This is a genomic window from Arthrobacter sp. 260 (assembly GCF_013116745.1).
GTDB lineage: Bacteria > Actinomycetota > Actinomycetes > Actinomycetales > Micrococcaceae > Arthrobacter_D.
In genome coordinates, this window is sequence record NZ_JABFOE010000007.1 from 115344 (window position 1) to 171457 (window position 56114).

55 protein-coding genes (1 of these 55 only partly in view) are annotated in these 56114 nt (G+C 65.8%); 34 read left to right on the plus strand and 21 right to left on the minus strand.

The features are described 5' to 3' along the window. The 4 genes from HMI57_RS09835 to HMI57_RS09850 all read left to right on the plus strand — a co-directional run. Positions 1-1010 carry the 3' portion of an ATP-binding cassette domain-containing protein gene (locus HMI57_RS09835; RefSeq protein WP_171585815.1) on the plus strand. It extends 616 nt beyond the left edge of the window, so only the last 1010 of its 1626 coding nucleotides appear in the window; the start codon falls outside the window, past its left edge; it ends in the stop codon at positions 1008-1010. Between the two features lie 164 nt (positions 1011-1174). Then, positions 1175-2383, plus strand: coding sequence for a thiolase family protein (locus HMI57_RS09840; protein WP_171585816.1), 1209 nt, complete (start codon positions 1175-1177; stop codon positions 2381-2383). Further along, on the plus strand, positions 2383-3126 hold the full coding sequence (locus HMI57_RS09845) for an enoyl-CoA hydratase-related protein (RefSeq protein ID WP_171585817.1): 744 nt from the start codon (positions 2383-2385) through the stop codon (positions 3124-3126). Before HMI57_RS09840 ends, HMI57_RS09845 begins: the two co-directional genes overlap by 1 nt. Beyond that, on the plus strand, positions 3123-3986 hold the full coding sequence (locus tag HMI57_RS09850) for a 3-hydroxyacyl-CoA dehydrogenase family protein (RefSeq protein ID WP_171585818.1): 864 nt from the start codon (positions 3123-3125) through the stop codon (positions 3984-3986). Before HMI57_RS09845 ends, HMI57_RS09850 begins: the two co-directional genes overlap by 4 nt. Positions 3987-3992: 6 nt before the next feature. Here the strand turns inward: HMI57_RS09850 and HMI57_RS09855 are convergent, their stop codons facing one another. Beyond that, positions 3993-4907: a hypothetical protein gene (locus HMI57_RS09855; protein WP_171585819.1), complete on the minus strand. Its 915-nt coding sequence runs from the start codon at positions 4905-4907 to the stop codon at positions 3993-3995. Further along, the gene (locus HMI57_RS09860; protein ID WP_171585820.1) at positions 4904-5818 is read right to left on the minus strand and encodes a hypothetical protein; all 915 of its coding nucleotides are present in this window, start codon (positions 5816-5818) and stop codon (positions 4904-4906) included. The genes HMI57_RS09855 and HMI57_RS09860 overlap by 4 nt, the downstream gene beginning before the upstream one ends. A gap of 182 nt (positions 5819-6000) precedes the next feature. Here HMI57_RS09860 and HMI57_RS09865 point away from each other — a divergent pair, with 182 nt between their 5' ends. Beyond that, positions 6001-7125, plus strand: a complete 1125-nt coding sequence (locus tag HMI57_RS09865) for a class I SAM-dependent methyltransferase (protein ID WP_228721035.1) — start codon at positions 6001-6003, stop codon at positions 7123-7125. Between the two features lie 61 nt (positions 7126-7186). Here the strand turns inward: HMI57_RS09865 and HMI57_RS09870 are convergent, their stop codons facing one another. Continuing rightward, a complete protein-coding gene (locus tag HMI57_RS09870) occupies positions 7187-8065 on the minus strand; it encodes an SGNH/GDSL hydrolase family protein (RefSeq protein ID WP_171585821.1) in 879 nt (292 codons plus the stop codon). Positions 8066-8151: 86 nt separating this feature from the next. Between HMI57_RS09870 and HMI57_RS09875 the strand changes: the two genes are divergently transcribed. Together HMI57_RS09875 and HMI57_RS09880 are read left to right on the plus strand one after the other, a co-directional pair. Continuing rightward, positions 8152-8901 (plus strand): tyrosine-protein phosphatase, encoded by a 750-nt coding sequence (locus HMI57_RS09875; protein WP_171585822.1) that lies wholly within the window; start codon positions 8152-8154, stop codon positions 8899-8901. A 54-nt stretch (positions 8902-8955) separates the two neighbouring features. Continuing rightward, positions 8956-9549: a GNAT family protein gene (locus HMI57_RS09880; protein WP_171585823.1), complete on the plus strand. Its 594-nt coding sequence runs from the start codon at positions 8956-8958 to the stop codon at positions 9547-9549. An 8-nt stretch (positions 9550-9557) separates the two neighbouring features. On the opposite strand, the gene HMI57_RS09885 is transcribed toward HMI57_RS09880, so the two are convergent. After that, complete coding sequence (locus tag HMI57_RS09885) at positions 9558-9908, minus strand: hotdog fold thioesterase (protein WP_216607327.1); 351 nt, start codon at positions 9906-9908, stop codon at positions 9558-9560. 189 nt (positions 9909-10097) lie between these two features. Here HMI57_RS09885 and paaZ point away from each other — a divergent pair, with 189 nt between their 5' ends. Then, on the plus strand, positions 10098-12182 hold the full coding sequence (gene paaZ, locus HMI57_RS09890; RefSeq protein WP_171585826.1) for a phenylacetic acid degradation bifunctional protein PaaZ: 2085 nt from the start codon (positions 10098-10100) through the stop codon (positions 12180-12182). A 28-nt stretch (positions 12183-12210) separates the two neighbouring features. Here paaZ and HMI57_RS09895 read toward each other — a convergent pair whose 3' ends face one another. The 6 genes from HMI57_RS09895 to HMI57_RS09920 form a co-directional block, all read right to left on the minus strand. After that, complete coding sequence (locus HMI57_RS09895; protein WP_171585827.1) at positions 12211-12819, minus strand: TetR family transcriptional regulator; 609 nt, start codon at positions 12817-12819, stop codon at positions 12211-12213. Further along, positions 12819-14156 (minus strand): phenylacetate--CoA ligase PaaK, encoded by a 1338-nt coding sequence (gene paaK, locus HMI57_RS09900; RefSeq protein ID WP_171585829.1) that lies wholly within the window; start codon positions 14154-14156, stop codon positions 12819-12821. Before paaK ends, HMI57_RS09895 begins: the two co-directional genes overlap by 1 nt. Then, on the minus strand, positions 14153-14677 hold the full coding sequence (paaI, locus tag HMI57_RS09905; RefSeq protein WP_171585831.1) for a hydroxyphenylacetyl-CoA thioesterase PaaI: 525 nt from the start codon (positions 14675-14677) through the stop codon (positions 14153-14155). The genes paaK and paaI overlap by 4 nt, the downstream gene beginning before the upstream one ends. A gap of 180 nt (positions 14678-14857) precedes the next feature. After that, complete coding sequence (locus HMI57_RS09910) at positions 14858-17038, minus strand: S9 family peptidase (protein WP_171585833.1); 2181 nt, start codon at positions 17036-17038, stop codon at positions 14858-14860. A 138-nt stretch (positions 17039-17176) separates the two neighbouring features. Then, complete coding sequence (locus HMI57_RS09915) at positions 17177-17767, minus strand: hypothetical protein (RefSeq protein ID WP_171585835.1); 591 nt, start codon at positions 17765-17767, stop codon at positions 17177-17179. Continuing rightward, positions 17754-18101: a PadR family transcriptional regulator gene (locus HMI57_RS09920; protein WP_171585837.1), complete on the minus strand. Its 348-nt coding sequence runs from the start codon at positions 18099-18101 to the stop codon at positions 17754-17756. The genes HMI57_RS09915 and HMI57_RS09920 overlap by 14 nt, the downstream gene beginning before the upstream one ends. A 289-nt stretch (positions 18102-18390) precedes the next feature. On the opposite strand from HMI57_RS09920, the gene paaA reads away from it, so the two are divergent. From paaA to HMI57_RS09970, 10 genes are all read left to right on the plus strand, one after another. Beyond that, positions 18391-19365 carry a 1,2-phenylacetyl-CoA epoxidase subunit PaaA gene (paaA, locus tag HMI57_RS09925; protein ID WP_171585930.1) on the plus strand — a complete coding sequence of 325 codons (975 nt, stop codon included), beginning with the start codon at positions 18391-18393 and terminating at the stop codon, positions 19363-19365. After that, positions 19366-19713 (plus strand): 1,2-phenylacetyl-CoA epoxidase subunit PaaB, encoded by a 348-nt coding sequence (paaB, locus tag HMI57_RS09930; protein ID WP_171585839.1) that lies wholly within the window; start codon positions 19366-19368, stop codon positions 19711-19713. Further along, positions 19710-20534, plus strand: a complete 825-nt coding sequence (gene paaC / locus HMI57_RS09935) for a 1,2-phenylacetyl-CoA epoxidase subunit PaaC (RefSeq protein ID WP_171585841.1) — start codon at positions 19710-19712, stop codon at positions 20532-20534. Before paaB ends, paaC begins: the two co-directional genes overlap by 4 nt. Before the next feature lie 14 nt (positions 20535-20548). Further along, positions 20549-21088 carry a 1,2-phenylacetyl-CoA epoxidase subunit PaaD gene (paaD, locus tag HMI57_RS09940; protein ID WP_171585843.1) on the plus strand — a complete coding sequence of 180 codons (540 nt, stop codon included), beginning with the start codon at positions 20549-20551 and terminating at the stop codon, positions 21086-21088. Then, a complete protein-coding gene (gene paaE, locus HMI57_RS09945) occupies positions 21089-22261 on the plus strand; it encodes a 1,2-phenylacetyl-CoA epoxidase subunit PaaE (protein ID WP_171585845.1) in 1173 nt (390 codons plus the stop codon). Between the two features lie 108 nt (positions 22262-22369). Continuing rightward, entirely contained in the window at positions 22370-23191 is an 822-nt protein-coding gene (locus HMI57_RS09950) for a DUF4397 domain-containing protein (protein WP_171585847.1), read from the plus strand. 82 nt (positions 23192-23273) lie between these two features. Then, positions 23274-23990, plus strand: coding sequence for a class F sortase (locus HMI57_RS09955; RefSeq protein ID WP_228721036.1), 717 nt, complete (start codon positions 23274-23276; stop codon positions 23988-23990). Positions 23991-24077: 87 nt separating this feature from the next. Then, the gene (locus HMI57_RS09960; RefSeq protein WP_225667962.1) at positions 24078-24647 is read left to right on the plus strand and encodes a sigma-70 family RNA polymerase sigma factor; all 570 of its coding nucleotides are present in this window, start codon (positions 24078-24080) and stop codon (positions 24645-24647) included. Continuing rightward, positions 24634-25422, plus strand: coding sequence for an anti-sigma factor (locus HMI57_RS09965; RefSeq protein WP_171585851.1), 789 nt, complete (start codon positions 24634-24636; stop codon positions 25420-25422). The genes HMI57_RS09960 and HMI57_RS09965 overlap by 14 nt, the downstream gene beginning before the upstream one ends. A gap of 74 nt (positions 25423-25496) precedes the next feature. Next, on the plus strand, positions 25497-26276 hold the full coding sequence (locus tag HMI57_RS09970; protein WP_171585853.1) for an enoyl-CoA hydratase/isomerase family protein: 780 nt from the start codon (positions 25497-25499) through the stop codon (positions 26274-26276). On the opposite strand, the gene HMI57_RS09975 is transcribed toward HMI57_RS09970, so the two are convergent. Then, positions 26266-28803 carry an EAL domain-containing protein gene (locus tag HMI57_RS09975; protein WP_171585854.1) on the minus strand — a complete coding sequence of 846 codons (2538 nt, stop codon included), beginning with the start codon at positions 28801-28803 and terminating at the stop codon, positions 26266-26268. The two genes, HMI57_RS09970 and HMI57_RS09975, sit on opposite strands and share 11 nt — an antisense overlap. A gap of 355 nt (positions 28804-29158) precedes the next feature. Next, a complete protein-coding gene (locus HMI57_RS09980) occupies positions 29159-29602 on the minus strand; it encodes an Lrp/AsnC family transcriptional regulator (protein WP_171585855.1) in 444 nt (147 codons plus the stop codon). A gap of 293 nt (positions 29603-29895) precedes the next feature. Between HMI57_RS09980 and pdhA the strand changes: the two genes are divergently transcribed. The 8 genes from pdhA to HMI57_RS10020 all read left to right on the plus strand — a co-directional run bounded on the left by pdhA (position 29896) and on the right by HMI57_RS10020 (position 37636). Next, a complete protein-coding gene (gene pdhA / locus HMI57_RS09985; protein WP_228721047.1) occupies positions 29896-30981 on the plus strand; it encodes a pyruvate dehydrogenase (acetyl-transferring) E1 component subunit alpha in 1086 nt (361 codons plus the stop codon). Next, the gene (locus HMI57_RS09990; RefSeq protein ID WP_225667961.1) at positions 30978-32093 is read left to right on the plus strand and encodes a transketolase C-terminal domain-containing protein; all 1116 of its coding nucleotides are present in this window, start codon (positions 30978-30980) and stop codon (positions 32091-32093) included. Before pdhA ends, HMI57_RS09990 begins: the two co-directional genes overlap by 4 nt. Further along, a complete protein-coding gene (locus HMI57_RS09995; RefSeq protein WP_346655183.1) occupies positions 32090-33583 on the plus strand; it encodes a dihydrolipoamide acetyltransferase family protein in 1494 nt (497 codons plus the stop codon). The genes HMI57_RS09990 and HMI57_RS09995 overlap by 4 nt, the downstream gene beginning before the upstream one ends. Further along, positions 33570-34433 carry an endonuclease/exonuclease/phosphatase family protein gene (locus HMI57_RS10000; RefSeq protein WP_228721037.1) on the plus strand — a complete coding sequence of 288 codons (864 nt, stop codon included), beginning with the start codon at positions 33570-33572 and terminating at the stop codon, positions 34431-34433. Before HMI57_RS09995 ends, HMI57_RS10000 begins: the two co-directional genes overlap by 14 nt. A gap of 46 nt (positions 34434-34479) precedes the next feature. After that, positions 34480-35343: an MBL fold metallo-hydrolase gene (locus HMI57_RS10005; protein WP_228721038.1), complete on the plus strand. Its 864-nt coding sequence runs from the start codon at positions 34480-34482 to the stop codon at positions 35341-35343. 147 nt (positions 35344-35490) lie between these two features. Continuing rightward, on the plus strand, positions 35491-35937 hold the full coding sequence (locus HMI57_RS10010) for a cupredoxin domain-containing protein (protein ID WP_171585860.1): 447 nt from the start codon (positions 35491-35493) through the stop codon (positions 35935-35937). Continuing rightward, positions 35934-36365 (plus strand): hypothetical protein, encoded by a 432-nt coding sequence (locus tag HMI57_RS10015; protein WP_171585861.1) that lies wholly within the window; start codon positions 35934-35936, stop codon positions 36363-36365. Before HMI57_RS10010 ends, HMI57_RS10015 begins: the two co-directional genes overlap by 4 nt. Positions 36366-36406: 41 nt before the next feature. Beyond that, positions 36407-37636: an MFS transporter gene (locus HMI57_RS10020; RefSeq protein WP_171585862.1), complete on the plus strand. Its 1230-nt coding sequence runs from the start codon at positions 36407-36409 to the stop codon at positions 37634-37636. A 27-nt stretch (positions 37637-37663) separates the two neighbouring features. On the opposite strand, the gene HMI57_RS10025 is transcribed toward HMI57_RS10020, so the two are convergent. After that, positions 37664-38575, minus strand: coding sequence for a phosphatase PAP2 family protein (locus HMI57_RS10025; protein ID WP_171585863.1), 912 nt, complete (start codon positions 38573-38575; stop codon positions 37664-37666). A gap of 93 nt (positions 38576-38668) precedes the next feature. Here HMI57_RS10025 and HMI57_RS10030 point away from each other — a divergent pair, with 93 nt between their 5' ends. The 4 genes from HMI57_RS10030 to menD all read left to right on the plus strand — a co-directional run bounded on the left by HMI57_RS10030 (position 38669) and on the right by menD (position 44496). Then, entirely contained in the window at positions 38669-39391 is a 723-nt protein-coding gene (locus HMI57_RS10030) for a hypothetical protein (protein WP_171585864.1), read from the plus strand. Positions 39392-39432: 41 nt separating this feature from the next. After that, positions 39433-40431 (plus strand): o-succinylbenzoate synthase, encoded by a 999-nt coding sequence (locus tag HMI57_RS10035; protein WP_171585865.1) that lies wholly within the window; start codon positions 39433-39435, stop codon positions 40429-40431. A gap of 109 nt (positions 40432-40540) precedes the next feature. Beyond that, positions 40541-42706, plus strand: coding sequence for a PhoX family phosphatase (locus tag HMI57_RS10040; protein WP_171585866.1), 2166 nt, complete (start codon positions 40541-40543; stop codon positions 42704-42706). A gap of 77 nt (positions 42707-42783) precedes the next feature. Further along, positions 42784-44496, plus strand: coding sequence for a 2-succinyl-5-enolpyruvyl-6-hydroxy-3-cyclohexene-1-carboxylic-acid synthase (menD, locus tag HMI57_RS10045; RefSeq protein ID WP_346655184.1), 1713 nt, complete (start codon positions 42784-42786; stop codon positions 44494-44496). 43 nt (positions 44497-44539) lie between these two features. Here the strand turns inward: menD and HMI57_RS10050 are convergent, their stop codons facing one another. From HMI57_RS10050 to HMI57_RS10070, 5 genes are all read right to left on the minus strand, one after another. Continuing rightward, the gene (locus HMI57_RS10050) at positions 44540-45952 is read right to left on the minus strand and encodes a D-alanyl-D-alanine carboxypeptidase family protein (RefSeq protein ID WP_228721039.1); all 1413 of its coding nucleotides are present in this window, start codon (positions 45950-45952) and stop codon (positions 44540-44542) included. An 85-nt stretch (positions 45953-46037) separates the two neighbouring features. Next, positions 46038-46802 (minus strand): amino acid ABC transporter ATP-binding protein, encoded by a 765-nt coding sequence (locus HMI57_RS10055; RefSeq protein WP_318779158.1) that lies wholly within the window; start codon positions 46800-46802, stop codon positions 46038-46040. Then, entirely contained in the window at positions 46799-47584 is a 786-nt protein-coding gene (locus tag HMI57_RS10060; RefSeq protein WP_171585868.1) for an amino acid ABC transporter permease, read from the minus strand. The genes HMI57_RS10055 and HMI57_RS10060 overlap by 4 nt, the downstream gene beginning before the upstream one ends. A gap of 95 nt (positions 47585-47679) precedes the next feature. Then, a complete protein-coding gene (locus tag HMI57_RS10065) occupies positions 47680-48474 on the minus strand; it encodes a transporter substrate-binding domain-containing protein (RefSeq protein ID WP_171585869.1) in 795 nt (264 codons plus the stop codon). Between the two features lie 145 nt (positions 48475-48619). Beyond that, entirely contained in the window at positions 48620-49960 is a 1341-nt protein-coding gene (locus tag HMI57_RS10070) for an isochorismate synthase (RefSeq protein ID WP_216607307.1), read from the minus strand. A gap of 118 nt (positions 49961-50078) precedes the next feature. On the opposite strand from HMI57_RS10070, the gene HMI57_RS10075 reads away from it, so the two are divergent. The 4 genes from HMI57_RS10075 (at position 50079) to HMI57_RS10090 (ending at position 54352) form a co-directional block, all read left to right on the plus strand. After that, positions 50079-50837: a demethylmenaquinone methyltransferase gene (locus tag HMI57_RS10075; RefSeq protein ID WP_171585870.1), complete on the plus strand. Its 759-nt coding sequence runs from the start codon at positions 50079-50081 to the stop codon at positions 50835-50837. Then, a complete protein-coding gene (locus HMI57_RS10080; protein WP_171585871.1) occupies positions 50838-52154 on the plus strand; it encodes a geranylgeranyl reductase family protein in 1317 nt (438 codons plus the stop codon). It begins immediately after the preceding gene. 9 nt (positions 52155-52163) lie between these two features. Further along, positions 52164-53267, plus strand: coding sequence for a polyprenyl synthetase family protein (locus HMI57_RS10085; protein WP_171585872.1), 1104 nt, complete (start codon positions 52164-52166; stop codon positions 53265-53267). Positions 53268-53527: 260 nt separating this feature from the next. Further along, the gene (locus HMI57_RS10090; protein ID WP_171585873.1) at positions 53528-54352 is read left to right on the plus strand and encodes a DUF559 domain-containing protein; all 825 of its coding nucleotides are present in this window, start codon (positions 53528-53530) and stop codon (positions 54350-54352) included. Positions 54353-54499: 147 nt separating this feature from the next. Here HMI57_RS10090 and HMI57_RS10095 read toward each other — a convergent pair whose 3' ends face one another. From HMI57_RS10095 to HMI57_RS10105, 3 genes are read right to left on the minus strand one after another with little or no spacing between them, the layout of a single operon-like run. Next, a complete protein-coding gene (locus tag HMI57_RS10095; RefSeq protein WP_171585874.1) occupies positions 54500-54970 on the minus strand; it encodes an HIT family protein in 471 nt (156 codons plus the stop codon). After that, positions 54967-55395, minus strand: coding sequence for a hypothetical protein (locus HMI57_RS10100; RefSeq protein WP_171585875.1), 429 nt, complete (start codon positions 55393-55395; stop codon positions 54967-54969). Before HMI57_RS10100 ends, HMI57_RS10095 begins: the two co-directional genes overlap by 4 nt. Positions 55396-55455: 60 nt before the next feature. Then, the gene (locus tag HMI57_RS10105) at positions 55456-56097 is read right to left on the minus strand and encodes a TRIC cation channel family protein (RefSeq protein WP_171585876.1); all 642 of its coding nucleotides are present in this window, start codon (positions 56095-56097) and stop codon (positions 55456-55458) included. Between the last annotated feature and the right edge of the window lie 17 nt (positions 56098-56114).

A 56114-nucleotide genomic window follows, 5' to 3' on the forward strand; every position in this document is an offset into this window, starting at 1 on the left:
CCGTCGTCGCGATTTCCCATGACCGTTCGTTCCTCCGGACTTTCGCCACGACAATCATCGAGGTCGACGGCGACCGGCGGGAGCTGCGCCGCTACGGCGACGGGTACAACGGGTATCTGCTGGCCAAGGCCGCCGAGCGGCGCCGCTGGGAACAGGAGTACCAGCAGTGGATGGACGCCAAGGAAACCGAACGGGCCAAGGCCGCAGCGGTCGAGGGCCGGATGGGTTACGGCAGGCGACGTGACCGGGACAAGATGGGCTACGACTTCAAGCAGGGAACGGTCCAGGAAGCCATCACCAGCCAGAAACGCAACGCTCTGGAACGCCTGCGCCGGCTCCAGGAACACCCGGTGGACCGGCCGCCGAAGCCACTGACGCTCTCGGCGCAGTTCGGAGGCCAGTCCCTCACAGGTACTGTGCTCGAACTGGACAATGCGGCAGTAGCAGACCGACTCGCCGTGGAGACCCTGGCTGTCGGGGCGGGGGATAACCTTTTGGTCACCGGACCCAACGGCGCGGGCAAAACCACGTTGCTCGATGTGATGGCCGGGGTGTGTCCCGTGGACCGGGGTACCCTCGTCCAGCGCGGACGACTGGGGTACCTTCCCCAGGAACTGCGTCCACCCCGGAAACCGTCGATGCGTCTGCTGCCGGCCTTCGCCTCGGGGCTCGTGGGGGATCTGGAGGAGCATGCGGATCGTCTGCTGAACCTTGGCCTGTTCCGCACAGCCGACCTCCTGGTCCCGGTGGGATCCTTGTCCGCCGGGCAATACCGGAGGCTCGCGCTGGCCCGCCTGCTGGTGGGACGCTGTGACGTCATCCTGTTCGATGAGCCGACGAACCATTTGGCGCCGGTCCTGGTGGGGGAACTTGAGGAGGCCCTGGCCGGCTACGGAGGGACCCTGGTGATCGCCAGCCACGACCGCGAGCTGCGCCGGTGGTTCTCGACTCTCCCGGCGGGGCGCGAGTTGCGGCTGGAGGCCGGGCAGGTGGTTGGGTCGCCCCGCTAGGCTCTGGTCGCTTAGGAAAGTGCAGCACCTGCAGGCGAGCGGTGCCGCATCAGCGCACGTGTAGGGGAGCCACTTTCCTGGGCACGTCTGTAATATAGAACGAACGGTCAGTAATTGAGCTGCCCGAAGGACTAACCTAATCGCTGATGATTCTGGAGGCAGGCATGGCCGAGGCATTTCTGGTCGGCGGGGTTCGCACCCCGGTAGGACGCTACGGCGGGGCCCTTTCAGGAGTCCGGCCTGACGACCTGGCGGCACTGGCGATCCGCGAAGCCGTAGCCCGCGCGGGAATCGACCCCGGGGAAATCGACGAGGTGATCCTCGGCAACGCCAACGGAGCCGGTGAGGAGAACCGCAACGTCGCTCGAATGGCGTCCCTGCTCGCCGGTTTGCCGGATACGGTTCCCGGCATCACCGTCAACCGGCTCTGCGCGTCTGGCCTGTCAGCGATCATCATGGCCTCCCACATGATCAAGTCCGGGGCGGCAGATATCGTCGTCGCGGGTGGCGTGGAATCCATGAGCCGTGCCCCCTGGGTGATGGAGAAGCCCGCCAAGGCCTTCGCCAAGCCGGGCGATGTCTTCGATACCTCCATCGGGTGGCGCTTCACCAACCCGATCTTCGCGGCGCAGGACAAGACCACCTACTCCATGCCGGAAACGGCCGAAGAGCTGGCCTCGGTCGACGGGATCACCCGCGACGAAGCCGATGCCTTCGCCCTGCGGTCCCACCAGCGCGCGCTCGCCGCCATCGAAGCGGGCCACTTCCGTGACGAGATCGTGCCGGTGCCGACCCGTGCGGGCAAACGCGAGATCACCGTCGACACCGACGAGGGGCCCCGCGCCGACACCACCCTGGACGTGCTCGCAGGCCTCCGCCCGGTCGTCAGGCGCGACGGCGTGGTGACAGCCGGTAACTCCAGCTCCCTGAACGACGGCGCCTCCGCCGTCGTCGTCGCTTCGGAAGCGGCAGTCAACCGGCTGGGACTCGCCGCCCGCGCCCGCATCCTTGATGGCGCATCGGCGGGCGTGCCGCCAGCGATCATGGGCATCGGCCCGGTCCCCGCCACCCAGAAGGTGCTCCAGCGCACCGGCCTGGGCATCGGTGACCTCAGCGCCGTCGAACTCAACGAAGCCTTCGCCACCCAGTCGATCGCCTGCATCCGCCGGCTGGGCCTCGACGAGGAGTTGGTAAACCGGGATGGCGGAGCGATTGCCCTCGGCCATCCCCTGGGCTCCTCCGGGTCCCGCCTCGCGATCACCCTGCTGGGTCGCCTTGAACGGGAGGCACGCGGCGAGGGCCGCGCGATCGGACTGGCCACCATGTGCGTCGGCGTGGGGCAGGGCACGGCAATGCTGCTGGAGCGCGTCTAGTGGACGGGTTCAGCACCCTCAAGGTGAGCGACGACGGCGACCGACTCACCGTCCAGCTACACCGGCCGGAGGTCCGCAACGCCATCGACCAGGTCATGGTCGATGAGCTCCATGAAGTCTGCGATCTCCTGGAGAAGCAGCCCCGCGTCCTGATCCTGGCCGGGAGCAACGGCGTGTTTGCGTCAGGGGCGGACATTGCCCAACTGCGCGAGCGACGCCGGGACGATGCCCTCGCCGGCATCAACTCCACCTTGTTCGCCCGGATCGCCCGGTTGCCCATGCCCGTGATCGCGGCCCTCGACGGGTACGCGCTTGGGGGAGGCGCCGAGCTCGCCTACGCAGCCGATTTCAGGATTGGTACGCCCAGCCTGAAGATTGGCAACCCTGAGACCGGCCTGGGTATCCTCGCCGCCGCCGGAGCCACCTGGCGGCTCCGTGAACTCGTCGGCGAGCCGCTTGCCAAGGAGATCCTGCTCGCGGGCCGGATCCTGGGAGCCGACGAAGCGCTCGGCGTCCGGCTCATCACCGAGATCCACGAGCCGGACGCCTTACTCCCTGCCGCGAACGCGCTCGCCGGCCGGATCGGACGACAGGATCCCCTGGCCGTCCGGATCACCAAGTCCGTATTCCATGCCCCGCCCGAAGCCCACCCGGTTATCGACCAGTTGGCCCAGGGAATATTGTTCGAATCCGAGGCGAAGTTCGACCGGATGCAGGCGTTCCTCGACAGGAAAAAGAAATGACCACATCGATTGAAATCCCTGAGACGGTCGGCGTCCTGGGCGGCGGTCGGATGGGGGCGGGCATCGCCCACGCGTTCTGCACCGCGGGCGCGACGGTAGTCGTCGTCGAACGCGACGGCGACGCCGCCGAAGCAGCCCTCCAACGCATCCTGGACGCGCTCGGCAAGAGCGTGCAGCGCGGGACAACCACTGAGTCCCTCGACAGTCTTTCGGCGCGGGTGTCCGTCTCCGTTGACTACGCCGCGTTCGAGGCCTGCGGGTTGGTAGTTGAGGCGGTTCCTGAGGACGCCGGACTGAAGGCAACGGCCCTGACGGCCGTGGAGGACCGGTTGGCTCCCACCGCGTGGCTGGCCACCAACACCTCGTCCCTGTCAGTCAGCGGACTGGCCGAGAAGCTGCAGCGCCCCGATCGCTTCTGCGGCCTGCACTTCTTCAACCCGGTGCCCGCCTCAACACTGATCGAGGTGGTCCTGGCTCGGCAGACATCGGACGAGCTGGCCGCCGCAGCCCGGGGCTGGGTGGAGCAACTCGGGAAAACCCCGGTGGTGGTCAACGACGCGCCGGGTTTTGCGAGCTCGCGGCTGGGTGTCGCGATTGCCCTGGAAGCGATGAGGATGGTCGAGGATGGAGTCGCCTCGGCCGAGGACATCGACACCGCGATGGTGTTGGGCTACAAACACCCGGTCGGTCCGCTGCGGACCACCGACCTCGTGGGGCTCGACGTGCGGCTCGGCATCGCCGAATACCTGGAGTCGACGCTGGGGGAGCGGTTCGCCCCGCCGCAGTTGCTCAGGGACAAGGTGGCCCGCGGAGAGCTGGGCCGAAAATCGGGCAAGGGCTTCTTCGACTGGACTGGGTAGGTCGGGTCAGTCGTTGAGCGTCTGAGTCTCGGGCGCCCGATACCTGGGGCTGGCAGCCGCTTCCAGCTGCCAGCGCCACGGGGTGCTGACCTTCGCGTTGGCAGCTGCCCTCCGGGAGATCCGCCGCTCACGCACCAGGCGCTGCACGGCGTTCCGCCACTTCTGCTCCAGTTCCAGCCGGTCCTGGGGGTGGTGGCGGAGCAAGGTTTCGAGGCGGTCAACGGCTTCCCGTTTAGCCCCGTGGATTGCCGCCCTGTAGTCGCCCTCCATCGTTTTCCGTCCCCTCGCCGGTGACCAATGCCGGGCCGAGGCGTACCCCTTGGCGGCAAGAGCAAGAAGCATCACCACAACCACCAGATTGGAAACCAGCCACGGGGTCCAGCCCGCTTCGGCAGCGTCATCACGGAAGGTGGAGAGGTATCCGCCGTACGCCAAACCGACGGCGATAAACGCCACCTGCAGGAGGCTGAACCCGGCCAGCTGACGGGTCAGGTCCTTGATCGGGGCCCGGGGGAGCAGCAGGGCGACGATAATGACCGCGACGGCGACATAACCAGAATTGGTGCTCCACGTCAGCATGCTTCCCAGGTCGCTGGTGCGGTTGAATCTGGTGGGCAGCAGAACGAAGGCGAAACTTGCCACAGCGAAGAACACCAGGCTGTGGACACTTGCCACAAGAAGGTCACGTCCAGTCCATCCGCCCCAGCCAGGCCGAAGGGGGGTAGCCGTGGCGACCCGCTCATAATCCCGGCGGGCATCCTGCGTTGCCGACAGCAGGTCCTGCCTGATCCGTTCGACGCCCGGCGCAGACACCGGATGCTGGTCCAGTGTCTGCTCCGCCAGGGTTCGCAGCCGATCAAGGTCCTGGTCGCTGCCAGCGAGGACATTCCTGGCCGGCGTTTTGGGATCGCGGTACTTCATCGCTGGCTCTCCTGCTCCTCCGGGACCTTGTAATCGGGCTCGGCGACGAGTTCGAGCTGCCAGCGCCATGCAGTGGTGCGGCTGGCGTGGGCGGCCGCGTTCTTGGAGATCTGCCTCTTGCGCGATGCTGTCTTCACAGCGCTCTGCCACTCATGGTCCACGGCTTTCTTTTCCTGGGGATTCCCGTTCATCAGGGTTTCGAGCCGGTCGATGGCTCCACGCTTGACGCCGTGGATTGCAGTGAAGTAGTCCCGGTCGACGTCCTGGGGTTCCAGCTCCACAGGCTCCTCACGGGACGCAGCGAAGCCCCTGGCGGTGAGCGCCAGGAGCAGCACTGCAGCCACCAGATTGGCGATCAGCCACGGCGTCCAGTTCGCCTCCGCAGCATCGGCATCAGTCCTCGACCGGTTGAGACCCACGGCGACGCCTACGGCGACGATCAACACCTCAGCTCCATAGAGCTGCCAGGACTGCCGTCGATAGGTTTTATCCCCTGGTGCCGGAAGCAGCAGGCCGAGGATCACTAAGACGATAGTGATGTAGGCACCGACTGTGCTGAACTGGACTAGGTAGGGTAGGTCCAGGTTAAAGCTTTGCCTTGGCGGCAGCAGGACAAAGCCTGCGAAGCCCGCCGCCAGAAAGGTAAGCGCCTGGATGATCACTGCGAAGATCGCTAGCCCGGACCAGCGTGTGGCTCTCCGGGGCGCGGGAGCCTCGACGTTCGACTGATCCACCACCTGGCGCGCGTCAGCCGTTTCAGCGAGCAGGTCCATCTTGATCTGCTCGACGCCGTCAGCTACCGCTGGGTGCTTGTCCAGGGCTTCCTGGGACATGGCCTGGATCCGGTACAGGTCACGTTCGCTGCCCGCCAGGACGTTTTTTGATTCAGTGGTGCGTGCGCGGTACTTCATGGTTGGCCTTTGGGGCTCGAGAGATGAAGGGGGAAAGCGGGCCATAACGAGACCCTTTGGTTTCCCACATGCTACAGCGAACGCCTTGCCAGCGAACGCAAGTTGGGCCATAGTGGCAATCCACTGACGGCTCAGGTTGAGGAGCCGTCACACCCGGTGAGGTGTTTTAAGGGAGGCACCCTTTGAGCGAGGCCAGCCAACAATCACAGGATCACGAGCACACCACTCCTACTGCAGAGACGATGGCCCAGCGTGTGCTCGATGCCTCCCTGGGCATGGTCGACGCGCTCGCCATCCATCTGGGCGACCGCCTGGGATGGTACCGGCAGTTGCGGGATGGTGGGCCCGCGACCGCCGCCGAGCTGGCCCAGCGATCCGGCACGAACGAGCGGTACACCCGGGAATGGTTGGAGCAGCAGGCAGTTACCGGGATCCTCGCCGTTGCGCCCGGGCCGGTGGACGGCGTCGACGCCGCGGCGCGCGAGCGGAAGTTCTCCATCCCCCCGGGTGCGGCGGAGGTGCTCACCGATGAGGGAAGTCTGAACTATCTTGCCCCGCTGGCCCGGATGTTTGCTGGGGCCGCAGTGCAACTCCCATCCCTGCTCCACGCCTATCGGACCGGAGGCGGTGTGGGGTGGTCAGACTTTGGTGCTGACGCCCGGGAGTCGCAGGCCGACATGAATCGCCCCTGGTTCGAGTCCGCCCTCCCCGGCGCGTTGGAGGGGATCGAGCACCTGGATGCGCAGTTACGTCGACCCGGCGCCCGGATAGCCGATGTGGGCGCCGGAGGGGGGTGGTCGAGCATCGCCCTGGCCCGCACCTATCCGAACGCGACGGTGGAGGGATTCGACGTCGACCCTGCGTCAGTGAAGCTGGCGACCGCCAATGCCGCGCACGCGGGTGTGCAGGACCGGGTCATCTTCTGGGAGGCGGACGCCAAGGTGATCCCCGCGGCGTCGTACGACGCCGTGTTCGCCTTCGAATGTATCCACGACCTTCCCCACCCGGTGGAAGTCCTCGCCGCGGCCCGGCAGGCCCTCGCCCCGCACGGAACGGTGATTGTCATGGACGAGGCCGTCGCAGACACCTTCACCGCACCGGGAGATGAACTGGAGCGGCTGATGTACGGGTTCAGCCTGCTTATCTGCCTGCCCGACGGCATGTCACACCCACTCAGCACCGCCACCGGGACGGTGATGCGCCCCGACGTCCTGCACGCGTATGCGGTGGCAGCCGGGTTCTCCGACATCAGGACGCTGCCGATCGAGAACTTCGGATTCTGGCGGTTCTACGAGCTGCTCCGTTAGACGGGTTCCACGCAACGCCCGGTCCCGATCAGCCCACAGTCTTGTCAGCGGTGCGGCCCGTTCAGCGCCACAGGGTGGACAGGTTGACCGTGCTGCGGACCGCCTTGAAATAGCCGCGCTCATACCCCCTGGCAGTCGGGTGCAGGTCGTCGATAGCGGTGAACCCGGTGTAGGTGATCCACGGGTCCCTGGTCCCGATGCCGTGCCCCTTGAACTTCTTCACCACGTCCACGTACTGCAGTCGGTTGGTTTCGGCGTTGTGCCGGATGACCTGGTTGAGCGCATCGGTGCCGTTATTGAACAACCGTTGCGCCTCGGTGCTGAGCAGTACTTCGGATCCCGATCGTGGTGAGAACAGGTGTGGGTAGCCGGTGACAACAATCCGCGCTTTCGGTGCGGCGGCGCGGAGGTTTCCATACAGTTCATCCAGCGCCGCGGCGAGCGTCGTCTGGGCCTGGAGTGTGCGGGAGTCAATCACCTGCTCGCAGACGGCGAGCGGTTGAGTGGCGCACGCACCGACTACCGAGCCGAAATCGAGATCGTTGCCCCCCGCTGACACCGTGACCAGGTCGGTGCCCTTTCCGATCAACCCGGCGCCGACGAGTTGCTCCAGCTGCTCGGGAAGGTCAGGTATGGCGTCGGTGCGGTCGGCGGTCGCCTTCGCCCCGCTGCAGGAGGCGTTGAAGGTCAGCTCGATTCCCCGTCGCTCATCGAGGAGACCCGGCAGTCCCAGCGGGGATTGCCCGCAGGCATTGACGTAGGATCCTGCGCCGAATCCGGCGGCATAGGAGTCGCCCAGTGCAACATAGTCGGCGGGTCCCCGGTGCCGGTCGGGGGCGGTGGCTGAGGCGGGGCCGGCGACGGTGCCGGCGACCAGCCCAAACGCGAGAAGTGTGGCGGCGGTGCTGCGTCCCAGCAGGGACCTTAGGGGAGTTTTCATGGGTTCAAGGTACTCCTGCGGAGGCTTCCTGGATATGGGGGGGCGGAAAGATCCGCCGCCGGGCCGCCACTTGTTAGGGTGTGGACATGATCTCGCACCCAGACCAGGCAGCTGACGCTGCCAGCCCGGGCGTCGTCGGGTGGGACGGAGCGGTCAACGCCCGCGATCTCGGCGGCCTGGGCGGCCTCATCCAACCGCGTCGGATCTACCGGATGGGCCGCCACGAGTGGATCACCGCTGACGGCTGGCAGCAGGCGCATGAAGACGGGGTCCGCACCGTCGTCGACCTCCGGAATCCCGGAGAGTACGGTCGGCGGGAGAACGACCCGGCGGTTGCCGAGGAAGCGCTGGGCCGTTTCTCGATCGTCAACTGTCCCACCGAGGACCAGTCCGACGCCGAGTTCATGGAGCTGGTGGGCCCGTACCTGAGCTCGCCGAAGTACTATCTGGAGAACCTGCGGCGCTGGCCGGAAAAGATCGTCGCGGTGGTGCGGGCGGTGATCAACGCGCCCGACGGTGGGGTCGTGGTCCACTGCTCGGCTGGCCGCGACCGCACCGGCCTCGTGATGACGGTGATGCTGGCCGCCGCGGGAGTGCCCACCGATGAGATTGTCCAGGACTACGCCAGGGGTGTCCGGGGGATTAACGAGTTCCATTCGACCCAGGAGACTCCTCGAGAGATACCCCTGTCCGAAACCGAGCTGGCGGAGCGTGTTGACCTGTCGGTAGCGCATCTGCGGGAGCTGTTGGACGATTTCGACGCCGAGCGGTATCTGCTGGATGCGGGCCTCACCGCCGCGGAACTGGCAGGGTTACGGGCCCGGCTGACCGGCTAGCCTGTCCGTCAGAATCAGCCCGCGGCAGGACAACCCGCGTGGTTGAATGGGCCCATGACCGCACTGCTACCCGTAACGCTCACCGGCCCATCCGTCACCCTGGAGCCGCTCTCGACTGAGCACCACGATGGACTGGTCGACGCTGTCCGGGACGGCGAACTGTGGAATCTCTGGTACACCTCGGTGCCCACTCCTGATTCAATGGCTGAGGAGATCGACCGAAGGCTGGCGCTGCAGGCCCAGGGTGCCATGCTGCCCTTCACCCTCCGCCGGAATGACACCGGCCAGGTTCTCGGCATGACCACCTACTGCAACATCGACGCCGACACACCGCGGGTTGAGATTGGCTACACCTGGAACCGAGCCTCCGTCCAAGGCACTGGAACGAACCCCGAAAGCAAATTGCTGCTCCTGGCCCACGCCTTCGAAACAATCGGGTGCACCGCCGTCGAGTTCCGCACCCACTGGATGAACCAGCAGTCGCGGGAGGCAATCGCCCGCCTGGGCGCCAAACAGGACGGGGTGTTGCGCGCCCACCGGTGGGGTCCCGACGGCAGTCTGCGGGACACCGTCGTGTTCTCGATCATCGCCTCCGAGTGGCCTCAGGTGTTGGCGGGGCTCACCCATCGGCTGGCGAAAAACCGCTAGCTGATGACCTAGCGGCGGTCGATGATCAGGTTGGTGATCCTCAGGCTGCAGAGGCGGGTGCCGTCGTCGTGGGTCAAAACCACCTCATGGGTGGTGAGGGTGCCGCCCAGATGGATTGGGGTGGCGGTGATGGTGACCATTCCTTCGCGGGCCGACTTGTGGTGGGTGGCCGACACATCCACGCCGACGGCCGTCTTCCCCAGAGTGCTCGCATGGATCACGGCCGCCCACGACCCCACGGCCTCACCGACCGCTAGCGACGCACCGCCGTGCAGCAAGCCGAATGACTGCCGGTTGCCTTCCACCGGCATGGTAGCCACCACCCTCTCCACCGACTGCTCGAGAATCTTCACGCCCATCTTCTCGTCGAGTTCGCCAAGCTGAATCTGCCAGACCTGATGGGTCACGGAGGGCTCCTTAGGGAGGAAAGAAACGGGTGCGGAAAATGTCGGTTAATGTACGCTGGACATATTACCGAACGTCCGTTCAGTTATCCTCCCTGAGGCGGCGGGCGCTCGAGACACCCAAAGGCGAAAGGCAAGTCGACGATGACTTCAACAGCGGTACGCGTTCAGACTGTTCCCAGTTTTATCGAGGACGCCTGGTGGACGCCCGACGCCGGCTCTCTGACGGACCGCAACAGTGCGGAGGTCAGGGATGCCAGCACCGGCGAAACCCTCGCGGTCGTCAGCACCGAGGGGCTCGACGTCGCCCAGGTGGTCGACTATGCGCGCACCACCGGTCAGCGGGAGCTGGGGGAGTTCACCATCCACCAGCGGGCGCTCATGCTCAAGGCCCTGGCGCAATTCCTCAATGACCAGCGCACGTCGCTGTATGAGCTGTCCGCCCGGACCGGCGCCACAAAGATCGACTCGATGGTGGACATCGACGGCGGGATCGGGGTGCTCTTCACCTTCGGGTCCAAGGGCCGCCGCGAGCTGCCGAACTCGAACGTGGTGGTGGACGGCCCACCGGAGATCCTTTCCAAGGATGGCAGCTTCCTCGGCGAGCACATCTACACCCGGATCCCCGGTGCGGCAGTTCAGATCAACGCCTTCAACTTCCCGGTGTGGGGCATGCTCGAGAAACTGGCGCCGGCGTTTCTGGCCGGCGTACCGACCATCGTCAAACCGGCGACCCCCACCGGGTACCTGACGGCCGCCGTCGTGAAGTTCATCATCGAATCCAACATCCTGCCGAAGGGGGCGCTCCAGCTGATCTCCGGGTCCGCTCGCGATCTGCTGGACTACCTGGACTACCGGGACATGGTGTCGTTCACCGGGTCGGCGTCGACCGCCAACAAGCTGAAGTCCCATGACAACGTGGTGCACGGCGGCGTCCGCTTCACCTCCGAAACGGACTCGCTCAATGCCGCGATCCTCGGTGAGGATGCCGTCCCCGGCACCCCCGAATTCGACGCCTTCATCAAGTCCCTGGTCACCGAGATCACCGTCAAGGCGGGGCAGAAGTGCACCAGCATCCGCCGCACCATCGTGCCCAAGGCGCTGGTGAACGACGTCGTCGCCGCGGCGAGGGAGCGCATCGAGCAGCGGGTCGTCCTCGGCGATCCGCGCGCCGAGGGTGTCACGATGGGTGCGCTCGCATCGCTGGACCAGCTCAGGGATGTCAGGAGCGCCGTCGAGACCATGATCGCCGCCGGCGGCGAACTGGCCTACGGCACCCTCGACGCTCCCCGCGTCACCCGTGCCGACGGCACGGTGGATACCGTCACGGACGGTGCGTTCATGTCCCCGGTCCTCCTGACCTGGGAAAATGCCGAGGCAATCGAGCTGCACACCGTTGAAGCATTTGGTCCGGTGGCGTCGGTGATCGGGTACGACGACGCCGCCCACGCCGTTCGGCTTGCCGCCCTCGGCGCAGGATCACTGGTCGCGACGGTCTGCACCAACGACCCCGCCGTCGCGCGCGAGCTGGTTCTCGGTATCGCAGCCCACCACGGGCGGGTGCTGATGCTCAACCGGGAAGATGCCCGCAGTTCCACCGGCCACGGCTCGCCGGTCCCGCACCTGGTGCACGGTGGACCGGGACGCGCTGGCGGAGGCGAGGAACTCGGCGGTATCCGATCGGTCCTGCACCACATGCAGCGCACCGCGATCCAGGGGTCCCCGAACATGCTCACCGCGGTAACCGGCGTCTGGCACACCGGTGCCAACCAGCGGTTCGATGACACGCACCCGTTCCGCAAGGACCTGGCGGCCCTGCAGATTGGCGACGCCGTCCGCTCGGAGCTGCGACAGGTGACCCTTGAGGACATCACTGCGTTCGCGAACAGCACGGGGGACACCTTCTACGCGCACACCAACGAGGAAGCCGCTGCCGCCAACCCGTTCTTCCCAGGGATCGTGGCGCACGGGTACCTGCTGCTGTCCTGGGGTGCGGGATTGTTCGTTGACCCCGCTCCGGGGCCGGTGCTCGCCAACTACGGGCTGGAGAACCTGCGGTTCATCACCCCGGTGGCTGCTGGCGACTCGATCCGCGTCACCCTGACCGCCAAGCGCATCACCCCGCGCGAGGACGAAGAATACGGTGAGGTCGCCTGGGACGCCGTGCTGCACAACCAGGACGACGAAATCGTCGCGACCTACGACGTCCTGACGCTCGTCGAGAAGTAGCCGAGCCCGCGGATGGACTCGGGGTGTCCTAGGTGCTGTGGAGCCCGTCGAAGACCATCGTGATGACGTCGTCGGCCAGTTGGTCCGGTGTCACAGCGCCGCCGGGTTTGTACCATTCGACAATCGAGTTGATGGTGCCGAACAGCAGCCGGGTGGTGGTGCGTGGGTCGATGTCGGAGCGTAGGGACCCTTCCGTGCGCGCTGCGTCCACCAGCGCCGCCACCTGATGGTCGAAGGCGCGCCGTCGTTCCAGCGCGCCGCGCTCCACCTCGGTGTTTCCCCGGAGCCGCAGCAGCAGGGTCACGAACGGCAGCCGCTCGATCAGCACCGCGATGGTGCCGCGCAACACGAACTCCAGCCGGGCGTCAGCCTTGCCCGAGGTGGCCAGCGGGTCGGTCAGCACGGCTTCCAGGCCGCCCAGGGCATGGTCCAGCGCCAGGCGCAGCAGATCCCCTTTGGAGGGGACGTGGTGGTAGATGGCGGACTTGCTGATTCCCAGGTTCTCGGCGAGGACGCCCATTGACGTCGCCTCATAGCCGTGCCGGTTGAACACGTCGACGGCGATCGTCAGGACGGCCTGCTGGTCGTAGCCGGGCCGCCCGCGGCGGTTGGCCGTCTGCGGGGAAGCGGTCGGCATCAGTTGCCGCCCTTGGGTCGCAGATCGTAGATGCGGCGGAGCTTGCCGCTGGACCGGGCCAGTGAACCCGGCTCGGCGATGGTGACCGCGCAGCTGGATCCGATGTGGATCTTGATCTGCTCGCTGAGGTGGCTGGCCGCGGCTTCCGCGTCGTGCGCCGAGACGCCCTCGCGCGGTTCAATCTTGACGGTCATCGCGTCCATCCGTTGCCCTTCCGGACGGGTGATCTCCAGCTGGAAGTGAGGGCTGAGCGCCGGGATGCGGAGCGCAATCTCCTCGATCTGGGTGGGGAAGAGGTTGACCCCGCGGAGAATGATCATGTCGTCGCTGCGTCCGGTAATGCGTCCCATGCGTCGCATACCGGGCCGCGCAGTTCCGGGAAGCAGCCGCGTCAGGTCGTGGGTGCGGTACCTGATGATGGGCAGCGCCTCCTTGGTGAGGGAGGTGAACACCAGCTCTCCGTGCTCGCCGTCGTCGAGCACCTTGTCGGTGAACGGGTCGATGATCTCCGGCCGGAAGTGGTCTTCCCAGATGTGGGAGCCGTCCTTGCTTTCGACGCATTCGCCCGCCACGCCGGGGCCCATCACCTCGGACAGGCCATAGATATCGCAGGCATCGAACCCCATCCGGCTCTCCAGCTCGTGGCGCATCTCCTCGGTCCAGGGCTCAGCGCCGAGCACAGCGGTCTTCAGCGACGTGCTGGCGGGGTCGATACCCGCGGCAGCCATCGCGTCAAGGATGGTCAGCAGGTAGGTGGGAGTCGCCAGGATGGCGTCGGGCTCGAAGTCGGTGATCAGCTGGACCTGCCGTTCGGTCTGCCCGCCCGAAATGGGGATCACTGTACAGCCTAGCTTTTCGGCTCCGAAGTGGGCGCCAAGCCCCCCGGTGAAGAGCCCGTAGCCGTAGGCGTTGTGGACCTTGTCGCCCTTCTTGACGCCCGACGCGCGGAGCGACCGGGCCACCAGCGTGGCCCAGCGGTCAAGATCCCCGGTGGTGTAGCCGACGACCGTCGGGCGGCCGGTGGTCCCTGACGATGCGTGGATTCGGGCCACCTGGTCCTGCGGGACGGCGAACATCCCGAACGGGTAGGTGCGGCGCAGGTCTTCCTTGGTGGTGTACGGGAACACCGAAAGGTCGCCGAGCTCCTTGAGGTCGGTGGGGTGCACCCCTGCCGCGTCGAACTTCTCCCGGTACAGCTGGACGTTGTCATAGGCATACTGCACGGTGTGTTGGAGCCGGGTGAGCTGCAGTGCCTCGATCTGGTCCCGGGACATCAGCTCCTCGGCGTCGAGGGTTGCAGGATCAGCGGCGGTGGCCTTGAGTGCAGTACTGGTCATGGGAGGCTCTTTTCTGTGCTGGGGACACCACTACTGGGGACAACACGGCTAGGGACGGCTGTGCCGGGAACGGTGCTGTGGGCGTCGGCGGGCCGGTTCGGGTTCGGGATGGTGCGGGACCGCCCCCGGAATTCGGCAATCGCACGGGTACCCTCACTGTTCTCGGCGGTCACCGCAATGTCGTAAAGACCGCTCCGGCCAGCCGAGGCGCGGTGGGTGGCGGTGGCCGTCAGCAGGTCGCCTGGCCGGGCAGAAGCCAGGAAGGTGACGTCAGCGCCCGAGGCGACGGTGATCGTTTCGGTCTCACCGACCGGGTTACAGGCCAGGGCGAAGGCCGAGTCGGCGAACGCAAACACCATCCCGCCGTGGGCTATCCCGAACCCGTTCAGCATCTCGGGGCGCAGCGTCATGGTGATCACCGCGTAACCGTCGTCAAGGGCAACGACGTCGATCCCGAGCCAGCGCGAGGCATGGTCCTGTTCGAGGATAGGGTGCGTGGGTTGGACGCCGGTGTCCGCCATTGGAGCCTCACTACTGGGTGACCGTGATTAGTAACCGAATGTTCATTAGGTAATTGATTCAGGTAATACCGGCAGGCAGGCTGGTGTCAAGCGATGACGACAGGGGGCAGCACTATTACCGCACGAGACGGACCGCGGAGGAGGGTGCCCATGCGGCGCCCTCCTCCGTGGGCGGCGGTGCTAGGCGGTGGTGTCGCCGGTCAGGGGCTTCTCGGCCCCGAGCGCGGAGGCCACAAAGGCGTAGTCCCAGGCGACGTCCTTCCACTTTTCGTACCGGCCGCTGGCGCCGCCGTGGCCGCCGTCCATCTCGGTTTTCAGGACGATCGGTTCGCTGCCGGTGGTGGTTTCACGCAACTTGGCCACCCACTTGGCGGGCTCCACGTACAGCACCCGGGTGTCGTTGAAGCTCGTTACCGCGGCGATCCGGGGATAGGCCGTCGGCTGGATGTTCTCGTAGGGGGTGTACTCCTTCATGTACCGGTACACCTCGGGGTCGGTGATCGGGTTGCCCCATTCCTCCCATTCCAGGGCTGACAACGGCAGCTCCGGGTCGAGGATGGTGGTCAGCGCGTCAACGAACGGCACCTGGGCCACGACCGCGCGGTACATTTCGGGGGCGAGGTTGGTGATGGCGCCCATCAGCAGGCCACCCGCCGACCCGCCCATGGCGGCGATCCTGCCCGGATCGACGAAGGGGGACGCCGCGACGTGGCGGGTGGCATCCACGAAGTCGGTGAACGTGTTCTTCTTGGTGAGCTTCTTCCCGCCCTCGTACCAGGTGCGGCCCATCTCGCCGCCACCCCTGATGTGCGCGACGACGAAGACCACGCCGCGGTCCAGGAGCGACAGCCGGGAGATGGAGAAACCCGGATCCATGCTGATCTCGTAGCTGCCGTAGGCGTACACCAGGGCCGGATTGCTGCCGTTCGCTGGAAGGTCTGTTCGCCGCAGCACCGACAGCGGGATCAGGGTGCCGTCCGTCGCAGTGGCCCATTGCCGCTCGGCCGTGTAGTCCTCCGACCGGTACCCGCCGCGCACCTCGGTCTGCTTGCGGAGCAGCAGGCTGCCGGTGTCGAGCACGTAGTCGTAAACGCGTGGGGGAGTGAAGAACGAGGTGTAGGAGAGCCGGATGATCGGCGAGTCGAACTCCGCGTCGGCCAGGTGGCAGGTGAACAGCTCCTCATCGAACGCTGGCTCCTCGGGGACAGGCTGGGTAGGGGTCCCGAGCCCTTCGAGCGGGAGGACCTGGACCCGTTCGATGGTGTCCTTGCGGACCGAGACGACGAGGTGTGTGGAGGTGACGGCGACACCGCCCACGCGGACGGCGTCGTCGTGCTCCACCACTGTGCGCCACCGCTGCTTGGCGAGCGGTAAGCCGAACTCGGATTCGGCGGCGAGGCTGACCATCGAATTCTTGGCGTTCCGGTTGTGGGTCAGGACGTAGTGGCGCTCGCCGTCGATCGTCACGGGGTCCGCCTCGTAAAGCACCTTCTCGCTGCGCGGGATCAGCGTCAGGAGGCCTGCCGAGGGGTTCGCCAGATCGAGGACTCGGTATTCGCTGTACTCGGAGCAGCCGATGCCGATGATCAGCTGTGAGCGGTCGGCGGACAGGTCGAAGCCGGTCCACATGGCGACATCGTCCTCCTGGTAAACCACGGTGTCCTGTTCAACCGGGGTGCCGAGGGTGTGGGACTTGATCTGGTAGGGGCGCCACGAGTCGTCGACCACCGTGTAGAACACCTGGGTGCCATCGGGCGAGAAGGCCAGGCCGTAGAAGATGTTGGGCACCACATCGGGGAGTAGCTCGCCGGTGCGCAGGTCCTTGATGCGCAGGGTGAACCGCTCGTCGCCGGCGTTATCCTCGCAGTAGGCCAACAGGTGCCCGTCCTCGGTGACGGCCAGGCCGCCCAGGGAGAAGAACGGCTTCCCCTCAGCCTCGGCGTTGCCGTCCAGCATGATCTGTTCGCCGTCGATCGGCTGGCCGGGGACGATTTCCGGTGGAGTCCAGTCCCGGTTCAGGTCCCCGGTGTCAGTGGCTGCCACCCGGCAGTTAATGGCATACTGCTTGCCCTCTTCGGTGCGGGCGTAATACCACCAGCCCCGCTTGCGGGAGGGAACCGACAGATCGGTTTCCTGGGTGCGGTTTTTGATCTCATTGAAGATGTCCTGCCGGAGTTGTTCCTGGCCAGCGGTCACGGCCTCCGTGTACTTGTTCTCGGCAGTGAGGTGGGCCACCACCTCGGGGCTCTCCTTTTCCCGCAGCCACTCGTACTCATCGACAAACGTGTCCGAGTGGTGGGTGCGTTCCGTCGGGACCTTCTTGGCGACGGGCGGGGCGGGGAAATGCGTCTCTGCAGTCATGGAATCCATCCTGCCAGAGACTCAGCCGTGCAGCTTTCCCCAGGTTCTGTGCCCCATGCCGTGTGGCGCCGTGCAACACGCGGGTGGATTCACGACGGCGGCGACAGTACCTGGGGAGACTTGCACCCCCGGAGGCTCTCAGCTGATCCGGAGCGTGGGGCGGACCACGGGATCGGCACTTCGGGCAGCCCACCAGATGAAGCCGGCCACGGCCAGGCATGCACCAACCAACATGGGGATCGCCGGCAGTCGAAGGAACACCACGTCGGGGGTCAGCCCAATTGCGGCTGCTACTGCGAGGGCAATACCCATCCCCAACAGCCCGCTTTGCCAGATGGCCCATGAACGCACTATCGCATCCAGATTGACTGAGATGACCACGAGGGCGGCGCACACGACCAGGATCAGGGTGAGCAGGACGGCCGTGACCTCGAAGTCTCTGCCAGTGACTACCGGAGTGATCGCGAACGGCAAGACGGTGAAGGCGGCAACGCCGACGGCCCTACCAACCCAGAGCATCGCGCCTCCGTTCCGGCGACCCGGCAGGGCGAGGTTCTCGGCGTACTCGTCCGGCGGACCGAAGGCGTCGATAGGACTTTCGCCGGTGTCTTGAAGGTGAGCCTCGACCGTCGACACGGCGTCGCCAATCAGGTCACCGGGGACGTCCCGCAGCCGCAATTCCACAATGAAGTCCTCCAGCCACTTTCGCTGCTCGTTACTGGTGATCATTTGGGGCTCCGTTCAGGTGGGTCAGGGTCTGGGTGGTGAAGGCTTGCCAGTCGGTGGTTTGTTGGGCCAGTTCGGCCCGGCCGGCATCGGTGAGTGAGAAGTACTTGCGGCCGGGGCCGCCGTCACCCGCCCGCCACTCGGTGGTGACGAGTTGGGCAGACTCGAATCGGGTCAGCAGCGGATACAGGGTCCCTCCCTTGATGGAGCCCAGTCCCGCTTCCTCCAGGGCTGCGGCAATCGCGTAGCCGTACGTGGGGCCGGACTCAAGGACCTTGAGCACACTCATCCCGAGGACGCCGCGCATCCACTCGCTGGGCCATTGTCTATCGCTCATGACTACATAGTTGCACTAACTAGTCAGACTGTCTACCTAGCTATCCCGTGCAGCATTCCCCACCTTCCCGTCGTGAAAGTGCGCGCGAGGCGCAACACGCCGCTGGTGTGGCCGTCGCCGCGTCAGTACCTGGGGGAACCTGCACGGCAGGAGGGGCGATGGTTGACTGTCCGGCGGCCGTCCCGATATCCTGAACGAACGGTCGGTAATTAACCTGCGGCCGACATCGCGTACTTCTGACGCTCACAGTGAGGTGACCACCATGGCAACAGCACCAGCAGTTGACCAGATGCCGGCCGAATCAGCCACCGAGACCGAAGAGGAGCGCGCCGGACGCGAACAGTTCGAGCGCCTCATCAGCGAGGATTCACGGATCGAACCCCGCGACTGGATGCCCGAGGCCTACCGGAAGACCCTTGCCCGGCAGATTTCCCAGCACGCACACTCCGAGATCATCGGCATGCAGCCCGAAGCCAACTGGATTTCCCGCGCACCGTCACTGAAGCGCAAGGCCATCCTCATGGCCAAGGTCCAGGACGAGGCTGGCCACGGCCTGTACCTCTACTCGGCTGCTGAAACCCTCGGTACCCCCCGGGACAAGATGACCGAAGACCTGATCGCCGGCAAAGCCCGCTATTCAAGCATCTTCAACTACCCCGCCGTCACTTGGGCGGACATGGGGGCCATCGGCTGGCTCGTCGACGGCGCCGCGATCGCCAACCAGGTGCCCCTCTGCCGGGCGTCCTACGGCCCCTACGGCCGCGCCATGGTCCGGATCTGCAAGGAGGAATCCTTCCACCAGCGCCAGGGGTTCGAGATCCTGCTGGAACTCGCGAACGGCACTCCCGCCCAGAAAGAAATGGCCCAGGACGCCGTCAACCGCTGGTACGCCCCCTCGCTGATGATGTTCGGCCCGCCCGACGACGATTCGCCCAACTCCAAGCAGTCGATGGCCTGGAACATCAAGCGGTTCTCCAACGACGAGCTCCGCTCACGCTTCGTCGGCATGATGGTGGAGCAGGTCAAGGTCCTCGGCCTGACCCTGCCCGATGACCAGATCCGGTTCGACGAGGACACCCAGCAGTGGGAGCACGCCCCGCTCGACTGGAACGAGTTCAAGGAAGTCCTCGCCGGCAGGGGACCCTGCAACGCCCAGCGGATGGAACGCCGTCGTGAAGCCCACGAGGACGGCGCCTGGGTGCGCGAAGCAGCGGCAGCCTACGCCGACAAGCGGGCCACAGCAGCACAGCAGAAGGCGGCCTAGATGACCGGCGGTTCAACCACAGGCGACGACGGTTCGGCGGCACCAGCCCCGGCAGCTCCCGAGAAGCGCCAGCCCTGGCCGCTGTGGGAGGTCTTCGTTAGGTCTTCCCGCGGTCTCTCGCACGTCCACGCTGGGTCCCTGCACGCGCCCGACGCCGAGATGGCCGTCCGGAACGCCCGGGACCTGTATACCCGGCGCAACGAGGGCGTGAGCCTGTGGGTGGTGCCAGCGTCGTCGATCATCACCAGCGACCCCGACGCCAAGGGGCAGTTCTTCGAGTCCCCGCAGGGCAAGGACTACCGGCATGCGACCTACTACACCAAGAGCGACGGGGTGAAGCACCTGTGAGCGAATCCAACGCCAGCGCCACCCGGATTACCCCCGGCAACGCTCTGCGCCCTGAAGACATCGCCGCCGCGGACCTGCGGCCGAGCGCCGACGTCGCCGAGTATGCGTTGCGCCTCGGCGACGACTCGCTGATCCTCTCCCAGCGGCTCGGCTGGTGGATCTCGCGGGCACCGGAGCTGGAAGAGGACGTGGCCCTGGGCAACATCGCCCTGGACCTGATCGGCCACGCACGGTCTTTCCTCAGCTACGCCGGCCACGGCCTGGACAAGACCGAGGATGATCTGGCCTACTTCCGGCGCGAACCGGAGTTCCGCTGCGCTCACCTGTTTGTGCAGCCCAACGGCGATTTTGCCCGCACCATCGCTCGCCAGTTGGTGGTCTCGCACTACCAGTTCGAGCTCTACTCACGGCTGATGCACTCGACCGACGCCACCCTCGCGGCCATCGCAGCGAAGGCCGTCAAGGAAGTCGACTACCACCGCGACCACAGCAGCCAGTGGGTGCTGCGCCTGGCCCTGGGCACCGACGAATCCCGCCGCCGCATGATCGCCGGACTGAAACTGACCTGGCCCTACGTGGAGGAACTCTTTGTCGACGACCAGCTCATCGATACCCTCGGTGAGGCTGCGGTCCGCCCGAGCACCCTCCGGGCTCCGTTCGATTCCCTGATCAGCGCATTGTTCGCCGAGGCCGACCTGGATATCCCCGCGGTGCCAGGAGCGGTCGGTGGCGGACGTGCCGGCAAGCACAGCGAACACCTCGGCTACCTGCTCGCCGAAATGCAGGTGCTCGCCCGCGAGCATCCCGGCGCCACCTGGTAACGGCGGGTGCAGGCATGAGCATCGACGCGTCTTCAGTGGACACCAGTACCAACACCGCGCACCGGCTTGTTGACGCCGAGTCCGCCCGGATCTGGGATATCGCCGCCACCGTGGTGGACCCCGAGATCCCGGTCCTCACCATCGAGGATCTGGGCATCCTGCGCCAGGCAACGCTCGACGGCGACGGCGCCGTCACGGTGACCATCACGCCCACCTACTCGGGCTGCCCCGCCATGGACGCGATCCGGGATGACGTCACGAGCGCCCTCGCCGGACACGGCTACAGTGATGTCCGGGTGCGGCTCACGCTCGCTCCGGCCTGGACCACCGACTGGATGACCAGCGCCGGCAAAGCCAAATTGGACGAGTACGGCATTGCCCCGCCCGCCGGCCTCGCTGCGGCGGGACCCATCCGGGTGGGACTCAGCGTGAAGTGCCCGCAGTGTTCCTCCCTCAATACCCGCGAACTCACCCGCTTCGGTTCCACCTCCTGCAAGGCGCTCTATGTGTGCCAGGACTGCAAGGAACCCTTCGACTACTTCAAGGTGCTCTAGATGGCAGTCAAGCTTGCCCCGTCCACCCAGCGACGCACAGCCTTCAACGAGCTCATCGTCGCCGAGGTCCGGCGGCTCACCGGCGACGCCGTCGAGGTCACCTTCGCCGTCCCCGACCACCTGGCTGGCAAGTACAACTACCTGCCGGGCCAGTACGTCGCGTTGCGCACCACCCTTGACGTCGACGGCTCACCCGTCGAGGTGCGCCGCAGCTATTCGATCTGCGCCGAGCCTGTTCCGGGGGAGATCCGGGTGGCGATCAAGAAGGATCTTGGCGGCGTGTTCTCCAGCTGGGCGAACGAATCGCTGAAAGCAGGCGACCGGCTCGACGTCATGAGCCCGATGGGCCAGTTCATCTCCAAGCATGAAATGAACGAGCTCAACCGGCCTGAGCACCTTCAGCAGAACCTCACCGTCGCGGGGGAGTCCACCTTCGTCGCGGTGGCCGCGGGTTCCGGCATCACGCCGGTAATCGCTATTGCCCGGACGGTGCTGGCCGCCAACGATTTTGTGCGCTTTGACCTGATCTATGCGAATAAGGCAGCGATGGATGTGATGTTCCTCGAAGAGCTCGCTGATCTCAAGGACCGTTACCCCGCCCGGTTTGCCCTGCACCATGTGCTGTCCCGAGAACAACGGATTTCCCCGTTGCTCAGTGGCCGGATCGACGCTGACAAACTGGAAAAGCTGCTCGGCACCGTTATCCGGACCGACGACGTCGACGAGTGGTTCCTCTGCGGACCCTTCGAACTCGTGCAGCTGTGCCGCGACACCCTGGCGGAGCGCGGTGTGGCGCCGGAGAAGATCCGGTTCGAGCTTTTCTCGACCGGCGAGCCCACCCGGCCGGAAGGGCAGATCGGCCGTCCGGTCCGCGCTGACGACGGCGGCGAGAATTACACCATCTCCTTCAACCTCGACGGGCTGCAGGGCAAGGTTGCCAGCCCCACCCATGCCCGGGAGTCAATTCTCAACGCGGCACTGCGCGTACGCCCCGATGTACCGTTCGCCTGCGCCGGCGGTGTCTGTGGCACCTGCCGCGCGAAACTGGTCTCCGGCACCGTGGAGATGGAAGAGAACTACGCGCTGGAGCCGGACGAGATCGAGAAGGGCTACGTGCTCACCTGCCAGTCCCGTCCCACCAGCGACACCGTCTCGGTGGACTACGACGCCTGACCTTTTTCACAGAAATATTCATGCTCCTGCATCCAAAGTGCCGCCACCGACGGTAGTACCGGTGTAAGCATCAGTTGGAGGCCCCCTGGGCCCGAGTGAGGAGCAAAAATGCGAAAGAGCCTTTACGCAGTAGGAGCAGTAGCAGTTCTCGGCGCTGCTTCAGTCGCAGCACCGGCAGTAGCCACCGAAACCGGTGACACGGCCTCATTGTCAGTCCTTCACGCTGTCCCCGACCTGACGGTCGACGTCTACGTCAACGGTGACCTGACCCTCGACGATTTCACCCCCGGCGAGCTGGCTGGTCCCCTTGAACTTCCAGCCGGCGACTACGAGTTGGCGGTGACGGCCTCCGACGCCGCTGACGCCAGCGAACCAGTCATCGGCCCTGTGGCTGTGACGTTGGCAGCGGGCGGCAACTACACGGCCACCGCCAACCTCGACGCTGAAGGCGCCCCCACAGCAAACTTCTATACGAACGATGTCTCTGCTGTGGAGGCTGGCCAGTCCCGGCTGACCGTCCGCCACACCGCGGCTGCCCCAGCGGTCGACGTCCTCGCCGGCGATGCGGTGGTGGTGGAGAACCTCAGCAATCCTGACGAGGCGACCCTGACCACCGACCCTGGCACCATCTCGGCCTCCGTGGCGGCCACCGGGACCACCGACCCTGTGATCGGCCCGGCTGACCTGACCCTCGGCGAAGGCACCGCAACCATCGTCTACGCCTGGGGAAGCCTCGAAGACGGCAACCTTGCCCTCGCCACCCAGGTGATCGAGGGACTCCACTCCGACCCTGCAGCGGTCCCCGGCGCACAGGCCGGCCCAGCGCAGGACAACACCGCAGCGATCCTCGGAGCAGGCGCCCTCGGCCTCGTGCTCCTCTCGGGAGCAGCTGTCGCCGCCCGGGTGCGTACCGCCCGCGCCGGCAAATAAACCAGTGTGGGCAGGGTGGGGGCCCCCTCTCGCTCCTTACCCTGCCCACCTGTCTACCCACCCCCGACGAAAGACCCACTCCTTGCCGCATAAGTCCCTCCGTCTGACCGCAGTGGCCCTGGCTGCCTCACTTGGTTTGTTAGCTGGTGGGTGCGCAACCTCCGCAAGCCAGGCGGAGCCGGCGACGATCGTCGAACGATCAACGCCGCTGGCGACCATCGAGGCGCCGGACCTGCCGGAGAGCGGCACCACCGCCCAGGAAGCGACCGGACCCGACGCACCGGCTGAGGAACCAGCCGACGACGGCGCGCCGAGCGTCCCCGTCCGTCCGGCCACTGGAGCGCTGGCAGAAGCCACGCCCCGTCCCGTCTCGCTCGACATTGCCGGCACCGACATCTCCGTCGATGTGATCGACGTGGGCATCGCGAGCGACAACGAAATGGAAATCCCCGACAGCTTCTACGAGGCGGGGTGGTACCGGTACGGCCCCGCGCCGGGCGCCTCCGCGGGCAACGCAGTCCTCGCCGCGCACATCGACATTGGGACCGAGGTCATGCCCTTCACCCAGCTGAAGGACGTCCCACTCGGCACCATCATCACTGTCGGACGCGAGAACGCGGAGCCGGTGCAGTACCGGGTCACCGACGTCAGGCATGTTCCGAAGGCAACCCTCGACACCTCCCAGATCTTCCAGCGCGATGGCGAACACCGGCTGATGATTCTCACCTGCGGAGGGGACTGGCTAGTAGACAAGGATGATTATGAGGATAATGTTGTGCTGACGGCCTCCCCGCTCTGAACGGTCCATGCACGCAGCGACCGGTCAGCAGCGCGGATGCCATTTCAGGGGGCACCAGGGACGCGGCCGCGCCGTAAGGAGAGTAGTTTGACACCTCCAGGCCATGACTGGACACGGCAGCGCGACGCCGAATTCTCGGCCGGCGACGAACACGCTCTGGCGCTCGCCTATCAATGCTTCGCCCCGCTGATCTTCACCGTGGCCCTCCGTTCACTGGGAGACCGGGCGGCGGCCTCCGATGTCACCCAGGAAGTGTTTGTCAGAGCGTGGCGGTTTCGCTCCGGCTACAACCCCGATACGGGAAGCCTGCCCGCGTGGTTGCTCGGCATCAGCCGCAACGTCGTCTCCGACGCACAGGGAGCCCGGCAGAAAAGCGAGAAAATCGTGCAACGGGCCCACACCGTAGGAGATCATCGGGAGCGCGAACACGGTGCGGACGAGATCGAGAGCGTGGCCAACCGGGTAGTGCTGGATTCCGAGCTGAAGTTATTGGGTGAGCCCCAACAATCAATCCTTCGGCTCGCCTTCTACGAAGACTTAACACATCAACAAATATCTTCACGGCTGGATCTGCCCCTCGGAACCGTCAAAAGCCACATTCGCCGAAGCCTCACCCAACTACGCAGCCGATTGGAGACCTGGAATGCAGCACCTTGACCCGGGAACCATCAGCATGGCTGCCCTCGACGAACCCCTTGACGCAGATTCGCAGGGTCACCTGGATCACTGTGACACTTGCGCCGGCGAGGTACGGGAACTGAACAGCGTGGTCCTCGCGGCCCGTGGGGATTTCGCCGGCGCCCCGCTGGAATCCCCGGACCCGCAGGTGTGGGCGGGAATCCACCAGGAACTGGGCTTGCAGTCCGCCCTGCTCCCGGACCCGCTCAGCAGAACCCCGCAGGCCGCCGCGCCAGTACCGGGTCACCAGCCCGCCGAGACCGCGGAGTCGGCAGCGACGGTGGTGGCATTTGAGCCACGGCACGGACGGCGGACTTTCACCTCCCGCTTCCTCGTCGCCGCGGTGACGGCCGGAGTCCTCACCGGTGCTGCCGCGGTCTGGGCAGCGCAACAGTTCGGCGCGGATTCCGCACCTGCCGTGGTGGCACAGAGTGAACTGGATCCGCTGGAAGGCTTCACCGCGCAGGGCAGTGCCACCGTCTACGCCGACGACGACGGTGCCCGCACCCTTGAGATCACTGTGACCGACAACCAGGTTGCCGGCTACCAGGAGGTATGGCTGATCGCGCCGGACCTGCAGGAGATGTACAGCCTCGGGGTGGTCGGGGCAGGCACCAGTTCCTTCACCATCCCGGACAGCGTTGACCTGGCCGCGTTCCCCATCGTGGACGTCTCGGACGAACCGCTGGACGGCGATCCGGTGCACTCAGGGGTCAGCGTGCTCCGCGGGACGCTGTCCGCCTCGGACAGCTAAACCCAGGGCCCCGGCGGGGTTCGGGTGGGCGGTCACCGCTAGGCTGGAATCCACCCGAGAGGAAGGCGCTGACCATGATTGACCTGACCTATGAGAACAATGTCGCCGAGATTGTGCTCAATGCCCCGGCAAAACTGAACTCGCTGGACGAAGCGGGAATTGCCGAACTGTCGCGGGCCTACGACGAGGCGGCGGCTGCGGCTGTCGCCGGTTCTGTCCGGGCGCTGGTCCTGCGTGGGGAGGGCCGCGCGTTCTGCGCTGGTCGTGACATCTCGGGGGTGGAACCTGCCACCGACGACGCCGTCGCCTACCTGGACGGGCTCGTCACACCCCTGCTGCGGAAAATGGCCGAGTTCCCGGCGCCCACGTTCGCTGCGGCCCACGGGGCATGCCTCGGCGTCGGGCTTGGACTGCTGGTCGCCACGGATGTGGTCTATGTGGCCGACACCGCGAAGCTGGGCTCTCCCTTCGCCAACCTCGGAGCTACCCTCGATTCCGGCGGGCACTGGCTCTTCACCGAGCGGCTTGGCGCCCACCGTACCCTTGACCTGATCTACACAGCCGAGCTGATGACCGGAGCCGACGCCGTCGCGGCTGGCCTGTTCAGCCGGGTGATGCCGGCGGAGGAGCTCCTGCCGCGGACCCGGGAGACGGCTCAGAGGGTGGCCTCGGGCGCCACCGGGGCGTTCCGCGCGTCGAAGGCCCTGGTGGCGGGCATCCGCGACCGTCGCCTCGGCCTGTGGGATTCGATCAGCGAGGAGAATACCGCCCAGGGCATCCTGTGCAGCAGCGAGGATTATGCCGAGGGCTTCACGGCCTTCCAGGAAAAGCGCAAACCGGTTTTTAGAGGCTGACGGCGGTGGCCAGCGGCTCCCCGCTGTCCAACGGCGGGGAGCTGGCACTGGCGGACCCGTGTTCGCTCGGGCGGCCCAGCAGGTACCCCTGCCCGTAATCGCAGCCGAGCCCATGGAGCGACTGCGCCTGGCTGCTGGTCTCGATCCCTTCGGCTACCACCCGCAGCTTCAGGGCGTGGGCCAGTCCGATCACGGCGTTGACGACGGCGAAGCTCTCCCGCCGTCGCGCATTGTCATCGAGGCCCGCGGTGAACGAACCATCGATCTTGATCGTGTCCACCGGGAACTGGGCCAGGTATGACAGTGACGAGTAGCCGGTGCCGAAGTCGTCAATGGCCAGATGAACCCCCATGGACCGCAGCAGAGCCAGCGTAGTCCTCGCCCGGTCAAGGTTGACCATCAGAACGCTCTCGGTGATTTCGAGGCCCAGCACCGACCCCGGCAACTCGTGGTCGGCGAGGGCTCGCCCCACGCTGGCAGCAAAGTCGGGGCTCCGCAGTTCGAACGCTGACACGTTAACCCACATCACGGGGGCTGCGATGCCGGCCGCGCGACGCCTGACCACCTCGCGCAGCGCCTCCTGCATCACCCAGGCACCCAGGTCGATAATCAGCCCGGTGTCCTCGGCCAGATCGATGAATTCACCAGGCATCAGCAGGCCGCGCGTGGGGTGTTGCCACCGGACCAGGGCTTCGAGCCCGACCACCTGCCTGTCGGCGAGGCTCATCTCGGGCTGGTAGTGCAGTCGCAGCTGACCATCCCGGATGCCCCGCAGCAGGTCGCTTTCCAGCTGGGCGCGGGTCCTGACCTGGACGCCGATTGCCTTGTCGTAGATTGATGAGCGGTTTCTGCCCTGCTCCTTCGCCGCATACATGGCGTCGTCCGCGTCCCGCAGCAGTGCGGACGAGGAGGTGTGCTCGGGATCTGACAATGCGATGCCGATGGAGGCGGTGACAAACACTTCAATATCGCCAACGAGAATCGGTGCATCAAGCGCTGCCAGGATCCTCGAGGCAGCGGCGGAGGCCTGCTCGCCCGTTGCCTCCTGGCAAAGAATCACGAACTCGTCCCCGCTGAGGCGCGCGACGGTATCCGAGGGGCGCACGGCTGACTGCAGACGGCGGGCCACCTCGGTGAGCACGCTGTCGCCAGCCTGGTGTCCGTGGGTGTCGTTGATTGCCTTGAAACGGTCGAGGTCGCAGAACAGCACAGCCACTGAAGGTCCTCCTCCGCCCACTGCGCTCAGCGTCTGGTTGAGGCGGTCCACCAGCAGCGCGCGGTTGGGTAACCCGGTAAGGGTGTCGTGCAGCACCTGGTGCTGCAGCATCGCTTCGAAGGCCTTGCGGTCGGTGATGTCCTCGATGTGGTCGATCAGCATGGCCGGGCCACCGCTGGCATCCTGCACGGCCGAGGACGAGTGCAGGATCCCCACCACCGCACCGTCGGCGTGGAGGAACCGGGTTTCGTGCCGGCGTCGCCCGGTGACTCCCCGCAGGAGGGACTGACGCTGACGCTCCGCCGGTTCCCGGTCGTCGGGGTGGGTCAGATCCTGAACCGACATGCTCAACAGTGTTTGCTCGTCCCGGCCCAACAGCTCGGTCAGCGCACGGTTGACCTGGATGAACTCCCCGGTAGGCAGGGTGACCGCCATCCCGATGGGGGCGTCGTCGAACGCGCTGCGGAAGCGCTGGTTCGACTGTTCCAGCTCCAGCTCCGTTTCCTTAAGGTCGCTGATGTCACTGCAGGCGAGGACCAGTGCACTGTCGGGGTCATTCCCCGAAGCGTCGAGGTCCGCGACGCTGACCTCAAACCAGCGCCAGCGACCATCCCCGTGGCGGAGCCTGAGTTCGGCGATCGCGCTGCGGCCCAGCCGCAGCCCTGCGGGTGCGGTCAGGAAGCCATGGGCGTCCTTCCGGTCCTGGGGGTGGACCAGGGTCAGGAAGTCCTCCCCGACGTGGGTGTGACCGGCCGCGCCCAGGAGTTGTTCGGAGGACGGGCTGAGGGAAGCGATCCGCTTCCCGTCATCGAGGATGATGAGGAGATCGGAGGTGTTTGCCAGCATCGTCTGCACCGCGAGTTCGCGATGCTTGCGGTGGGTAATGTCGCGTTGGATAGCTACCCAGTGCGTGAACCAGCCGCGGGCGTTTGCCACCGGGGTGATGTTGATCTGAACCCAGAATTCCTGCCCGTCCTTGTGGATGTTCAGGAGTTCCACCTCAACCGGTTCCCAGGCCTTCAACGCGGCGCGGAGCCGGTCCAGTTCGGCACGGTCGGTCTTCGGGGACTGCAGGATCCGGGGAGTCTTGCCGACAATCTCATGGGCCTCGTACCCGGTCATCCGGGTGAAGGCGGGGTTGACGTAGAGTACCTCCGGTCCGCCGGAGAGCAGGTCAACCGGTTCCGCCCTGGTTACCAGCACCACGTCGTTGGCATTGACGACAATGGATTCGAAGAGTGCCGCCGCCTTTGCATCTGGGATGACTGCGACTTTGCGTTCGTCTGAGCCCGGCGCACCGTGATCAATCATGGGGGTCCCTTCGATGCCAGGCCGATCGCGGCGCTGAGATCTGATTCCTGCGGCCGGTGAGAGATATTAAACCATAGGCGGCAGGCGCTGGACGCCCCGGCGACCCCAGTCCTCGCTGGGCGTCTTAAGGATTCAAATGTTTATAACTTTTGGAGAACATTCGCGGTGAAAGCCTACTTTCAAAGTATTTTGCCTAGGCAATGACTTTTACTTGTGGTGTGGCCAAGGGGCGGTTCCGCAGCGTCTCATGGGGGAGGGTGACATTCAGAACGGGATGTCACCACCAGTCAGGATCGCTCCTTGGCCACGCCAGATCCTTTGTGGTCCCACATAGCAGTCGCAAAAGTCCCGCAGGTCACCGAGTGTCAATGTCCTCGAAAACCAGGAAAGTCTGTGTATCCATCACCCCGGGCATGGACTGGAGCTGATCAAAAATGACGCGTCGGAGGCCCACATTGTCCTCGGCTCGTACCAGCAGGATGACGTCGAAGTCTCCGCCGACCAAGGCGATGTGGTGGATCTCGGGGATCAGCCGTAGTTGCTCGCGCAACTCCCGCCACGCATGCTGCTGCACCTTGAGAGTGACGTAGGCGGAGGACCGAAGACCGGCTTTGATGGGGTCAATGAGAGCCGTGAATTTGGTCAGGACCCCGGATTCGGTGAGGCGGGCGATGCGGGAGTAGGCATGGGCCCGTGAAATGTGGACATTCTCGGCAACGGCGGTCACTGACAACCGGCCATCCCTGGTGAGCTCCGCAAGGATGCGCCGATCTACTTCGTCCAAGGGTTGGTCCACCATTTGTCTACACCTTCCTGCGTAATGCAGCTCACACTAGCAATTCGTCCACAACAGTATGGCGTTCGCAGATGAAAGTCCAGAACTTTAGCCATTGGTAGATACGAATAGTTACCCCAGACCATAATTGGACTACACAGTATCCAGCGCACAGCATCCCCTGGGTGCCCCGGATCAGCAGAGCAACCGCCCTACCGGGCGGGATGACGGAGGCGGACATGACCATCTCGACCGGCACCAACAGGGCACCCGGCACCGCAAGGACATCGGACCAGCAGGAATCCGCCGAAGCAGCCATGCTCCCCTCGGCGACGCCCGTCCAACTCGTGGACCCCAACGGAGTTCACACTCCCAACGAGTCCTACCCGCTGCCGGACGGCGAGAGCCTCCTCGCCGCGTATCACAAGCTAGTGGTCGGTCGACGAATCAACGATCAGGCAAACGCCCTGGTCCGGCAGGGCCGGATGGCCGTCTATCCCTCCTCCCATGGACAGGAAGCCTGCCAGGTAGCTGCCGCCGTCGTCCTCGATCACCAGGACTGGCTGTTCCCTACCTACCGCGACACCGTCGCTGTGATCACCCGTGGAGTCGACCCGATGGAGGTGCTCACCCTCCTGCGCGGCGACTGGCATTCCGGCTATGACCCCCTGGAACACAAGGTAGCCACCCAGGCCACTCCGCTGGCCACGCAACTGCTCCATGCTGTGGGGGTGGCCCACGCGGCGAAACTCAGGGGCGAAGACACAGTGGTACTGGCCCTCTGCGGCGACGGAGCCACCAGCGAGGGGGACTTCCACGAGGCACTGAATTTCGCTGCAGTCTTCCACGTCCCGGTGGTCTTCCTCATCCAGAACAACGAGTACGCCATATCGGTGCCGCTGAAGTCGCAGACCGTTGCGCCGTCCCTCGCGCACAAGGCGATCGGGTACGGCATGCCGGGTGAGCGGGTGGACGGGAACGATCTCGCCGCCCTCCTCTCAGTGCTCGGGAAGGCAGTGACCCGGGCCCGCGCCGGTGGCGGACCGACGCTGGTCGAAGCTCACACGTACCGGATGCAGGCCCACACCAACGCCGACGACCCGTCGCGCTACCGCTCCCAGGACGATGTGGAGAAGTGGATCCCCAAAGACCCGCTCAGCCGCATGCGCACCTATCTGCGGGACCTGGCAGTGCTTGACGACGACGGTGAGACCCGCATTGCTGCGGCGGCAGAGGAGATGGCCGCGACGCTCCGGGACGGGCTGAATACCGACCCGGTGGTCAACCCCGAGGACCTGTTCAACTATGTGTTCACCGAAAAGACCAGCCAGCTGCGCGAACAGGCGGACCTCCTGCGCGGGGAACTCAGCCGCGAACAGTCCTCCGAGGAAGTGACACCATGACCGATACAACCGAACGGGTGATCGACCCGGGGACGGAGCTGCCGGACGGGCCGCCAGCCGGAGTGCTGAACGGGCCGGAGCGGGCTGCCGAGGCTCGCACCGTTGGGCCGGTCACCTTCGCCAAGGCCCTCAACGCAGCACTCGCCGACGCGATGGAAGCCGACAGCTCAGTTGTCATGTTCGGCGAGGACGTCGGAGCGCTGGGTGGCGTGTTCAGGATTACCGATGGTCTCACTGCCCGGTTTGGCACCGGCCGCTGTTTCGATACGCCGCTCGCTGAGGCGGGGATCATGGGAATGGCCGTCGGGATGGCGATGAACGGAATTCGGCCGGTCGTCGAGATGCAGTTCGACGCTTTCGCCTACCCGGCTTTTGAGCAGGTGGTCAGTCATGTCGCCAAGATGCCGAACCGCACCAAGGGCAAGGTCAAACTGCCGATTGTCATCCGCATCCCCTACGCCGGGGGCATCGGCGGTGTCGAGCACCACTGTGACTCCTCCGAGTCCTACTACGCCCACACCCCGGGCCTTACCGTCCTCGCCCCGGCAACGGTCAGGGACGCCTATACGATGTTGCGCGAAGCAATCAGCTACCCGGATCCGGTGGTTTTCCTGGAGCCGAAGAAGCTCTACTGGTCCAAGGAAGTGCTGGACCTGGCGGAACTGAAGGAGACCTTCGAAGCCAGCACCGCGGCGCCGAGCATCGGCCGGGCCGTGGTGGCCCGCGCCGGCACTGATGCGACCCTGGTCGCGTACGGGCCATCGGTGCCCACCGCGATGGCCGCCGCTGCCGCAGCGGCTGAGGAGGGTCGTTCGCTCGAGGTCATCGACGTACGGTCAATCGTCCCGTTCGACGACGAAACGGTCTGCGCGAGCGTACGTAAGACGGGGCGGGCTGTGGTGATCGCCGAAGCGCCCGGGTTCGCGTCCGTCGCGGCCGAGATCGTGGCCCGCATCCAGGAGCGCTGCTTCCATTCGCTGGCAGCCCCCGTGCGCCGGGTCACCGGGTTCGACGTGCCGTATCCGTCTCCGAAGCTGGAACACTTCTTCCTGCCCAGCGTTGACCGTATCCTTGACACCGTCGATGAACTGCAGTGGGAGGATCAGGCGTGAGCGCTACTACCGCCAGTGCAGCCGCGCCGGGCACGCAGCTGAAGGTCTTCAACCTCCCCGACCTCGGTGAGGGCCTGACCGAGGCGGAACTGGTGAACTGGCTGGTCGCCGAGGGCGACGTCGTCGTCGTGGACCAGGCCATCGCCGAGGTGGAAACCGCCAAGTCAGTCGTCGAGGTGCCCTCTCCGTTCGCGGGAGTGGTCGAGAAGCTCCACGGCCGCGCTGGCGAAACCATCGACGTCGGGAGACCGCTCATCTCCGTCCGCCCCGCGGGTCAGTCCGGTGTCACGGTGCCGACGGCGGCCGAAGAGACCTACCGGGAAGAAGAGCGTGCCGGGATCACCCCGCCCCAGAACCGCGAACCCGTGGCTGCACCGGCACCCGATGAGGGTTCGGGAAATGTTCTGATCGGCTACGGCACCCCCGGAGGGCTCGCCTTCGGGAGACGGCGACGTCCCAAGCACCAGAGTGCGGCACGCCCCGCAGGTTCGGAGCCCACGGCCGTCGCAGCCAGCGCCGCAGCTGACGAGGCACCCGCTCGCCAGGCGCCCCTTTTCATTTCCCCGCTGGTGCGGAAACTCGCGCGGGACGCGGGGCTCCGGGCGTCCGACCTCACCGGCTCGGGCCCTGACGGCATGGTGCTGCGCCGGGACGTGGAGCAACACCTCAGCCGATCTGCGGCTCAGCCGACGTCCGACGGCGGAGCCAACACGGCTCTTCCCGTACCCGACACCGCACCTGCCGGCCCTGCTGCCGAAGCCGTTACGGACCGTAAATCCGGTCTGGGAATCAGCACCCGCACGCCCGTGAAGGGAGTGCGCAAGACGGTTGCCGACAACATGGCGCGCAGCCGCCGCGAGATTCCCGAAGCAACGGTGTGGGTGGACGTCGACGCCACGGCACTGATGGACCTGCGCGCCTCCCTGAAACGCACCAACCCTGACAGCACTCCAGGCCTGCTCGCCTTCGTGGCGCGGTTCGTGACGGCAGGGCTGGCGAAATACCCGGAGCTGAACACCCGAATTGTCACCGACGAGACAGGAGGCCAGGAGATCCTCGGGTTTGACGGGGTGAATCTCGGGATCGCAGCCCAAACGCCCCGCGGACTGATGGTGCCCTGTGTGCAGCGCGCCGACACCCTCAGCGCCCGCGGGCTTGACGCCGAAATCCGGCGGCTCACCGCCGTCGTCCGGGAAGGAAAGGCAACCCCCGCCGAACTGACCTCTGGCACCTTCACCCTGAACAATTACGGCGTGTTTGGTGTGGATGGCAGTGCCGCGATCATCAACCATCCGGAGGCCGCGATCCTTGGCATCGGGCGGATCATCGACCGCCCGTGGGTAGTCGGCGGCGAGCTGGCCGTCCGGAAGATCACCGAACTCACCCTGACCTTCGACCACCGGGTGTGCGACGGCGGGGTAGCCGGTGGCTTCCTGAGGTACGTAGCGGACGCGATTGAGAATCCAGGCACAGTGCTTGCGGACCTCTGAAGCGCGCGGCCGGGCGGCAACCACGCCGCTGATCGGTCCGGTGGCTGCCCCTGACTACCACGTGATGACCTTCAACATCCGCCGGTCGATGCCGCATCTGCGCCCCGGGCACCGTGACTCCTGGGCAGTCCGCGCGCCGTTGGTGACCCGCCTGCTCCAGGACGAGCGGCCCACCCTGCTCGGTGTGCAGGAAGCGCTCCCCGTCCAGTTGGATGCAGTGCAGTCAGGGCTCGGGTCCACCTACACGGGGATCGGTCGCGGGAGGAACGCCGACGGGCAGGGCGAGCAGTGCCCACTGTTCTATGACCGGAGCAGGCTTTCCCTGCTCGACTGGGAGCAGCTGGCGCTCTCCAACACTCCGACCGTTCCCGGTTCCACCTCGTGGGGCAACCGGATTCCCCGGATCGCTGTCCGTGCCGTGTTCAGCGACCTCCGCTCCGGACAGGAGTTCACAGTCATCAACACGCACCTCGACCACCTGTCGAAGCGTTCCCGCCTCTATTCCGCCGACACCCTGCGTCATCTGGTGCAGGACACGAAACTGCCGGGGATCGTGATGGGTGATTTCAACGTCGATGCCCCCTCCGGAGCCTATGACGTTCTCACCGAGGGAGGTCGGCTGGCGGACACCTGGCGAGCGGCGAACCGCCAGCTCACCGAGCAGTGGGGCACCTTCCCCCACTATGGGAAACCGCAACGGGGTACCAAACGCATCGACTGGATCCTTGCAACCGAAGACTTCAGCGTGCAGCGAGCGGGAATCAACGTCACCCGGTACGGTGGTGCGTGGCCGTCCGATCACGCCCCGGTGCAGGCAGTCCTGACACCCGGTGGCCGCCCCGGCTCGTAAATGCCCGCACGACGCAGTGCGCAGCGACAGTAGTTGAGAGGAATCCATGTCCGATATGCATGAAGTTGACCCTGACTCCCGATGGCGGAGCGTGGGCCCCCAGACGTGGATCCTCCGCGATGCCGGCTACGGCATGAACCCGGGGCTGGTGATCGGTACGGAACGTGCCCTGGTGATCGATACCGGCGCGGGACCCGGCCAGGCAGCCCGCATCCTCGACGCGGTCCGCGAGCTGACGGATCTCCCGGTAACCGCGGTGAACACCCACTCGCACTTCGACCACGTGTTCGGCAACGCCTATCTTGCGGCCCACGGCGTCGAGGATATCTGGGCAACCGTGCGGTGCGCCGAGGACCTCGCCCAGACGGGCGAGCAACAGCGGGGGCTTGCCGCCGAGCTTGAACCTGACATGGCCGACGACACCGGCCCGCACACAGCGATTCATCCGGCTAACCGGCTGGTGGAAGGCAGCCCTGTGGACCTGGACCTGGGTGGAATCTCCGTCACCCTGTTCCACCTGGGTCGCGGCCACACTGACAACGATCTCCTGGTGGGAGCGGGCAATGTGCTGTTCACCGGTGACCTGGTCGAAGAGGGGGCAGACCCGGGATTCGAAGACTCCTACCCGGCGGACTGGATCCGCACGCTAGGGAAAATCGCGGCGCTGGAGGACCTCTACGATGTGTTTGTTCCGGGCCACGGCGACCCGGTAGGGGTTGAGTTCGTCACGGCCCAGCTGTACAAGATGAGAACCGCCGTCCGGGTCACCAAGGTAGCGATGGACGAGGCGTCCGTGGACATGACGAAGGCCATCCCCATCCTTCCCTACGGTCCCGAACAGTCCCGGGCCCTGCTGATCCGGCTGCGCACCCTCGCGCACTGGAAGTGGCACCAGAGCGCCACCCCCTGATCCTGGCTGGCCCTGGTCCAGTCAAAGGCAGGAGGAGGACAATCCGCTGGCCTATCTGTGACGAAGTTCATATGACACTATGATTTCAACGCCTGCCGCCCACCGGATCCATCCGGGGGTCGGCAGGAATCGTCCGGAGGGTACATCATGAAAATCAACCATCCCGTCGCAGGCATCCTGTTGGCCGTCGCCCTGGTCGGCGTCGCCGGGTGTGGGGCGTCCGACACCACGGGCACTCCAGCCGCCGAGCCCGAGACGGCCACCAGCGCTCCGGCGACTTCCAGTCCAGCCACCGCGCCAGCCGAGACCACCGAGTCAGCTGAAACCCCGGCCGAGGCGGCTGAAGAGGTGGTCATCACCATTACTGACTTTGAGTACGAAGTTTCAGGGCCGGTGGCTCCAGGCGCCGAAGTGACAGTCATCAACAATGATTCTGTTGGCCACACTGTCACCTCGGATGAGGAAGGCCTGTTCGATTCAGTCTTCGGCCCCAACGAGACTGTCACCTTCACAGCACCCGAGGACGCGGGAGAGTACGCCTTCCACTGCACGCCACACCCAGGCATGATCAGCACACTGGTCGTCGAAGGGTGAGCAACCGCGTACTCGCGCGCAACCGCCCGGTCCTGGTCGGTCTCCGTGTGGCCATCGCCATCGGACTGGCAATCGATGCCTTCGTCCATGTGCAGCTCGCCGCCAATTATCAGATCGCGTATCCAGGGGGCATGGGCGGCGGCACACTGTTCCGGCTGCAGGCAGCAGCGGCGGTGCTGGCTGCCTTCTACGTCCTGCTCAGAGGAAGCCGGTTGTCCTACCTCATTGCCGCGGTAGTGGCTTTATCGGCCTTCGCAGCCGTGGTGGTGTCGACCTACGTCCAACTGCCCGCCATTGGGCCCATCCCCGCGATGTACGAGCCGATCTGGTTCTTCGAGAAGGCACTCAGCGCGGTAGCTGAGGGGGCGGCAGGAGTCCTCGCCGTCGTCGGGATGATTCTTGTGGGGCGGCGCACACACGAGGGCTGATCGATAACGGGGCGAACGGCGCCGGTGACTACAGTAGGACCGTGCCGGCCGAATCGTTCAACCTCAAGTCGATCGCCGTCGGCGCGTACGGCCCCTCCCTCCTGTATGGTGTGGCGACCGGTGCCATCCTGCCAGTCATCGCGCTGTCGGCGCGCAGCCTGGGAGCCGACATTGCCACTGCGGCCCTGGTGATCACGCTGACCGGCATCGGCTCGCTGGTCACCAACGTGCCGGCGACACTGATTGCCACCCGGTTCGGCGAACGACGCGCGCTGGTGGGGGCGTCACTCTGGTGCTCTGCCGCAATGGTGCTGGGGTTGCTGGCCCCCAACCTTGCCGTCTTCACGGCAGCTATTTTCATGGTCGGCATGGCGGGCGCAGTGTTCGGCCTGGCGCGTCAGAGCTACCTCACGGAAGTAGTCCCCATCCACTTCCGGGCCCGCGCACTCTCCACCCTGGGCGGAGTGACCCGGATCGGGGTGTTCCTTGGTCCTTTTGCGGCAGCCCTGGCGATGAGCTCCGCTGGTCTCGCTGGCGCCTACTGGGTAGGCGCCGGGGCGGCCCTCCTGGCTGCGGTGCTGAGCAGCCGGGTTCCGGAACTGGCTGCGCCCGGTCGGCTGGCCATGACCGGGCCCACAGGGATTGAAGGCGTGATGGGCCAAGCACCTGCGGCGCCGACGGTCCGGTCAATCCTGCGTTCCCATCGGCGGGTGTTCGCGACTGTGGGCATCGGCGTGCTGCTGATTGCCGCGATCCGGGCCACCCGGCAGGCGGTGCTTCCGCTCTGGGCCCAGGACATCGGACTCGACGTCACCACCACTGCCCTGATCTACGGGTTGTCAGGGGCCATCGACATGTTGATCTTCTACCCCGCCGGGAAACTGATGGACGTCAAAGGACGCCGCTGGGTCGCCGTGCCCTGCATGGTGATCATGGGGATCGCCCTGATCCTGCTGCCCTTCACAGCCGACGCCGTCGGACTGTTGCTGGTGGCCCTGCTGATCGGGTTCGGCAACGGAATCGGGTCCGGCATCGTCATGACGCTCGGAGCCGACTTCTCCCCGAACCCCGGCCGTCCACAATTCCTGGGGATCTGGCGGCTACTCAGCGACATCGGCACCATGACCGGTCCCGGAATTCTCGCGGGGGTCACGGCCATCGCCACGCTCTCGGCGGGTATCTGGGCTACCGGAGGTCTCGGTGTGCTCGCGGCTTTAGTCCTCTGGTTCTGGATTCCGCCGCACCGGCCGACGGCGATCGCAAGGAACTAGCTGTGGAACCAACCAGAAGGCGCTGGCTCAGGCTTCCCGGCGCCGCGCCTGGTGGCCGAACAGGCATCCGGCAGCGGCGCTGAGCGTGAACCCGACCCCCACAATCATTGACAGCCCCGACCAGAAGAAGAGAGGGATTCGTGCTGTCCCCGGGACCGGGGCGGGACCAATCATCTGCACGTACAGGTAGAGAATCACCCCGAGAGCGAGGCCCGCGACCCCTGCCGCCCAGCAGAATGTCAGCCACAGCTTCGACGCCGCCCAGTGCTCACCGAACCCATCCCACACGTTCCAGGCATTGCCGAACCGCATGGTGAGCAGCCCTCCGAGGAGTGTCCACGCACCGACCACCAGGAAAGCGGCCACCGCGTCCGCCGGGCGATGCCAGAGGTTCAGGAAAGTCGCTGCGCCTGCTGCCACCGCGTAGGTGCCCCCAACTGCGGCCGCCAACGGCCGCCAGCGCGGTGTGACCACGAGGAAGATGGCGGCTGCAGCCGATGCGGCGAGGGTGGTGTGCCCGGACGGCAACGAGTTGAAATCAAGGGTTGGCACGCCACGATCCGGGCGGTCCAGCAGGAAATTCTTCAGGAGCTGGGTGGTCAGATTGGCTCCAACGATGGTGCCCAGCGCGATCACTGCCGCCGGCCACCGGTGTCGGCGCAGGGTGACAAAGAGGATCACGCCAGCTGCAATCAGCACCGACAGGGCAGGCAGACTGTCCAGGAACTGCAGGAACGGTTGCTGCGAGTCGGGTGCGGCGAACCCCGCCTCCCGCCAGGCGGACTCGTCGGCGAACTGCCCGGTGCTGGTCCGCACAAACGCCCAATAGGTCCAGCCCAACGCAACGGCGCACAACAACGAACCCAGCAGAAACAGGGCTGGGTTCCGCGCGGCCCGTGGTTGCCGCGTGGAGGAGTTAGTTGATTGCCGGGAGCTCACACTGCAAGACTTCCACATGCGCGCCGCACTTCTGCAATCCAATTGTGATCTTGCGGGGATCCAGTTGTGGAACGGAGCCGGGACAATGAGTCCATGACACGGCATCGTGCGCTCCGGCCGACGTCGCTGGCGAGGTCGGCTTTGCCGGTTGCTACGGCGGCTGTGATCGCCGTGGCTCTCGTCGGGTGCGGGGCGGTGGGAGTGCCGGGTTCGACCAGTCCTGATTCACCGGTAGCCAACTCCCCGGGCTCGTCCCCGTCGCCGTCTTCTTCGCCGTCGTCAGATGTGCCCTCGGCGGGTGACGCGTGGGGTATCGCGGCCCCGGGTGAGGTTCTCGCGCAGGGCACCGTGCTCCAGCAGGGGGAGGCGCCGCCGCAGTTGTGTCTCGGCGCTGTGGCCGAGTCCTATCCGCCCCAGTGTTCCGGATCGGAGCTCCTCGGCTGGGATTGGCTCGCGGTGGAGCAGTCCGAAACCGCTTCTGGGGTGACCTGGGGGTCCTACGCGGTGCAGGGAACGTGGGACGGAACCGCTTTTACCCGCACCGGCGACCCGATCCCGCTATCGCTCTACGACCCCCTCGCCGACATTGATCCCCGGATGGATCCGGCCAACCCCGGGATCGGGGAGCAGGCGGAACTGGAGCGACTGCAGGTGGAACTGTTCGAAGCCGACGAGAGGATGCTCACATCGTCAGTATTCAACGGCTACCTGTTTGTCACTGTGGTGTACGACGACGGAACTCTCCAGGAACGGTACGACCGCCAGTACGGCCCGGACCTGATAGCGGTGCAGTCTGCCCTGCGGCCTGTCTCGTGACCCCATCCGGCGGTTACCGGTCCGTCGCGTAACCTGAACGCGTGAGCACACTCGTCCCAGCCGCCGACCTCCGCTCCTCCGCCCGGGTGGTGTCAATCCCCATGCGGGTGAAGTTCCGCGGGGTCAGCCACCGCGAGGCCCTGCTGGTGCGGGGTCCTGCCGGCTGGGGGGAGTTCTGCCCCTTCCCCGAATACGACGACGCCGAATCGGCAGCCTGGCTCCGAGGCGCCATCGAAGCCGGTTGGGAGGGCTTCCCGGAACCGGTGCGGCAACGGGTGGCGGTCAACGCCACAGTCCCCGCCGTCCCGGCAGCGGAAGTGGAATCGGTGCTGGACCGCTTCGGCCCGGTCACCGCCGTCAAGGTCAAGGTCGCGGAGAAGGGCCAGAGCCTTAACGACGATCTGTCCCGGGTGGCCGAGGTGCGCAGACTGCTCCCCACCGCGGGGTTGCGGGTCGACGCGAACGGCGGCTGGACCGTCCCGGCTGCGATCACCGCGCTCACAGCCCTCGCCGGGCACTCCCTCGAATACGCTGAGCAGCCGGTGATGGACATCAGCGGCTTGCGGGAGGTCAGGCTTGAACTACGCCGTCGCGGAGCCCCGGTCTTGATTGCTGCAGACGAATCGGTCCGCAAGGAATCCGACCCGTTGCGCGTCGCCAGGGAGGATGCCGCCGATCTGCTGGTGATTAAGGCAGCGCCCCTGGGCGGAGTGCGGCGGGTGCTCGACATCGTGGCGCAGGCCGGGCTTCCCGCCGTCGTGAGCTCAGCGCTGGATACCTCGGTGGGGATCAGCGCCGGCGTAGCCCTCGCTGCGGCCCTCCCGGAGTTGCCCTATGCCTGCGGACTCGGCACCGTGACCCTGATGCACGGGGATGTCACCGCGACGTCGCTGGTGCCCGACCGCGGATGGCTGCCCGTGGGGCAGGTGGACGTGTCCGAGGAGTTGCTGGACCGGTATGCCGCCGATCCGCAGCGGACGGCCTGGTGGCTGGACCGGCTGGACCGGGTAGCCTCGCTTCTCAGCCAGAACCCCGGTTGAACCGACGTTCGAAGAAATTCATCTGCTGGCCATCTGGACGGTCCGTGGAGTTTGCCTGGCCGGGTCAGGGTAGGAGCGGCTCTCTCCCTCCGCTGCTGGAAGGCACCCCATGACTGACACGAAGAAGCGTTTCCTGCCCATGCTGGGCCACACCAACGGGAAGCGCAGCCCGGTGACCTGCGCGCTGAAGTGCGACAACGCCTGCGCCTCGGCTGTCTGCAACACCACCGACAACAGTTACTTCCGGGACATTGCCTCGTCCGAATTCTCACGCCGGAACGTCCTCGGGGTGGGAGCAGTCGGGGCGTTGGCCCTGATCGTCGGCGGCCAGGCGTCCACCCCGCTGCAGGCGCCCGGCCAACCCTTGGCCCCCGCCGTCGCCGTCCAGCGGCGCGGTCTCCGCAGCAACCTCAAGTTCACGCCGATCCGCCCCGTCGACGCACTGGTGGACGACTTCACCGTGCCCAAAGGATTCACCTGGCGGCCGATCATCCGCTGGGGCGACCCCCTGTTCCGCAGCTCCCCGGCGTTCGACGTCTTCAACCAGTCCGAAGCCGCTCAGGAGCTCCAGTTCGGGTACAACTGCGACTACACCGAGATCCTTGACCTGCCCGGCAGCAAGGGCAAGCGGGCCGTCATGTTCGTGAACCACGAGTACACCAACGAGCCGATCATGGTCCCGCCCAGCCTGCCCGCCGCCGAGGTGCGCGGGATCGGCCGCGCAGCGCACGGGCTGACGGTCGTCGAACTGGAACGCCACAATGCGTCCAAGCCCTGGAAGTACGTCCAGGGGGCACCGTTGAACCGTCGCTTCCTGCTGGATACCCCCTACGAGCTGACCGGTCCCGCGGCCGGATCCGAACTGGTCAAAACCATCGACGATCCCGCCGGCCGCACCATCCTCGGCACTTTGGGCAACTGCGCGGGCGGCACCACCCCGTGGGGGACCATCCTGTCGGGGGAGGAGAACTTCAACGGCTATTTCGTGAGCCCCGGTACCAGCGCATCGGACCGGCGCTACGGCCTCACCGCGGCGCCGACCGCCCGCGGCTGGGAAATTGACGAACCGCGGCTGGATACCCGCAACGCCGGCTACGCGAACGAGACCAACCGTTTCGGCTACATCGTTGAGGTGGACCCGTTCGACAGGACCTCGACGCCGAAGAAGCACTCAATGCTGGGCCGCTTCAAGCACGAGGGCGCGAACGTCTCGGTGGCCGCCGACGGACGGGTGGTCGCTTACTCCGGCGACGACGAGCGTTTCGACTACCTGTACAAGTTTGTGTCCAAGAACCGGATGGAAACCGCCGGGACGCCAGCCGCCCGGCGGAAAAACATGACGCTGCTTTCTGAGGGGTCTCTGTATGTTGCCCGGTTCCAGGGCAACTCGACACCCGAGATTGATGGCTCGGGCGCAGTGCCCACTGACGGGGCGTTCGACGGCGTCGGCGAGTGGCTGCCGTTGATCGTCAACAACAAGTCAGCGGTGCCCGGGATGAGTGCCGCGGAGGTGGCCGTGTATACCCGGCTCGCGGCGGACAAGGTGGGTCCCACCAAGATGGACCGTGCCGAGGATGTGGAGCCGAACCCGTTGACCGGCAAGGTGTATGTGGCGTGCACCAACAACACCAACCGCGGGGTCGGAGCCAATGCAGTTGCTGACGAAGCGAATCCCCGCACCGGGAACCGCACCGGTCACGTCATCGAGATTACCGAGCGCGGTGGAGACCAGACGGCAACCCGTTTCACCTGGAACCTGCTCCTGGTCTGCGGCGACCCAGCCAACGACCCCACCGTGTACTTCAGCGGCTTCCCGGCGAACAAGGTGTCGCCCATCTCGTGCCCAGATAACCTGGCATTCGACTCGGTGGGGAACCTGTGGATCTCCACTGACGGGCAACCCGGCACCATCGGGTACTGCGACGGGCTGTTCCAGGTCACGCTCGACGGTGAGGACCGCGGCAGGGTGGAACAGTTCCTCGCTGTCCCGCGGGACAGCGAAACCTGCGGGCCGATCATCAGGGACAAGGACAAGCACGTGTTCGTCGCCGTCCAGCATCCAGGGGAAAACGGCGTCTGGGGAAACCAGACCTCCCTCTTCCCGGACTATGTCGCCGCGGGCAGCGACCCCCGCCGAGGGGATGCCGCAATACCCCGGCCGTCAGTGGTGCAGGTCCTTCCCGGCAACGACAAGCCGCGGGGCCGGGGACGTGGACAGGGTAGGCCTCGCCGGGACGACCACCGCGGCGGACGGGACGCGAAGGGCCGCTCCTAGCAACCCCTCGCCAGTAGCTCCAGGCCATCCCGATTCAGGTGGCTCTGGGGCTGATGGGGTTGTGTGAGGATGGAGGCGTGAACCAGCAGCTGAATTCCATCGACGCCGCCCGGCTGGCGGTTGCCTCGCTGACCGCCGCCGGCGTGCGCCACGTCGTCGTCGCGCCCGGATCACGGAGCGCGCCGATGGCCTACGCGCTCGCCGAGGCAGAAGCGGCTGGTGCGCTCCGGCTGCACGTGAGGATTGATGAACGGGTGGGAGGGTTCACCGCTCTCGGCCTCGCCCTGGGATCGCAGGCGCCGGTAGCGGTCCTGACGACGTCGGGCACCGCCGTGGGGGAGCTGTTGCCAGCCGTGATGGAGGCCAATCACGCCGCCGTGCCGCTGGTGGTGCTGTCTGCGGACAGGCCCAGCGAGCTCAGGGGGAGCGGCGCCAACCAGACCACCAACCAGATCGGTCTCTACGGCGTCCATGTCAGGTGCGCTCTCGACGTTCCAGCCGGTACTGATCCTTCGCCGTTTGTGGCGCGGGCCCTCGCCGAGGCTCAGGGCGCGTCTGGGCCGAGGGGTCCGGTCCAGCTGAATCTCGCCTTCCGCGACCCGCTGGTCCCCGACGCCACTGCGGCCCCTGTTGTTGCCCCCGCCCCGGCCGCCGCTTCCATTTCCGGCGGCGCATTGCCCGACGGCGGCGCACTGCCTGACGGGGGCGAGGTGGCGTTAGCCGAACGCGTCCTCTCGCGCAGGACCCAAATGACCCCGGCACCGCCGGCCCGCACCGTGGTGGTTGCCGGCCACGGTGCCGGCGAGCTGGCTGCCGTCGTCGCGCAGCACCTGCGCCTACCGCTCCTGGCCGAGCCCTCCTCAAACGCCCGCTTCGGACCGAACGCCGTCGCCCAGTACCGGCTGCTCCTTGAGCATCTGGGAGCCGACATCGAACGGGTGGTCGTCTTCGGGCGCCCCACGCTCTCCCGGCCGGTCGCGGCACTGCTGGCCCGTACCGACATCGCCCAGGCCCTTTACCTTCCCGGACCGGTGGCCTGGTTCGAAGAAGGACGGCGCCGCGAAGAGATCATCACCACCCTTGCCGACCTGCTGCAGTTCGCCGGGACGGGCGAACCCGGCTGGTTGGAACGCTGGCTGGCCGCTGGAACACACGCCGACGCCGCTGTCCGTTCACTGATTGCGGAGCGCAGCGCACTGAACGGCCTCCATGTGGCCGATGCTGTCTGGGAACACACCGACGGCAACCTGGTTCTGGGATCCTCCAACCCGATCCGGGACGCCGACTTGATTGCTTCCCCGGGCTGGCACCCGCTCGAGGTGTACGCCAACCGAGGCCTCGCCGGCATCGACGGGACCCTGTCAACCGCCACCGGAGTGGCGCTCGCCACCGGTATCCCGACCCGGCTGCTCGTGGGAGACCTGACGTTTTTGCACGACGCCGGGGGGTTGCTGCTCGGACCGGGCGAGGAGGAGGCCGACCTGCAGATCGTGGTGCTCAACGACGCGGGCGGAGGAATATTTGGGCTCCTCGAACACGGCGCGGAGGAGAACCTTGAACGTCATAGCGGGGTGGTCGAACGGCTCTTCGGAACCCCTCACACAGCCGATCTCGGCGCGCTGGCCCACGGCTATGGTGTTCGGCATACCCTCGTTGACTCGGTTGCTGCCCTGGAAGCGGCACTGGAACCAGCCATCGAGGGCCGCTCCATCATCGAGGTCCGGGCGGACCGCGCCAATCTCCGTGCGCTTCACGGATCGATCAAGGCGAGCGTTTCCCGGGTCGTCTAACCGGACGGCGTCGCCTGCCAGAGGAGAGGGCGCCGGATCAGACCTACCGGAACTGCTGGTAGTTCTGCCATCCAGTGCCGACGGTGAAGGAGCCACCCCACCCGCGGGGGGTTATCGGGTAGTGCTTGACGGCTCCCGAGCTGGTGCGGGCGGTCAGCCCGTAGGAGCCCGGTCCCTGGAATCCCGAGACGGCGCGGGCGCTTTCGATATGCTGCCAGCCAGAGCCAATCGTCCTTCGGCTCTCGGAAATGAACCTGGCCTTCCCATCCGACCGGTAGAGCACGAGTTCGCCGGTGGTGCGGGTTCCGAGGACGTCCTGGTTGCCGTCACGGTCGTAGTCGGCGAGTGTGATCCGCAGGTTCTGCCAACCTGATCCGATTTGCCCTCGTGCCTGTGAAGACAGGGCCCCGCCGGTGTTGTTGGCGTAATGCCAGAGCCGCCCAGCACTGTCCTTGGCGACAACTGAGGGGTATGTGCTTCCGCGCCACCAGGTACCCACGGTGATCTCGTGGTTCGCCCACCCGGTCCCGATCCGGATCGGCGCCTGGAACCCGCCCCCGCGGAGTCCGCGGTAGAGGGTCAGCCGACCGTCCTGCCACTGGGCGAGGATGTCCTGGACTCCGTCTGCGTTCCAGTCGGTGGCGAATCCGGCCTTCAGGCCCACCCAGCCGCTACCGACCAGGGATCGTTTGGCAAGCCCCCCGGACCAGTTCGCCGGATAGTTCCACAGCTTCCCTGATGAATCGACTGTGGTGAGATCCGTGGGGCTCTTGATCGAGGGATTGGAGCCGTTGAAACAGTGCTCAAGGGTTGGAAAGCCACGGGTTTTCATCTCGGTGGCCAAGGGTCGTCCTACATACCGCAGGTGCCAGGGTTCATAGGTGTACCCGGTGGTGGACTGGTAACCGTCTGGATAGCGGATGATGAACCCGTATTTGTACGCATTGGCCGCGACCCACCGGCCGCCCGGAGTGTCGCCGAAGCAGGAACCCAACCCACACGACCCGTTGGCGTTCCCGACGTCGACGGCGAGTCCCGTCTGGTGCTCACTGTGCCCGGGTCGCGCTGAAAGGGTGTCAGCGACCGCCTGGCCATAGATCGACACGTAGTAGTTGTAGAGGGCCGCCTGCTCATCGTAGGAGCGGTATGCGCTCACCACGCTCAGGGGGGCTCCAGCGTTGCGTGCGCCGGCGAAGAGGTTCGAAAGATTCGCCGAAACGGCACTGCGCATCACATAGTTCGTTCCCGGAAAGTAGACCAGATCCGGGGCGATGTAGTTCAGCGGATTCAGGGGCCGGGACTTGGTCACAAGCACGTGATAGCTGTTGGGATCACCCACCGGAAGGGCAGCGGTCGCGGGCTGGGCCGTGAGCATCCCGCCCATGAGGGCACAGCAGAGGGCGACGACGCTGATCAATCGGGCGCGAAGCCGTGCGGGCCGGGTGGGTGAGGGCATGAGGATTCCCGCTGTAGGTGGGTCAGATGGACTTATCGTCCCACGCGTTCGGGTCCGCCGCTAGGGGCCCGGCACGCGGGCCGGGCTACAGGACCTTGGAGAGGAACTCGCGGGTGCGTTCATGCTGCGGGTTGCCAAGGACGTCTTCCGGCTTGCCCTGTTCAACGACTACGCCGCCGTCCATAAACACCACCCGGTCCCCAACCTCCCGGGCAAACCCCATTTCGTGGGTGACCACCATCATGGTCATGCCGTCCTTGGCGAGTTGCTTCATCACGTCCAGGACGTCACCGACCAGCTCGGGGTCCAGGGCACTGGTGGGCTCGTCGAACAGCATCATGTCGGGATCCATCGACAGCGCGCGGGCGATGGCCACGCGTTGCTGCTGGCCACCGGAGAGCTGGGCCGGGAACGCTGTCGCCTTGTCCTTCAGCCCCACTTTGGCGAGGTTGCGGGCAGCGACTTCGCCTGCCTCGGACTTGCTCCGCTTCTTCGCCCGAATCTGCGCCAGGGTGAGGTTGCGGGTCACGTTCAGGTGCGGGAAGAGGTTGAACTGCTGGAACACCATGCCGATGCGGGTGCGTACCTTGTCCAGGTCCGTCTCGTCGTCGGTGATGTCGACGCCCTCCACCATAATGGTGCCGCTGGTGGGCTCCTCCAGCCGGTTCACGCAGCGGAGGAGGGTGGATTTGCCGGAGCCCGAAGGCCCGATGACGCAGACCACCTCACCCTGGTCCACATGGAAATCAATCCCCTTCAGGACCTCGTTGTCACCGAAACTCTTGTGCAGGTTGCGGACCTCAATGGCCGGCACGCCTTTGCGGAGCGCTGGTTCGGTCACCTCGCTCACCGCCCTCTCTTGTTGTGTCGTTCGAGCTTGGCCACCAGTTGGGTGAGCGGCAAGGTAATGATCAGGTAAAGCAGGGCGGCGAGCACCAGCGGGGTTGCGTTGGCGGAAGAGGACACCATGTCGCGGGCGAAGGTGGTCAGCTCGCGGTCGCCCAGTGCCATGCCGGCGATGAACAGCAAGGAAGTGTCCTTGATGAGAATGACCAGTTCATTGGTCAGCGGTGGGGTGATGATCCTGAACGCCTGTGGGAGGACCACGGAGATCATGGTCCAGGAGGGGTGCATCCCGAGGGACCGTGCAGCCTCCACCTGGCCCGGTGGGACTGCCTCGATTCCGGCGCGGATGGTCTCGGCGATGTAGGCGGAGGAGACGATGATCAGGGCAATCAGGCCAGCGCCTGCGCTGCCGCCCGGGGGCCGCCACCCGAAGGCGATGGGTACCGCGAAGGCAAACCCAAAGATCACCAACAGTGCCGGCAGGCCACGGAACAGCTCAATGTAGGCGGTGGCAGCCCAGCGGTAGGGCAACACTGGGGAAAGCTTCATCAGTGCCAGGATCAGCCCGAGCAGAAGTCCGCCGACGAAAGCAATTGCCGTATACAGGACGGTGTTCTTCGCAGCGACCGTGAGGATCTCGGGGAACGCCTCAATAGCGACATCCACATCGAAGAAGTTGCTTCGGATTGCCCCCCAGTCAGCGAGCGCGACGACGACGGCGACGGCGAGGATGAAGAGTGCATACAGTGCGCCGCGGGTGAGGCGTCTGCGGGTTGAGCGTTTCACTTTGGGAGCCAATCTCTCTCAGAAGACTTACGAAACGGAACCCGCCACGGCTGCGCTGGAGAAGTGCTGCCGTGGCGGGTTCCGGACCAGGGTTTCTACTCCGAGAAGTAGGTGTTGTAAATCTCGTCGTATTCGCCGTTGTCCCGCAGTTCGGCGAGCTGCTCGTTGACGGCGGCCAGCAGCTCCTCGCTGCCTTCCTTGGTGGTCGCGAAGCCGTACTGCTCATCGGTCTCGAACTCGGCGGCGATCGTGTAGGTGCCGTCCTCAGTGTGGGCGAGGTTCACCGGGAGGTCCTGAAGAATCGCCGCAACATTTCCTGCCTGCAGTGCTGAGTACAGCTCGGCGTCGCTCGGGAAGGCCACCACCTCGGTGTCAGCGGGGACGTTCTCGCGGGTGTAGGTCTCACCGGTGGTTCCAGCCTGCACACCGACGGACTCGCCAGCCAGATCGTCGATCGAGGCAACCTCGGAATCGACAGGTACCAGCAGTGACTGCAGTGAGTCGTAGTAGGGCTCGGTGAACGCAAGATTCTCCGCGCGTTCCTCGGTGATCGTGATAGCGCTCGCTCCGATGTCGCACTGACCGGCGGACAGCACTGCACCACTGGCGAGGCCGTCGAAGCCAACGTCGACTACCTCAAGCTCGAGGTCCATGCCGGTGGCGATAGCGCGCATCAGGTCCATGTCGAAGCCCACGTACTCGCCGTCTTCTTCATATTCGAAGGGTGCGTACGGGATGTCCGAGCACACGGTGAGGGAGCCTTCGGCGACCAGGCCGAGGCCTGACTCGTCGGCAGCTGGCTCATCGGAGCCGCCACAGGCGCTGAGGGCCAGCGCGCCGATCGCGGCAATGGCTAGGGTTTTGGGAACTGCTGAGCGCTTGGCAAACATACAACTACCTCTTTTGTGGACGGGAAAAACTTCGTTTCACAGTGTAGTCGCATCGAGATGTGCATCACAGGCTACAACTATTGCGTATAGGTAACCATGAGGTTTCGCTCACCTACCTGAAACTCCGACGAGGAAGTAGTTGATGCTAGCGGCGAATGCCCAGCGCCTCGATCATGGGCCGGAATTTGCTCCAGGATTCCGCCAGCTCTGCGGCAGCATTGGAGGCCGCGACGATCCCGCACCCCGCATACATCCGCACCCGGGTGGGGCTCTCGATCACAGCTCCACGGAGCGCGATGCCCCACTCCCCATTGCCGCGGGCGTCCATCCAGCCGACGGGTCCGGCGTAGGGCCCACGCTCAAGGTGTTCCAATTCGCGGATCAACGCACCCGCCACCGTAGTGGGGGTGCCGCAAACGGCGGCGGTGGGGTGCAGTGCACCGACCAGGGCCAACGACGTCGGCACGCTCCCATCGGCCCCAGGTTCCAGCTCAGCTGTGACATCGGAAGCCAGGTGCCAGACGTTCGGGAGTTCCAGCACGAAGGGCTCACTGTGCGAGGTCATCGAGCTGGTGAACGGTTCCAGTTGCTGGGTCAGCGAGTCGATTGCAATCTGGTGCTCATGGAGTTGTTTAGTTGAACCGGCCAGGACCCGCTGTGCGTAGTCCGGGTCATCCGCCGGCGCGTTGTTGCGGTCAAGTGTGCCTGCCAGTACCCGGGCACGCGCCGTCGAGTTCTCCACCTTGATCAGCATTTCCGGGGTCGAACCGATCAGTCCGTCCACCGAATAGGTCCAGCAGTCGGAATACCTCACGGCCAACTCACGCAGCACCTGGGCCGTGGCCACCGGGGACCCGAGTTCTGCCACGACATCGCGGGCGAGTACCAGCTTGCTCAGTTCGCCGGACCTGATGTGCTCGATACCCTGCTCGACCGCGGTCATCCACTGCTCCTCGGAGAGGATCCCTGACGTGAGCCGGTCCGCAGCGTCGGGAATCCGTTCAAGGGCGGTTTCGTCCAGATACTCGGCCAGCGCTGCCTCGGCTGCCGCCCCGCTCAGCTCCGCGTCGGCGTCGTCGGTGATGTAGGTGAGCCAGCTGTGGCCGTCACGGCAGCCAACCACAATCCGCGGCACGATCAGCCGGGACGGATGCCCCGAGGTCTTCGAGAAGGCGAATGAGCCGAAGGCCACCAGTCCGGAACCGGGGACGCTGAGCGGATTTACGACGTCGGCTGCGGCGAGTTCGGTGCGCCACCACTCCTGGGCCTCGGCAAACCGGCCCGGTCCCGTCGCGGTAAACCGGGCGGTCTCGCCGAACGCGACCAGCCCGTCGCCGCGGCGGACCCAGGTATGAACGTCGTTCCGCACCACGTAGTCCAGGAGTCCGGTGCTGTCGTCGAGCTGTCCCCGCTCGATGGTGATGCTGCGGAGGCCGTGCGCTGGTGTCAGCGGCGGCGCGACCGCGATGGGGGACGGGGTGCTCATGATTTCCAAGCCTACTCTTGCCCGGGAGCGGGTCCGTCTGGTCAGGGTAGGCGACGATGGCAGCCGGTCGTATGGACGATTGATTAGGGACCTGTCAATTGTTTGAGACAATGAAGGGGTGAACCGTGCATCACTGGAAAAGCGTCCCGAAGAAGTAGCAGCCATGTTTGACGACGTGGCGCCCAAATACGACGTCGTCAACGACGTCCTGTCCCTCGGGCAGACCCACCGCTGGCGCCGCATTGTGGTGGAGGCAGTGGGTGCTGTGAAGGGCCAGCGGGTCCTCGACCTTGCGGCGGGCACCGGCACCTCCAGCGAGCCGTACGCTGACAATGGTGTGTATGTGGTGGCGTGTGATTTCTCTCTCGGCATGCTGCGGGTGGGGAAACGCCGCCGCCCGGACATCGACTTCATCGCCGGGGACGCCACCGACCTCCCGTTCGCCGATGACTCCTTCGACGCAACGACCATCTCTTTCGGGTTGCGCAATGTGCACCGCCCGCAGCTGGCGCTCGCCGAGATGCTCCGCGTCACCAAGCCCGGCGGCAAACTGGTCATCGCTGAGTTCTCCCAGCCGACTGTCCCGCTGTGGCGCACCATGTACACCGAATACCTGATGCGCGCCCTCCCCGCCATCGCCACGAAGGTCAGTTCGAACCCCACCGCCTACGTATACCTCGCCGAGTCCATCAGGGCCTGGCCCGACCAGGATGCGCTCGCCGGGTGGCTCACGGATGCCGGCTGGGAGAACGTGGCCTACCGGAACCTGAACGGCGGGATTGTGGCAGTTCACCGGGCCACCAAGCCACTGGACTCTTCAGCCACAGCACCCGCCCAGGCGCGCATCCGCCGCCGCAGCGCACGGCCAGCCAACTAAGTGTCGGTCCTGATAGTCGGGGCTGGCCCCGCCGGGTCGACCGCTGCCTACTACCTGGCCCGTGCCGGGGTGGACGTCACAGTCGTCGAAAAGTCAGTTTTCCCCCGGGAAAAGGTTTGTGGCGACGGGTTCACCCCCCGCGCGGTGCGTGAAATCCAGCTGCTCGGACTACCGCACGAGGAAACGGCAGGTTGGCGCCGCAACGTGGGGCTCCGGCTCCGGGCCGGCGGGCGAACGGTCGAGGTGCCCTGGCCAGAACTCACCGACTTTCCCGACTACGGACTGGTCCGCACCCGGCTCGGTTTCGATGAGGAACTGGCTGAGCACGCCCGCGCCGCCGGAGCGGTCATCCTGGAGGGCCATTCAGTCACTTCAGCCATCCGGGACGACGCCGGACGGGTGACAGGCGTCGTCGTCAATATCCTTGATGCGGCCGGTCGGAAAACAGGGGAGACCCGGAAGTTCCACGCCGACACCGTCCTCGCCGCCGACGGTAACTCGACCCGCACCGCCGTCAGTCTTGGACTGGCGAAGCGTGATGACCGCCCGCTCGGTGTCGCGGTGCGCACCTACTTCACGTCCCCTCGCCACGAGGACCCGTGGATGGAAGGGTGGCTTGAGCTGCCCGACGCCACCGGCCGCCCGCTGCCTGGCTACGGCTGGGTGTTCGGTGTGGGGGATGGGACCTCCAACGTGGGCCTCGGAATCCTGAACTCGTCGGCCGAGTTCGGGAAGATCGACTACAAGCAGGTCCTGAAGGACTGGACTGCCGGGATGCCCCCGGAATGGGGCTTTGTCCCCGAGCAGCAGGTAGGGGAGATCCGTGGGGCCGCTCTGCCGATGGGCTTCAACCGGACTCCTCACTACAGCCCCGGAATGTTGCTGCTGGGCGACGCCGGGGGAATGGTGTCCCCGTTCAACGGTGAAGGCATTTCCTATGCGATGGAGTCGGCCCGCTACGCCGCCGAGTTCATCATCAATGCCGAGCAGGTCCGCTCACCCCTCGGCCGGGACCAGGTACTGGCCGGTTATGCGCCCCACCTCCGGGGTTTGTGGGGCAGCCACTTCACCCTCGGCACCATTTTCGCGCAGCTTATTGGTAAGCCAGCCATCCTGCGGTTGGCCCTCCGGACCGGAATGCCCATTCCGGTGCTGATGCGCTTCGTTGTGCGCATGCTCGCGAACCTGACTGACACCGGCGGCAAGGGTTTCGAGGACCGCGTCATTCACTTGCTGGAGCAGCTGGTGCCTGCCGTCAGCAACCAATCCCATTCACGCACGCGGACGCATGCCAGCTCCGCGCGCTCTACTAGTTAGTCTTAGACAGTGACTGAATCTGCGAACCCCGGCTGGACCAGCGCTGGTCACCCGCGCTCCGACAGCGCCGAGCTCGATACTGCCACCGGGGCCATCGCCACCGGCCTGCGGCTCCCGCCCGGTTTCGCCCTGATCGCCGACGATCCCGACCTGGGTCCGGCAGTCTCCACCTGTCTCGCGAAGGTGGAAAAGCAGCTGCGTGAAGCGATCGCCAGCTCCGACCCGCTGGCAGACGCCACCAGCCGTCACCTGGTCGAAGCCGGTGGCAAACGGATCCGGCCGCTGCTGACCATCCTCGCTTCCCACCTCGGCGATTCCAGCCGCCCCGAGGTGGTCCAGGCCGCCGTCGTCGTCGAACTGACCCACCTGGCCACGCTCTATCACGACGACGTCATGGACTCTGCCCCCTACCGCCGCGGCGCCCCGACGGCGCACGAGGTGTGGGGGAACTCGGTCGCCATCCTGACCGGTGACCTGATCTTCGCCCGCGCCTCAATCCTGGTATCGGAGCTGGGTGGCCAGGCGCTCGGGATCCAGGCGCGTACCTTTGAGCGGCTCTGCCTGGGCCAGCTGCATGAGACGGTGGGCCCTCGCGAGGATGAAGACCCCGTGGAGCACTACCTCTCGGTAATTGCCGACAAGACCGGTTCCTTGGTGGCCGCGTCAGGCCAGCTGGGTGCCCTGTTTGGTGAGGCGCCGCAGTCGGCGATCGACGTCATGCTCGCCTATGGTGAGCGGGTCGGCGTGGCTTTCCAGCTGGCCGACGACGTCATCGACGTCACGGGCGTCAAGGTCACCTCGGGCAAGTCGCCCGGCACCGACCTGCGCGAAGGCGTGCCGACCCTGCCTGTCCTGCTGATCCGGCAGGCCGCGTCCCGTGGGGATGCCTCTGCCGTGGCCGTGCTGGACCTGGTGGATGGGGACCTCACCTCGGACGAGGCGCTTGCCACTGCCGTCGCCGCAGTCAGCGGCCACCCGGCCACCCAGGAAGCCTGGGCGGTAGCTCACCAGTGGGCCGACGACGCCGTCGCTGCCCTCGAGCCACTGCCCGAAAGCATCGTCAAGCAGGCACTGACCGCGTTTGCGCAGGCAGTGGTCACCCGGGACGTCTAGTCCTTTCCTGTTCCCGCGCCAGATCCCTGCCGGCGTGCACGTTTCCCCACGTTCTTTGTCCAGCAGGGCCACGTCGACGGCGTGTCTCCCGCCGCCACGGGGTCTGCTGCCCGGTAGGTGGGGAAACCTGCACGGCTCCCGATGCGGCGGGCTTTGTCTTCACCTCCCCAGCCGTCCTCCGTCGACGCTTCTTGGTGAAGCTGCCCACATAAGGGCAGTCGGGCGACCGCAGACCGGAGGGAATCGGGTGCACTGTCCGGATGGATACCATCGCCACCCTCAGGGGTCTGGGGTCGGTCGCCCGCTGCAGCGAGGTGCTAAGACGAGGTCCGACCCGCCGCCAGATTGACCGCCATGTGGCACGCGGTGAGATTCGCCGACTCCGCCCGGGGGTAATAGCCCTGCCCGACGCGCGCCCCGACTATGTGGCGGCCGTCCTCAACAACGGTCGGCTGACCTGTGTTTCCGCTGCGGGGGCCTACGACCTGTGGACGATTTCTCCAGCGACCACCCTGCACCTGAGTTGCCGACATGGACATGGCGGCGGATACACGAACCACCGGGTGCAAACCGTCCCACCCCATCCACGGGTGCCGCTGGTGGGAGTGGTGGACGTGCTGATCCACGCATTGAGATGCCTTCCACCGCTGGAAGCCGCCGTCATGGTCGAGTGCGCACTCCGTCGTGGCGACACGGTCCGGAGCTTCCTGCTGGATCAGCTACCGGGGGACCGGAACGGCACTGCCCGGGCGGTAGTGGACCTCGTGACCTGTACGGCCGAGTCTCCCCTGGAGGTGGTGGCACGGATCCTGTTCATGAATGCGGGATTCCACGTCGAAACCCAGGTACCGCTGACCGGCGTCGGAAGGGTTGACTTCCTGCTGGAGGGCTTCCTGGTGGTTGAAGTGGACGGGGCCGCCTACCACTCCGACCGCCGCGCCTTGAGGCGAGACCTCCGGCGAAACAACGCGGTCATGGTGGGTGGGTATCTCGTCCTCCGGTACAGCTACGAGGACATCATGTTCCACCCCGACGAGGTGCTGTGGGAGATCCGTCAGGTCTTTTCAGGCCGCGTGATCCGCTGACCCGCGTGCAGGTTTCCCCAGGTACTGGCCCGGATCCGGGCCGCAGACCGGTGTGTCGGCCGCGGACACGCAGATGATGCTTCACAACCTGGGGAAACCTGCACAGGCACAAGCCACCACGGGAAGGGCAAACGACCCAGCCGAGTACTACAGGACGGAGCGGAGCTCGTCGGCCTTCCGTGCCCGGACCGCGGGGTCCACGATGGGGCGCTTCGGCGTGAAGTAGAAGCCGTCGTCGTGCCACCGGGGGAGGACATGCTGGTGATAGTGCCAGACGTGCTGGCTGCCGGCAGGTTCGTTGTGCTGCCGGGTGGAGATGCCATCCGGCGCCCAGGCGCGTTTGATGGCGACGGCCATGTCGCGGGTGACAGTCATGATGCGGGCGGCGACGTCGTCGGGCAATTCATACAGCAACTCGAAGTGGGCGCGAGGAGTCACCAGCACGTGGCCGGGGTGCGGTTCGAATCCGTGGGAGGCAATAAAGGCCAGCACCAGGTCGTCCGAGTAGATCAGATCGCCGGGTCGGCACAGGTTCCTTGGCGCACTGAAATCTCCGGCAGCAAAGTCGCAGAACGGGCACTGGTAACCGTCAGGCGCGTGCCGCACCCATTCGGTCACTGCTCGTCCGTGTCTTCCTCGAACACCCACTCGAACATGTCCAGGACATACTCGCTGAAGGTGCCCTCTTCGCTCTTCCACGTTCCCCGGGCATTATTGCGACGCCAGATGATAGGGTCCGGGACGTTCAACTGGTCCACGCGGATTCCCCAGGTGTACTTCTCCTCTTCATCCTCGAGGAAAAGGAGGTGACCGTCTTCGATGGTCAGCTCGTCGGGATCCCAGAAGAAGTGGTACGCCTCCATGATGTCCTCGACGGCGCCGACCGCGAGGTAGAAGTCGCGCAGCGCGAGCGGGAGGTCAAAATCCTGGTCCTCCATGAGGTCCTGGAGTTCCTCTTTCGACAGGCCATCTTTCGCCGACCACTGGTCATCGAAGTACGCCGGAACAAGCGCACGGAATTTGTCCAGGAATAGCTCAGTCACTTGGAACTCCAGGGGTGGGGGTGGGGGATACATCCATCCTAGCCCCCGCTGCGGGGTCGGTTAAGCAGTGCCTGAACGCTTCCAGCCGAGCACCGCGAGGGGCGCCCGCCAGCTGAAGCGCCACGCGAGAACCCGCAGCGCGAAGACCAGTGTCGCGACGACGGCTCCGGTCACCACGTTGAACCACCCAGTGCCCACCAGCAGGGTAGTCAGTCCGGCGCCCAGCATCGCGGGGAGGGCATAGATGTCCCGCGGATCGAACAGCTGGGGTATCTCGTTCGCGACGACGTCGCGCAGTAATCCGCCGCCCACGGCCGTGGTCACCCCAAGCAGGATCCCCGCTACCGGGTGCAGTCCGAACTCGAGCGCCTTGACCGTGCCGGTAATACAGAACAATCCCAGGCCTGCGGCGTCGAAGACCACCAACAGGTTGCTGACCCGCTCCACTCCGGAGAACAGGAAATACACCAGCAGGGTGGCGAGTACCGGCGGAATCAGGTAGGCGGGATTCGAGAACGCCGCCGGAACCGTGTCGATGATGAGGTCCCGTGCCACACCGCCGCCCAGCCCGGCGAGCGAGGCGAGGAGCAGGGAACCCACCAGATCGAAGCCCTTGCGTGCAGCCAGCAGGGAGCCGGAGACGGCGAAGAAGAAGACTCCCAGCAGGTCGATCAGCAGGGCTACGTCCGCCGCGTCGATCATGGGTTCCTCGCTGTCCG

What these genes read in the sequence shown, in the direction of transcription:
- HMI57_RS09895 (WP_171585827.1), bottom strand. Translation starts at nt 12,819, where the DNA reads ATGCCGACCGCTTCCCCGCAGACGGCCAACCGCCGCGGGCGGCCCGGC.
- HMI57_RS10090 (WP_171585873.1), top strand. Translation starts at nt 53,528, where the DNA reads ATGGATACCATCGCCACCCTCAGGGGTCTGGGGTCGGTCGCCCGCTGC.
- HMI57_RS10065 (WP_171585869.1), bottom strand. Translation starts at nt 48,474, where the DNA reads ATGTTTGCCAAGCGCTCAGCAGTTCCCAAAACCCTAGCCATTGCCGCG.
- HMI57_RS09975 (WP_171585854.1), bottom strand. Translation starts at nt 28,803, where the DNA reads ATGATTGATCACGGTGCGCCGGGCTCAGACGAACGCAAAGTCGCAGTC.
- HMI57_RS09850 (WP_171585818.1), top strand. Translation starts at nt 3,123, where the DNA reads ATGACCACATCGATTGAAATCCCTGAGACGGTCGGCGTCCTGGGCGGC.
- HMI57_RS10010 (WP_171585860.1), top strand. Translation starts at nt 35,491, where the DNA reads ATGAAAATCAACCATCCCGTCGCAGGCATCCTGTTGGCCGTCGCCCTG.
- HMI57_RS09855 (WP_171585819.1), bottom strand. Translation starts at nt 4,907, where the DNA reads ATGAAGTACCGCGATCCCAAAACGCCGGCCAGGAATGTCCTCGCTGGC.
- HMI57_RS09840 (WP_171585816.1), top strand. Translation starts at nt 1,175, where the DNA reads ATGGCCGAGGCATTTCTGGTCGGCGGGGTTCGCACCCCGGTAGGACGC.
- HMI57_RS09970 (WP_171585853.1), top strand. Translation starts at nt 25,497, where the DNA reads ATGATTGACCTGACCTATGAGAACAATGTCGCCGAGATTGTGCTCAAT.
- HMI57_RS09920 (WP_171585837.1), bottom strand. Translation starts at nt 18,101, where the DNA reads ATGAGCGATAGACAATGGCCCAGCGAGTGGATGCGCGGCGTCCTCGGG.
- paaE (WP_171585845.1), top strand. Translation starts at nt 21,089, where the DNA reads ATGGCAGTCAAGCTTGCCCCGTCCACCCAGCGACGCACAGCCTTCAAC.
- paaD (WP_171585843.1), top strand. Translation starts at nt 20,549, where the DNA reads ATGAGCATCGACGCGTCTTCAGTGGACACCAGTACCAACACCGCGCAC.
- HMI57_RS09875 (WP_171585822.1), top strand. Translation starts at nt 8,152, where the DNA reads ATGATCTCGCACCCAGACCAGGCAGCTGACGCTGCCAGCCCGGGCGTC.
- HMI57_RS09880 (WP_171585823.1), top strand. Translation starts at nt 8,956, where the DNA reads ATGACCGCACTGCTACCCGTAACGCTCACCGGCCCATCCGTCACCCTG.
- pdhA (WP_228721047.1), top strand. Translation starts at nt 29,896, where the DNA reads ATGCTCCCCTCGGCGACGCCCGTCCAACTCGTGGACCCCAACGGAGTT.
- paaI (WP_171585831.1), bottom strand. Translation starts at nt 14,677, where the DNA reads ATGGCGGACACCGGCGTCCAACCCACGCACCCTATCCTCGAACAGGAC.
- HMI57_RS09915 (WP_171585835.1), bottom strand. Translation starts at nt 17,767, where the DNA reads ATGATCACCAGTAACGAGCAGCGAAAGTGGCTGGAGGACTTCATTGTG.
- HMI57_RS10050 (WP_228721039.1), bottom strand. Translation starts at nt 45,952, where the DNA reads ATGCCCTCACCCACCCGGCCCGCACGGCTTCGCGCCCGATTGATCAGC.
- HMI57_RS10105 (WP_171585876.1), bottom strand. Translation starts at nt 56,097, where the DNA reads ATGATCGACGCGGCGGACGTAGCCCTGCTGATCGACCTGCTGGGAGTC.
- HMI57_RS10030 (WP_171585864.1), top strand. Translation starts at nt 38,669, where the DNA reads ATGACACGGCATCGTGCGCTCCGGCCGACGTCGCTGGCGAGGTCGGCT.
- HMI57_RS09885 (WP_216607327.1), bottom strand. Translation starts at nt 9,908, where the DNA reads ATGGGCGTGAAGATTCTCGAGCAGTCGGTGGAGAGGGTGGTGGCTACC.
- HMI57_RS09870 (WP_171585821.1), bottom strand. Translation starts at nt 8,065, where the DNA reads ATGAAAACTCCCCTAAGGTCCCTGCTGGGACGCAGCACCGCCGCCACA.
- paaA (WP_171585930.1), top strand. Translation starts at nt 18,391, where the DNA reads ATGCCGGCCGAATCAGCCACCGAGACCGAAGAGGAGCGCGCCGGACGC.
- paaK (WP_171585829.1), bottom strand. Translation starts at nt 14,156, where the DNA reads ATGACCAGTACTGCACTCAAGGCCACCGCCGCTGATCCTGCAACCCTC.
- HMI57_RS10070 (WP_216607307.1), bottom strand. Translation starts at nt 49,960, where the DNA reads ATGAGCACCCCGTCCCCCATCGCGGTCGCGCCGCCGCTGACACCAGCG.
- HMI57_RS09980 (WP_171585855.1), bottom strand. Translation starts at nt 29,602, where the DNA reads ATGGTGGACCAACCCTTGGACGAAGTAGATCGGCGCATCCTTGCGGAG.
- HMI57_RS09965 (WP_171585851.1), top strand. Translation starts at nt 24,634, where the DNA reads ATGCAGCACCTTGACCCGGGAACCATCAGCATGGCTGCCCTCGACGAA.
- HMI57_RS09910 (WP_171585833.1), bottom strand. Translation starts at nt 17,038, where the DNA reads ATGACTGCAGAGACGCATTTCCCCGCCCCGCCCGTCGCCAAGAAGGTC.
- HMI57_RS10005 (WP_228721038.1), top strand. Translation starts at nt 34,480, where the DNA reads ATGTCCGATATGCATGAAGTTGACCCTGACTCCCGATGGCGGAGCGTG.
- HMI57_RS09950 (WP_171585847.1), top strand. Translation starts at nt 22,370, where the DNA reads ATGCGAAAGAGCCTTTACGCAGTAGGAGCAGTAGCAGTTCTCGGCGCT.
- HMI57_RS10040 (WP_171585866.1), top strand. Translation starts at nt 40,541, where the DNA reads ATGACTGACACGAAGAAGCGTTTCCTGCCCATGCTGGGCCACACCAAC.
- HMI57_RS09860 (WP_171585820.1), bottom strand. Translation starts at nt 5,818, where the DNA reads ATGAAGTACCGCGCACGCACCACTGAATCAAAAAACGTCCTGGCGGGC.
- HMI57_RS09990 (WP_225667961.1), top strand. Translation starts at nt 30,978, where the DNA reads ATGACCGATACAACCGAACGGGTGATCGACCCGGGGACGGAGCTGCCG.
- paaB (WP_171585839.1), top strand. Translation starts at nt 19,366, where the DNA reads ATGACCGGCGGTTCAACCACAGGCGACGACGGTTCGGCGGCACCAGCC.
- paaZ (WP_171585826.1), top strand. Translation starts at nt 10,098, where the DNA reads ATGACTTCAACAGCGGTACGCGTTCAGACTGTTCCCAGTTTTATCGAG.